Raw genomic sequence first — 57,671 nt, forward strand, 5'->3', positions numbered from 1 at the left:
ACTTCATGATACAAATATCATTTTAGAGAAAGCAAAAACGCAAGCTTTCGGTTACGTGGTTTTAACAGAACTGCGTTGTAACTACTAAGGTAGCTAGCATTAATCATACGTATAGTAGAGCTTAACGGTGCATCAAAAAGCAATTAAAGGGCAGACATTCATGTACGAATGGTTGCTCGTCAAATACAATTCAATAAATGAAATAATGATGGAGAATAAAAATGTCTATTAGAAATGACACTATCGACAACACCACGCGTAAAAGCTTGCTGACAGTTGGTTTGGTTGCCGCGGCATTGACATTGGGCGCTTGCGGTAAGAAAGAAGAAGCCCCTATGGAAACTGCTCCAGCCGTTGATGCACAAACAGCGGTAGAGGATGAAGCCACTGGTGTTGCGACAGCAGGCGAAGATGATGATATTGCAGTTGCTAGCGCCGATGATGGCATGGCAGTGGGTAGTAATGATGATGTGGCGGTGGCAACAGCAGATGACGCCGAAGTGCTAGATGGTACTGAGAGCGAAGAACATGTCTCGACGTATTAAATCGCTATCTTGATTAACTAGTTATCATTAGTTGATGATATAAGCGAATAAAACTAGATAATCAGATAAAACTACGCCCAGTACACGAAAGTGATAAAATAAGGCTCAGCGCTGTAAATACAGTCTGGGCTTTTTTGTGTTATCTATTTAGTGGCTTATTAATATTTATTTACCACTGATTGAGCATCTGGTTCAATACAGGATTTGCCTTTTTGCTGTGTAATAAGAGACAATGTGACATTTTTTCTATTTGTGTCACGAATCATTGCCTTATCACAATAATGCTATGATTGATGCTGATACTATTTATGCTGCCTATGCCGCTATTTTTTATTTATTTTTATTCGTGTTTTCACTCATATTTATTGGAAGTCTGCTGAACCATGCTTGATATTGCAAAAGATCCGACTCGGCCTATCGCCTTAGATTTACAAGACGTCCATAAAAGCTATGGCTCATTGGCAGTGCTAAAAGGAGTGTCCCTTACCGCATATGACGGTGATGTCATCTCTATTTTGGGCTCATCAGGCTCAGGTAAATCTACCTTGTTGCGCTGCATTAATTTGCTCGAAAAGCCCAATCAAGGTCGTATTATTATCGGTAATGATGAGCTGATGCTCAAGCCTGCCAAGTCAGGTGAGCTGCAAGCGGTCGATATCAAGCAATTGGAAAACTTGCGCGCGCGCGTGGGTTTTGTTTTCCAAAACTTTAACTTGTGGCCGCATAAAACGATTTTGCAAAACATCATCGAAGGGCCAACGCAAGTTTTAAAGATTAAAAAAGATCAAGCCATTAGCGATGCTGAAAAACTGCTCGATAAAGTCGGTTTGCTTGATAAAAAAGACGCGTATCCAGCGAATTTATCTGGCGGTCAGCGTCAGCGTGTCGCTATTGCCCGTGCGCTTGCCATGCAGCCACAGGTGCTACTATTCGATGAGCCAACCTCAGCCTTAGATCCTGAGCTGGTCAATGAAGTGCTCGCTGTCATGCGTGAGTTGGCAGAAGAGGGGCGCACTATGCTTATCGTCACCCATGAGATGCGTTTTGCGAGAGAAGTATCAAGCAAAGTGGTGTTCTTGCATCAAGGCGTGATTGAAGAGATTGGCACGCCTGAGCAAGTTTTTGATAATCCTACCTCTGAGCGTGTCAAAGACTTTATGGCATCGCATCGTCAGAACTAGCCTCGTATTTAGTATCCGTTTTATACGCAAAAATGGGGTGGTAATATTCTTACCACCCTATCGTCATTTTATTTTAAGCGTAAAATTACTGCTTAGTAAGCAGCGTTGACCGTTTATTACTCGTTAATAACAGTCGGTATGTAAAACGTTTGTTTTTGATATTTTACTCAGGTATTATCAAAAGGTTTACAGGTGGTCGATAATGACGGCTGCTTGTGTATTCTGCTATCTATATTGCTTGTCTGGCAGGGACGTCAGAGAACAAAATATCAGAACCCTACATTAAAAACCCATCAGAATTTAAGGAATGTATGATGTCGAATTCTCGCCTATTGTGGTCATCGATGACCGTTACCGCCGCATTGATGCTGAGCGCCTGTAGTCAACCGGCTAATGAAACTACTGATAGCAACACTGACGCCGCTGCAGCAGAAACGGCTGGCAAGACCATTCGTATCGCGACCGAAGGTGCTTATCCTCCTTTTAACTACACCAATGCTGATGGCAGCTTGGCAGGCTACGATATTGACGTTGCCAATGCCTTGTGTAAACAGATGCAAGCCAAATGTGAAATCGTCGCTCAAGATTGGGATGGTATTATTCCGGGTCTTTTAGCACAAAAATATGATGCAGTGATTGCGGGTATGTCTATTACACCTGAGCGTCAAGAAAAAGTCGACTTTACCGAGCCTTACTTTGCCAATACGATGGTTTGGCTGACCGATACCAAAGGCAGTTTTGATCCTATGGCGATCAAAAACTTGACACTTGGTGGTCAACGTTCAACCACGCCTGGCGCTTATTTACAAGATAACTATGAAGGCAAAGACGGCAATACTGTGCAGTTGTATGACAATTATGACAATGCTTATCTGGATCTAAAGTCTGGTCGTAGCGATGCAGTATTGGCGGAAAAAGTCTCTGCCAAATCATGGTTGGCAGACAACCCTGAAGGCTTTGGTATCGTTGGTGACGAAATTGACAATGACGACAATATTGCCATTGCTGTTCGTAAAGGTGACGCACTCAGAGACGACTTTAATAAAGCACTCAGCGAAATCCGTAGTAACGGTGAGCTGGCACGTCTTGAGCAAGCGAACTTTGGTCAATAATCTTCTGATTGAAAAATGAAGGAATAGCAAACATGACAATATCAATGACATCATCATTAAAAACTAAGGCGCTTTGGCTTGCGCCATTAAGTGCCGCGATGCTTATGCTGGCTGGTTGTAATAATAGCGCCACGCCAGAAGATGGGGCGGCAGCTGACACCACAGCCGATGCACCTATGAACATAAAAATTGCCACCGAATCAAGCTATAAGCCGTTCAGTTATACCGATGCTGATGGCAAGTTAATTGGTTATGAGATTGAGCTGGTCGACGCTCTGTGTGCACAAATGAAAGCAAAATGTGAAGTCATCTCACAAGATTGGGATGGTCTCATTCCTGGTCTAAATGCCCAAAAATTCGATGCAATTATCGCAGGTATGTCGATCACGCCTGAGCGTAAAGAAGTGGTTGAATTCACTGACCCGTACTTTCACACTGGCATTATCTTGATTGGTAAAAAAGGTGATGACATTCGCGTCGATGCATTAAAAGGTCAGCCCATTGCCTCACAGCGCTCAACCGTCGCTTCACAGTACTTGCAGGATGAACATGCAGATGCTGATATCAAGCTTTATGATACCCAGGACAATGCGTATCTGGATCTGACTTCAGGTCGCGTACGGGCAATGATGTCCGATAAAGTCACTGGCATCGATTGGCTAAAAACGGATGCTGGCAAAGATTATGAAGTAAAAGGACAAGAAATCAGCACCGACGAAGATGCCATGGGTATCGCGCTTCGTAAAGGCGATCCATTGGTCGCTAAGTTCAATAAAGCGTTGGCTGAATTAAAAGAAAACGGTACTTATGACCAAATCACAGGCAGCTATTTTGGCACCAGCTCTACTGCTGCTGCGCAAAAAGCCGTGGCAACCACCGACGTAAAAGAAGTGATGGTGGTTGAAGGTGATGATGCTGTTGAAGTGAAAGAAGAATCAGCTGAAGCGGCGACTAACTAATATCATAGCTCATCTCTGTGCTCGGCTGATATGGCTGTCACGTATGGCGATATTCACTCATAGAGATGAGTGTTACTTTACTCACAAACCCCAAGGATGATCATGAACAACCATTTTGACCAACACCGTGCAATCGCGAACGCATCCGTTATCAATGGCATCAAGGCGCGACGTTTTTCAGCGCCCTTGCTTGCGATGGCGGCGCTTTTAACCTTAGTAGGGTGTAGCAATGGTCAAAATGATGCAAATGATGATGTCAGCCCAGACGCCGCTGAGACCGCAGCGACGGGTGATGTCTTGCGTATTGGTACCGAAGGCGCTTATGCTCCCTTTAACTATACCAATGCGGATGGCACCCTTGGTGGTTTTGATGTTGATATTGCCAATGCTATCTGTGCCGATATGAAGGTAACATGTGAAATCACAGCGCAAGATTGGGACGGTATCATCCCGGGTCTAAAAGCGGGTAAGTACGATGCGATTGTGGCCGCCATGTCGGTGACGCCTGAGCGTGAGCAACAAGTCAGCTTTACAGAGCCGTACTTTAGCAATACCTTGGTGTTTTTGGCCAAAAAAGACAGCAGCTTCGATCCCAATAATAGCGATGATATCAATGCGCATTCTATTGCCGCTCAGCGCTCGACCATTTCTTCGCAGTGGTTAGAAAAGGTTTATCCGAATGCTGACATGAAGCTTTATGACACGCTAAGTAATGCGTTTTTGGATTTGGGTTCGAATCGTGTTGATGCGATGGTGTCTGATAAGCTGCCAGCGCTAGAATGGCTTGGCTCCACCTCAGGCAGTCAGTATGCGCTCAAAGGTCAAGAGATTGACATCAATGATAATTTTGCCATCGCGGTGCGTCCAGGCGATGCATTGCAAGCAAAAATTAATAAGTCATTGGTCAATATTAAAGCCGATGGCACTTACGATAAAATCAATCAAAAATATTTTGCGATTCCAGCGTCAAGCTCAACGGTCACTACTGAGCCGGCAGAAAAACCTGCTGAATAAGTCTTAAAATACATTTAGTACTGTTGCGTCGTAACCGTGAGAATGGTGATTTTTAATAGGTTAATTTGAATTCCATTTCATAGGAAGGGTATTGCTTCAATAGCGATATCCTTTTTTTGTTTTTTATAAAAAATAGTTCGGTCTTGTGATATTGACTGTTCGGTTTGTAAAAATATGACTAATCTAATGTGTTTTTAAGAAGATAAGCGTCTATTTAAGCACTGCTTTTACGTGTGAGTATTAACATAGCTGGCAGCGAATATGATAAAATCAGCGCTCATTTCTACTGTGTCAATTTCCGCCGCAATAATCGTATTGATTTGACGTCGATCTATGACGCAAAGCACCAAGGTCTATTTGGTATAAAATACGCTTATCAGCAGCGCTCAGCGATTGATGCTGATTCTTTTAACTCATATTTTGCAAATTGCTAATATAAAGAGACTGAGTGGATAATTGTGTTTGATTTACAAGGATTTGGCGCGCTACTACTGAGCGGCGCTACCGTCACCATCAAGCTTGCCATGACCAGTTTAGTCATTGGCATGGCTTTAGGGCTGCTCGGTGCCACAGCTAAGCTGTCCAATGTCTGGCTGCTGCGTAAAATTGCGACTGTATATACGGCGACAATGCGCGGTATTCCAGAGTTGCTATTGGTATTGTTTATCTATTACGGTGGCTCTATGCTGCTGATGACGATTCTCAAAAAATTCGGCTATAACGAATATGTTGAGATCAGTGCCTTTTGGGGTGGCGTGATGGCGTTGTCTATCGCGTTTGGCGCTTATGCGACTGAAATTTTTCGCATGTCGATCCAAGAGATTCCAATAGGGCAGAAGGAGGCGGCGCAAGCGATTGGTATGCGTCCTTTCCAGACGTTTTATCGCATTACTTTGCCACAAGTTTGGCAGATTGCGTTGCCAGGATTGGGCAATTTGTTTTTGGTGTTGCTCAAAGATACCGCATTGGTATCGGTCGTGGGTCTCAAAGACATCATGTATCAGGCATCACGTGCCGCCCAATCAACGCAGCAGCCATTTACTTTTTATATGGCAGCGGCGATTATTTATCTGGGTTTAACCATGTTGATTACTGGTTTTATGATGTGGCTCGAATGGCGCGCCAATCCAGCGGCACGCTACGCTAAAAAGCTGAGCCGTCAGTCAACCCACCGTCAATCGACCATAGGATAGAGGAGAGATACTATGGATTGGAATTGGCAGGTCATTTTTGATAGTATTCCTGATTTATTAAACGGGGCAGTATTGACCGTACAGCTGGTAGTTATCTCAGGTATTATCGGTCTATTTTTTGGTTTGGTTTTAGCCCAGTTGCGCTTGTCAAAAAACTGGCTGGTACAGATACTACCATTTTCTTATATCTTCTTCTTCCGTGGCACGCCACTGCTGGTACAGATATTTTTGATTTATTATGGTCTAGGACAGTTTGAGGCTATACGGAATTCGTTCTTATGGGAACCTGTGCTCAGTCAAGCGTATTGGTGTGCCATCATTGCCTTTACCATGAATACCAGTGCTTATTTGGCAGAAATCATTCGCGGTGCGATTCAGACCATTCCTGTTGGTGAGCTCGAAGCAGCTGACGCTATCGGTATGTCGAAATGGCAAAAGCTTACGCGTATTACCTTACCCCGTGCCTTTGGTATTGTCATTCCAGCCTACAGCAATGAAGTGATCTTTATGCTAAAAGGCAGTGCGCTTGCGTCAACCATCGCTTTGATGGATATCACGGGTGTCGCTCGAACCATTAGTGCGCGAACTTATACCTTGATGGAGCTGTTCTTCGCTGCTGGTATTATTTACCTTTTATTATCATGGGTGATTTTGTTTAGCTTTAGGTTGTTTGAAAAAAGAATGAATCGCCACACAAGCTATGTACCGCCTGATGTAATGACCAACACCATACCTTAATGGTTTGGCTCAAAATAATGCTAAAAAATCAATGAAATAGCGGGTTAATATCTTAATATTAACCCGCTATTCTTTTGTTTAACTGCCATTTATCTCATTTTTATGGCTACTTTTAAAATGAAGATAAGCCCTAGAAAAATAGCGACAGATAGTGCAGTATGTATGACCAACCTATCAATAATCTGCTGTGAGTGCCTAGTATGAGCCAATCACCCCATATGTCTTTAATCAATGCGATTGCTGCCAGCGTCAATGATGACGCGAGCATCGCAATGGTTAACGATAGCGTACGTGCATCCATCGGCAAGGTGGTCTGTGTCGGTCGTAACTATGCGGAGCACGCCCGCGAGCTTGGCAATGAGATACCAAAATCACCCATCTTATTTATGAAACCAGCATCGTCATTGGTCAGTGTGCGTCATGATATCGTCCGTCCCAATCCAGCGATATATGGTGAGACCCATTATGAAGCTGAGCTGTGTGTACAATTAGCAGCAGACTTATCGGCAGCCACGCTTGAACAAGCACAGCAAGCGATTGGTGGCGTGACTTTGGGGCTGGATTTGACCTTACGTGACTTGCAAAGTAAGCTCAAAGAGAAAGGTCATCCATGGGAGCGTGCTAAGTGTTTTGATGGTGCCTGTGTACTTGCCGATTGGATTGATCCGCAAGCGTTTGGTGATTTTAGTCATGTCGAATATCAGCTTTATATAAATGATGAGCTGAAGCAAGATGGTGATAGTGCTTTGATGCTATTCCCAGTTTATGAATTGCTGGCAGAGATTAGCCATGCCTTTAGCTTACAAGCAGGTGACGTGATTATGACTGGAACGCCAAGCGGCGTTGGCATATTACAAGCAGGCGATGCGTTAAAATTGAAGCTCGGTGCCCATGAATGGCAGGCGCAGGTTCAATAAATTTTTATAGCAGTACTATTTTATCAGTCGTCAAATGCAGCGACGCTATCAAAAAATCCCAAGTTAACGCTTGGGATTTTTTCGTTTTATGAGGTGCTTACACAGTGCTGTCATGAGACTGTCATCTATGTTTCAACGTTCTGTCATAAACTCTCGGTAGACTTAGGCGTAATTCGTATTTTTGTAGTGATAATTGTAAAGCCGCGACCAACTCTCCGCCAATCCAGCCTAACAGCAAGGTGACTGATAATGACATTATTGAATAATAAACAACCACTTGCCCATGAAGTCGTTGAAGACTCTAATCCGACTGACAATATCGATTTTCAAACCATTATTAGTCGTCGTTTAAATCGTCGTAGTATCCTAAAGGGTGGCACAGGATTGACGGCGGCGGCTTTTTTTGGGGCGCTACCTTTGGTTGGCTGTAGCGATGATGATGACAGCAGTCCTATCAACAATACTGATAATAACGCGGCTATCCCTGCACAGGGCGATCTCAAACGTCCTGAGACTTTGAAATTTACGGCAGTGGCGCATTCAACTGCCGAAACGATGAGCGTGGCAGCAGGCTATAAAGCCGAGATGATATTACCACTTGGTACGCCGCTGATATCTGGTATCGATGATTGGAAAGACAACCGAGAGCAGTCGGCAGAGTCATTCGAATGGCGCATGGGTGATAACCATGATGGCATGTGGTTCTTTGGTAAAAAGGGCGGCGCTTATGATGCCAAAGCGGCAGAGAATGGGCTGCTAGTGATGAATCATGAATATGTAAACAGTAATGAGCTGAGTCCGTTTGGCTATCATGTGATCCAAGATAACAACGCCGCGCCCATCTTTAAAAATCGTCGACTTGCTAGTGATGTGCGCCGTGAGGTTAATTGCCATGGTGTTGCGGTGGTCGAGATGACCAAACGTACTGATGGTAAGGGTTATGAGATGGTGGCTGATTCGAAATATAATCGCCGTCTCACGAGTAGTAGTACGGCGCAGTTAACAGGGCCCGTTGCTGGCTCTGATTTGGTCAAGACTAAGTTTGATCCGACAGGCTTTCAGACGCGCGGCATCAATAATAACTGCGGTGCAGGTTTGTCACCTTGGGGCACCTATCTGACCACCGAAGAGAACTTTTTAGGGGTATTCGCCCGTGGGCAAGATGCTAGCCAATTAAGTGATGGGCAAAACTATGGTCGCGAGCGCTACGGTGCAACAGAGGATTTCCCAGGCTGGGAGTATCTGTGGCACACACCTGAAGCCAAAGATGCCAAGATAGCCGATGAATTTTCGCGCTGGGATATGACCGCCGTCGGTACCAGTGCTGCTGACGATTATCGTAATGGCTTTAATACCTTTGGCTATATCACCGAAATTGACCCGTTTGACCAAAACTCTATGCCGCAAAAACGTACGGCACTGGGACGTTTTGCCCATGAAAACTGTGCTTATGCGCCCGTTGAACAAGGCAAACCGGTGGTTTTTTATATGGGCGATGATGCTCGCGGCGAATATATTTATAAGTTTGTCTCCAAAGCCACATGGTCAAATAGTGATATCGGTGGTGGCTTAAAAGCGGGCGATAAGTATTTGAATGATGGGACGCTCTATGTTGCTATCTTTAATGAAGATGGCAGCGGTGAGTGGAAAGCACTCGTCCATAGTCAAAACGGACTGGATGCTTCCAATACGGTATTGCCTTTTAATGGACAGGATGAGGTGTTGGTTTTTGCTCGTGCCGCAGCAGATGTGGTCGGCGCCACCAAAATGGATCGACCAGAGTGGGTGTCGGTTAGCCCTATGACTGGTGAGGTGTACGTCACATTGACCAATAATAAATACCGCGGCGTACGCGAAGATCAACCTGTGTCAGCCTCTAATCCGCGTAGCTATCAGGCAGGTGAAAAAGCGGCAGGTAATGACAACGGTCATATCATTCGCTGGGCAGAAGCAGGTGGTGATCATGCGGCCATGAGTTTTGAGTGGGATATTTATCTGTTTGCTACGCCTTATGATCTGGCCGCAGAAAATTTGTCACAGTTAAATGATAGCAATGATTTGTCTTCTCCCGATGGTTTGTACTTTGATCCACGTGGCGTATTGTGGATTCAGACCGATGATGGCGCTTATACCGATACCACCAGCTGTATGTTACTGGCGGCGCTGCCGGGTAAAGTCAGTGATGGGACAGCCATAACGACCTCAGCAGGACAACAAACACGAGTTGGGATGCCTGCTAGTAATGACAATATCAAACGTTTTTTTGTCGGTCCTGAAGGCTGTGAAGTCACAGGTATTACCATGGCTCCTGACTTTAAAACCTTATTTATCAATATTCAGCATCCGGGTAATACTTGGGGCGCTATTGCTGGAGGCAGTACGCCGCGCTCAGCGACCGTAATGATTACGCGTGAAGATGGCGACGTCATACTGGCAGAGTCGTTTGTCTAGTTAGACATTTGCATGAGTAATGATGTGTCTTTCTCAACAAAAAAATCCCAAGTCATGGCTTGGGATTTTGTATTTTGGAGGATAGTTATTAATATGCAAGCATTGGTATTAAAGGATAGCGCCTTTCTTTGACAATAAAGATACTTGATAGTTAAATCATTCTCTTCTGTTTATGACAATTACAGGATAGTATGGAAAATCCTTTCAACTGCTTGATATGTTAACACTATGACCAGTCCAAAACCTTTAGAAATCATTCATGATTTATTTGCCACCACTCGGCGTCCAACTGCTATTGAGTCGGATACTGGTGAAGGTTTTCAGGGCGATGTCTATGAAGAGTTGGCGAAACTCGAATATATCTATGTCGATGAGCTGAGCGCCGAGACGGTAGATAACAGCTATAGTAAACCGCATCAGCCCATTACTTTGGTTGATTTTTTTGAAGGATTGGCTCAGTTGGCAACGATGGGCGTGGTGGAAGTCACTGATATTGTAGAGGCTATCCATCGTGAGATTCTGCTGCGTCCTTTAGGGCGGTTTAATAAAGGCAATATTGAGCACTGGCAGCGCGGTATCACGGGGCGGATTTATGGCACGGTGCGTTATACGATGCAATTGGTGGGCAATAATCTTGCCTCAGGGCTGCGTCTTTATAACACTGTTTCTAAACCCAAAAAAATACAACCTTTACCCAAAAACTTACGTCGCTTGGTCAATATTCTAAATGGCGTCATGGGCGATCATCTTATCACTCATCACAATCCATTGGCAGTATCGATGGTGCTATACGATGAATACAATCGTGTACAAAGTGGCGCGCTGTCAGGGCGTGTTATTATCTTATGCCATGGGCTTTGTATGAGTCACTTGAGCTGGCAGGTATCTGGAGAAGGCAATTTGGGTGAAGCGTTGGTCAAGCACTTGCCAAAAGCGACGGTTCTGTATTTAAACTATAATACGGGTCGGCGTATTTCTAGCAACGGACGCAGCTTTGCAAAAGTCTTGCAAGATTTGGTTGAGAATAATCCAGACGTCACTCAGATAGATTTAATCGGTCATAGTATGGGTGGCTTGTTGAGCCGTAGTGCGTTGTTTTACGGTAAAGAGCAAGGCTTTAGCTGGGTCAAACGCGTGGGCAATCTTGTCACCTTAGGCTCACCGCATCATGGCGCAAGCTTGGAGCAGATTGGACATTTTGTTCAAGATAAAATTGCTAAGCTGCCTTTTGCAGGATCATTGGCTAAATTGGGCGACCTGCGTAGCGCTGGTATTATAGATTTACGTTACGGCAGTATTCGCGATGCTGATTGGAAGTCTACCGAAGGGCGCAGCGTGCTGCCAGCAGAGTTTCGTCATCCCACGCGTTTGCCCCTGCATGTGAATACCTATTTAGTGGCGGCAGCTTTGATTGAAACTCATTATGACTCTAAGACCACAAGTTTGCTTGGGGACGGGTTGGTCTCAGTAGAGTCAGCGCTCGGCGAATATACCGAAGAGCATACGCTAGCAGTACCAGAGGGACATAAGGCGATTTTTTATGGGGTCAATCACATGAATTTAATCTACAGCGATAGAGTACATGAGCAAGTTATTGCTTGGCTGTTGGACAATAGGCTAGGCGATGCCCATGATGCAAAGTATGGGCTTGATAGTCGTATCTATTCTTATCCAGAAGTGGATGAAGTGGCCAATTAAGCGTGCTCGAAACTAGGGCGTGTCCTCAATTCACTCGATAGTCATCTAAATGGGTTAAAAATAGCTAAATCTTGCCAAACATCGTCAAATAGCTTGTTAATATCTCGATATTATCTACGCTATTTTTCTTGTTTGACGGCAATTTATCTCATTTTTATCGCCATTTTTGAAATGAAGACACGCCCTAGTTATATCGTTAGTCATAAACTTCAAGCCATGACGTTAAAAACCCCCAAGCGTCACACTTGAGGGTTTTCTATTACTAAGCGAGCTTCACTAAATCCTAATTACTCAGAAAATATCGTGGTCACATCGTCTTTATTAAATTTATACATCTCGCCACAAAATCCGCAATCCATCTCAAAGTTACCGCCTTGCTCATCAATGATGTCTAAGACTTCTGCTTCACCGATTTGCTCAATGGCCATCTCACATTTCTCACGTGAGCAGGTGCAACCAAATGATAATGCAACAGGATCGGGCGCGACGACATTTTCTTCATGATACAAGCGATAAAGGATTTCGTTGGCATCAAGCGTGGTCAACTCTTCAGCTTTCACTGTCCGTGTCAAAACGCTCAGACGCGTCCACAAGTCATCGTCGATACCCGCATCTTGGTTTTGCTCGACTTCATAGGTTTCTTCAGCAGTACGAGGAAGCATCTGTACCAACATTCCACCCGCTTGCAGACCATCAGACGCCAAATTAATCAAGGTTGGAATCTGCGCCGATTGCTTTTGGTAGTGCGCTAAGCAGTCTGCCAAATTGTCATGGCTGCGCTCGACGATGCCTTGATAGGCTTCGCCGCCTTCAGGCTGAATGTTAATAAACAACACGCCTTGACCCATCGCACCCAATTCAGCAAATGCCTCTTTGGCATGAGTCATATTTTCCCAAGCCTGTACTTGCTCATCAGTCTCACCCTTCCAGCTAGCAAGGGCACGGATGATACCGTCTTGATTGCATTCTGCCATTGCCCAGTTTAGCAAGCTATCGCTGTCTGATGATTGCAATTGAATGGACAGATGACCATTGATTTTGACTGTGCCGATAAGCAAACTCGCTGCTGTCAGCATCTCACCCAATAAGCGCTTGATCGCTTCAGGATAAGGCTTTTGGGCTATCGTACTGGCATAGCTGCGTGATAGGCGCACCACATCACCGCGCACCGGCGAATCTTCAATAAAGAAACGTTGACGTACGTCATTGTCACTATGGTTGCCAGTGTTCTGGCTGTCCGTATTAGGGACTTGAGTATCTTGTGTCATAGGTCATTTATAGTATTAAGAAGTTGTTAGCTTTATGGGGATTCATCGTGATTTATCAATTGCCCGTTAGATATTGTTTTAAAGATTAAAGGTGTTTATTGGATAGTTATTGTGATACTAAACCCGATATCCTTAAAAAAAAAGCCTCATTAAAAATTTTTTACCCACACCCGCTATTTTGTTGTACAGTAACATTAAGTTGCATTGTGATAAATAACAGCAACAACAACCGCATGGATGCGTGGCAATAAGGTCAATGAATAAGACCTGTGTCGTCCAAGCACTCATTCAATCTTGTGATAATGTGATAAAAGGATGTATCTCATGAGCTATCTATCTTCTAGGTCTTTCTCTAAACCTTTAACTCTCGCTGCTTTTATGGCACTAGGTCTTGCAGGGTGTAATAACAGTAGCCAAACCAGCACTGATGCGCCAGCAGATGATGCAACAGCGACAGAAACCACTACCAACGGTACTCTACAAAAAATTAAAGACTCGGGTACTATCGTGGTCGGTCACCGTGACTCTTCTATTCCATTTTCTTATATCGCTGACGACCCAAATCAGCCGATTGGTTATGCGCACGATTTGGAGATGAAAGTCGTCGAAGCGGTTAAGCAAAAGCTAAACATGCCAGACCTCAACGTCCGTTATAACCTTATCACCTCACAAACCCGTATTCCCTTGGTACAAAACGGCACGGTCGACTTTGAATGTGGTTCGACCACCAACAACGAAGAGCGTCAAAAACAAGTGGCATTCTCCAACGGTTTCTTTGAAATCGGTACGCGTCTATTGACCAAAAAAGACTCAGGTATTCAAGATTTCGAAGACCTAAAAGGTAAGACCTTAGTCACCACCGCAGGCACAACTTCAGAGCGTTATATTCGTCAGTATAATGATGACAACAAAATGGACATGAATATCATCTCAGCAAAAGACCACGGCGAAGGCTTCCTTATGCTAGAAAATGGTCGCGCGGATGCCTTTATGATGGATGATGTACTACTTGCTGGCGAAAAAGCCAAAGCAAAAAATCCTGATGAATGGGTCATCGTCGGCACGCCGCAATCGTTTGAGATTTATGGTTGCATGATGCGTAAGGATGATCCTGAGTTCAAAGCAGTGGTCGATGAAGCGTTAGCGAATGTCTTTAAATCAGGGGAAATCAACAGCATTTATGACAAGTGGTTCTTAAACCCAATCCCACCAAAGAACGTCAATCTAAACTTTGAGATGTCTGACAACTTAAAAGCCTTGATTGCCAGCCCTCATGACAGCGCTCAGCCGAAAGTTGCGACGGCACAGTAATTATTGTCCTGCAACATAGCTTGCTTACATGTTCAGACTGATGTTGATGTCAATCTGAACACGTAGGATTTTCAGTCGCTGCTCGGAGAGACAACCATGAATTATAGCTGGAACTGGGGTGTGCTCTTTGAGCAGACTGGTATCGGTAATGAGCTTTATATCCATTGGATGATTACTGGTCTTGGCTGGCTACTATTGATTGGTAGTATCGCATGGGCCATTGCTATGGTCGTAGGTACTATCTTTGGCATCATGCGTACTTTGCCTAATAAGACCGCTCGTGCCATTGGCACCGCTTATGTGACATTTTTTCGTAATATTCCACTGCTTGTCCAATTGTTCTTTTGGTTTTATATTGCACCTGGCTGGCTCACGCCCACGATACAAGAGTGGTGGTATAAAGATTTATCGCCTAACACTTCAGCCATGCTCTCAGCAAGTATCGGTCTTGGCTTATTTACCGCCGCTCGTATCGTTGAACAGGTGCGTACAGGTATTGAGTCGTTGCCCGAAGGTCAGATCAATGCTGCTTATGCACTAGGCTTTAGTATTCCACAAGTTTACAAAGAAGTACTGCTACCGCAGGCTTTTCGTATTATTTTGCCACCGCTCAGCTCTGAGCTGACCAACTGCTTCAAAAACGCCTCCGTCGCCTCATTAGTGGGGGTAATGGAGCTGATTAGTCAAACCAAAACCATCAGCGAATACACCCAAAACAGCATCGAGATTTATACCTACGCGACGATTATTTATTTAGTATTTAACTTATCGTTGATTGCTATTATGGGGTTAATTGAGCGCAAACTGCGTGTACCTGGGCTCATTGCAGGAGGTCAGAAATGAACATGATGACCGAATTGGCAACAGCCTATCCTGGTTTGATGGGCGGCATGATTACCACCTTAAAAGTGCTGTTTTTGGCGATTATTGGTGGTATTAGCTTAGGAACGGTATTGGCGTTGATGCGCTTGTCTGGTATCAAAGCGCTTGAGATTCCAGCAAAGCTATACGTCAATTATTTTCGTTCTGTACCGCTACTACTGGTGCTACTGTGGTTTTACTTTGCCGTACCGATGATTTATTTTTGGATAGCGGGTAAGTATTTACAACTTGATGCTGCTTTTGCCTCTTGTGTGGTTGCCTTTATGATGTTTGAAGCCGCTTACTTTTCAGAGGTGGTGCGTGCTGGTATTCAATCGATTGGTAGTGGGCAGGTCAATGCCGCCAAAGCGCTGGGTATGACTTATGGGCAGACCATGCGTCTGGTTATTTTGCCACAAGCCTTTCGCAAAATGCTGCCGCTAATCTTGCAGCAGTGTATTATTTTATTCCAAGATACGACGTTGGTTTTCGCTATTGGTTTGACAGATTTTTTCCGTGCCGCCTATGTACGCGGTGAGCTGATGGGTTTGCTGACGCCTTACATTTTGGGTGCTGGTGCGGTGTATTTTATCATCAGTGTCAGTGCCTCCGTGGGTGTACAACAATTGCAAAAGCGTTTGCGATTTTGATAGATATTTATCTTGGTTTGCGCTTTTTGAGTGTTGAGGCTTTGGTTGAGTAGTTGATTTAACTTTTTTTAAATGACGATTATTAAAAACAATGTGGTTAGGAGCCAGTGATGAGCAAAGCTGATACATACTTAAATGCCTTTGGCGGACTGGTCACCAACAATGGTCATGCTAGTGATGAGATGGTCATTCAAATGTCCGATGTCAGCAAATGGTATGGGGATTTTCAAGTATTGAGTGATTGTACGGCGCATGTACATAAAGGTGATGTCGTCGTCGTGTGCGGGCCATCAGGTAGTGGTAAATCAACCTTGATTAAAACGGTCAATGGACTGGAGCCTTTTCAAGAAGGTGGGATCATGGTGAATGGTATCTCAGTTGGTGCGGCAAAAACCAATCTACCAAAATTACGCAGCCGTGTCGGCATGGTCTTTCAGCATTTTGAGCTGTTTCCACATTTGACCATTATTGATAATTTAACGGTGGCGCAAATTAAAGTATTGGGTCGCAAAGAGAGCGAGGCCAAGCAAAAAGCCATGGCATATTTAGATCGCGTTGGACTAACGGTACAGGCCGCGAAATATCCCGCGGAGCTATCGGGTGGTCAGCAGCAGCGTGTGGCGATTGCACGAGCGCTGGCAATGGATCCTGTAGCGATGCTCTTTGATGAGCCGACTTCTGCGCTTGACCCTGAGATGATTCAAGAAGTACTTGATGTTATGGTCGAGTTGACTCGCGATGGCATGACCATGATGTGTGTGACCCATGAAATGGGCTTTGCCAGTCAGGTAGCCAATCGTATTATCTTTATGGACGAAGGTCATATTGTCGAGAACTGTAGTAAAGATGAGTTTTTTGAAGGGGCAAAAAGTGATCGCGCGCAACTTTTCTTATCGAAGATTTTGAATCACTAACCATTTATGTATTTTTTCTCATGTAGCTCTAGGGTGATATCAAGCGTCTATTTATCAATAGGCGCTTTTTTGTGCGTGATAGCTTGATGTATTTAACAGTGATGTTGATATGATTGGTCTATAAGTGAGTAGATGAGTGCATGGCTGTTTACTGATACAATAGCGGTCAATATGCTAACAACTAAAATAATTGCTTATCTATATGGGAGCTAATATGAGCGCTGAAAACTCAGAAGTATCAAACAACGGTATCGTCATTATTGGTGCAGGTTTGGCAGGCTGGCATGTCATTGATGCCATTCGTGCGAAAGACAAAGACATTCCAATTACCTTAATTACTGCCGACAGTGGCGATCGTTATCACAAGCCAATGCTGACCATGGCTATTAGCCAAAAGAAAAGTGCAGCAGATTTGGTCAGAGCCACTGGCGTTGATGCCGCAGAAGCTGCAAATATTAAGCTACTTGCCAATACGCAAGTGACGGATGTTGACGCTAGTACTCAGCAGTTGCAGCTGATCTCTGCGCTGCGCTCAGATCCCGTCTATACCAATTACGCTACGATCGGCTATGATAAGCTGGTACTAGCGATGGGTGCGCATCCTATCTTCCCAAAAAGCTTGCCAGAGGAACTAGTCTGGCATGTCAATCATATTGAGCGCTTTGGACAGTTGCAAGAAAAGCTAGCAACTGGCAGTCAGCACGTTGCTATCGTCGGTGCTGGTATGGTTGGGACGGAGATTGCAGAGGACTTATTAAAAGCAGGTCATCAAGTGACACTCATTGATTTAAACGATGCGCCACTATCACAAATGCTACCGCCAAAAGCAACGGCTCGTATTGCCCAAGCAGTTAAGTCGCAAGGGATTAACTTTTTAGGAGGGTACCAGGTATCTGCTATTACTCGTATCAGTGATGGAAAACTGCAGGTCAGTTATGAGGCGCTAGCATCAGCGACAGAAAGCAGTACTGCTGAGCCAATCGAACCACTTATGGTCGATCATGTGATTGCCAGTACAGGTCTGACCGTCGATGATAAGCTGCCAACTGCAGCTGGTGTCGAGTTTGACCGTCGCACTGGTATCGTGGTTGATGCGCCGACCTTGCGTACCAGTACAGCCAATATTTATGCGATTGGTGACTGTATGTCTATCGATGGCGTGCCGTGTCGTTACGTCGCACCGTTGCGCGCGCAGGCTGCTACCATTGCTGATGATGTATTGGGTCTAGAGCATAATGGCTATGATCATAAGCCACCCATGATTCGCCTGAAAAACAAAGCAATCTCCGTCATGGTGACAGGCGTGCCAAAAGCGACTGGCAACTGGCAGGTCAAGACAGAAAGTGATGAAGAGTTGGTCATGGACTTGCTAAATGATAGTGATGAAGTCAGCGCAACAGTTACTATTAAAGCGCCTGTAGTGCTTAAAGCCTAAAAGATAAAGAATAAAGCATAACTGTAAAAGCGTTACAAACCAGAGCCAGTGTTGCCGTTCTCAAGCAGCACTGGCTTTTTTATATCTATAACCTTTTATATCAACCATAATCGATACGCACTGTATCTATATGATTGACAGTCTTTTGTTTATAGCGCTATATTGGCTAGGTGTGATTTAACTATTACGTCTAGTGATAAACAATATTCAAGGAAGAATATCGTATTTACGGTAGTAGCATATTTTTACTTTCTACGATTGTAGGTAGATGAATAGATGTCTCGTAAGCAGTGGCACCATATCAACACCAAATAGCACAACGAAAGGACTCGTGATGACTCAGATTACCGATTTTGACAGTACTATTAATGAAAGTACGCCTAATAACAGTATTCTCAACAATATCCCTAAAGTTAATGTAGGCGTGCGTTCAGCAAATGCGCCACTCACCCAAAGCCATGATAAAGGCATCGATGTGCCGCTGATTGAAGCGACCATCGGTGATTTTTTTGATGCCATTGTCAATAAATATCCAGAGCGTGAAGCTTTGGTTTCTCGCCATCAAAATATTCGCTGGACGTATCGCGAACTACAAGAGAAAGTCAATCAGTTAGCGAGTGCCATGATTGAAATGGGACTTGAGATTGGTGATCGCATCGGTATCTGGTCACACAATAATGCTGAATGGCTGCTGATGCAATTGGCAACTGCGAAAGTCGGCGTTATCCTCGTCAATATCAATCCTGCTTATCGTACCTTTGAGCTGCAATATGCACTGAATAAACTGGGCTGTTCGGCATTGGTATTAATGCGTCATTTCAAAAGCAGCGACTATACACAAATGATTCGTGAGCTTTGTCCTGAGATTTATCATAAGAACTATCAGCAATTGGACTTGGTCGAGATTCCAACGATTGAGCGTATCATTTGGATTGATGACTCAGACAGCGATGAGAATTTTAATTTTATGCAAAAATTCTCCGCTTGGATGGCAGAGGGTAAAGCAAACGACCCTCGCGTCGCTGCGCGCCAAGCCCAGCTTAAGAATACCGATGCTATTAGTGTGCAGTTTACTAGTGGGACAACGGGTACACCAAAAGGCGCTACTTTAACGCATCGAAATATCTTGAATAATGGCTATTTCCTTGGCGAAGGTATGAGGCTGACAGAGGAAGATAGGCTATGCATTCCATTACCACTTTATCACTGCTTTGGGATGGTGGGCGGTAATCTCGCGATATTAACACATGGTGGCTGTGCGGTTTATCCTAACGATGGTTTTGATCCGCTCACCGTATTGGAAACGGTGGAAGAGGAAAAATGTACCGCTCTGCTTGGGGTACCGACGATGTTTATCGCAGAGCTGGATCATCCAGACTTCGACAGTTTTGACTTGACCAGCTTACGTACTGGTATTATGGGCGGCTCTAGTTGTCCCATCGAAGTCATGCGCCGCGTCATGGATAAAATGCACATGAGCGAGGTGACGATTGCTTATGGCATGACCGAGACCAGTCCAGCTTCTTGTCAAACCAGCTCGCAAACGCCACTCGAAAAAAGAGTCTCCACCGTAGGGATGGTGCTGCCCGCGCTTGAGGTCAAAATCGTCGACACTGAAACGGGTGATGTCGTCCCGATTGGAGAGACGGGTGAATTACTCACTTATGGCTACGCGGTGATGAAAGGCTATTGGGGCAGCCGCTTTAAAACACGCGCGGCGATTACTGATGGCTGGATGCATACGGGTGATTTGGCAGTGATGGACGAAGATGGCTACATCACTGTGGTTGGACGTAGCAAGGACATGGTCATTCGCGGCGGCGAAAATATCTATCCAGTAGAAGTTGAGAACTATCTCTATCGTCATCCGAAGATTCGCGATGTACAAATTGTTGGTGTTCCTGATAAAAAGTATGGTGAGGTACTAGCGGCGTGGATTATTGCAAAAGAGCCAAATAGCTTAAGCGAAGAAGAGGTAAGGCAGTTTTGTTGTGACCATATTGCTCATTATAAAGTGCCGACCTACTTTCGTTTCGTCGATGAATATCCAATGACCATCACTGGTAAAATTCAGAAATTCAAAATCGTTGAGCAAATGATAAAAGAATTGGGTCTGGAGTGATTTGAGACTATTAATCACTGGAAAAGCCAGATTTTTTCTATATGTGATAAGGCTGGCTTTTTTGATTTAAGTCATTCAAGAAATTCGTCACTTAATCATGACTGATGAATTTATCTTATAATATCATTTTAAATGATACATATTGTATTACTATTATTGACAGCCTTCGATTTAAGGCGGTATAGTAGCTAACGCTCGTCAAGACCTGTTCAAGGAACAATGAATGGGTGACAGGCGACTCATTAGCACCACAATAAGTAAAACGAAAGGACTCGTTATGACTCAAGTTTCTGACTTCGATACCATTCTAAATAATATCCCCAGCATCAATATGGGTGCACGCTCAGCAAATGCGCCACTTACCCAAAGCTATGATAAAGGTCCTGATGTGCCGCTGATTGAGGCAACCATCGGTGATTTCTTTGATGCGATTGTCTCCAAATATCCTGAGCGCGAAGCACTGGTCGTACGCCATCAAAATATCCGCTGGACTTATCGTGAGCTACAACAGCATGTCAATCAGCTGGCTAGTAGTATTATTGAGATGGGACTCGAGATTGGTGATCGCATCGGTATCTGGTCGCACAACAATGCTGAATGGCTTTTGATGCAACTAGCGACGGCGAAAGTCGGCGTTATCCTCGTCAATATCAATCCTGCCTATCGTACCTTTGAGCTGCAATATGCCTTAAATAAACTCGGCTGCTCAGCACTCGTGCTCATGCGCCATTTCAAAAGCAGTGATTATGCCAGTCTAATCCGTGAGCTGTGTCCTGAAATTTATCATAAAGATTATACCCAGCTTGATTTGGTCGAGATTCCAACCATTGAGCGCATCATTTGGATTGATGAGCCAGACTCTGATGAAGAATTTGGTTTTATGCAGAAGTTCTCGGCATGGATGGCAGAAGGCGATACCAATGATCCACGGGTTGCTGAGCGTCAAGCGCAGCTTAAAAACACCGATGCTATTAACGTCCAATTTACCAGTGGCACGACCGGCACACCAAAAGGCGCAACCTTAAGCCATCGCAATATCCTCAATAACGGCTACTTTATCGGTGAGGCCATGAATCTCACTGAGGAAGATAGATTGTGTATTCCAGTACCTTTATATCATTGCTTTGGTATGGTGCTCGGTAACTTAGCGATTCTTACGCATGGCGGCTGTATCGTTTATCCGAACGATGGCTTTGAGCCGTTATCAGTCCTGCAAGCAGTCGAAGAAGAAAAATGTACGGGTCTGCATGGCGTACCGACGATGTTTATAGCCGAGCTTGACCACCCTGAATTTGAAAATTTTGATTTATCGACCTTGCGTACTGGCATTATGGCCGGCTCTAGCTGTCCGATTGAAGTCATGCGCCGTGTCATTGATAAGATGCATATGAGTGAGGTCACCATTGCTTATGGCATGACTGAGACCAGTCCCGTTTCCTGCCAGACCAATGAGCATACGCCGCTTGAGAAGCAAGTATCGACCGTTGGTTTGGTGCAGCCTGCGCTTGAGGTTAAGGTCGTCGATACCGAAACGGGCGAGATTGTACCCTTAGGGGAGACTGGCGAGCTACTGACCCGTGGTTATTCAGTGATGAAAGGCTATTGGGGCAGCCGCTTTAAAACCCGCGAAGCCATTCAAGATGGCTGGATGCATACCGGTGATTTGGCCACCATGGATGAAGATGGTTATGTCAAAATCGTTGGTCGTAGTAAAGACATGGTGATTCGTGGCGGTGAAAATATTTATCCTGTTGAGATTGAAAACTATTTATATCGCCATCCGAAAATTCGTGATGTGCAAATCGTTGGCATCCCAGATGAGCGTTATGGTGAGGTGCTTGCGGCATGGATTATTCCTAAAGAGCCTGACTGCCTGACTGAAGAAGAAGTGCGCCAGTTCTGTAGCGAGCATATCGCTCATTATAAAGTGCCGACCTACTATCGCTTCGTGACCGAATACCCGATGACCATCACTGGCAAAATTCAAAAATATAAAATTATCGAACAAATGAAAGAAGAGCTAGGCTTATAGTAAGCTTGCTTGTCAGGTATGAAATAACCAGACCTGAAAATCACGGATTAATCATGTGAGTAACGCTTAAAATAAATAGCAGCTAGAATAACTCGCATAACATAAAAAGCTACTCGCATTTACGTATAAAAGAAAAGGGATATCATGAGCGCTATCATAACCAGTAAACTGAGTCCAAACGCTGCTGAATTTCAGCAAAACAGTGCCGCTATGCAAGCGGTAGTCGATGACCTATATGTGCACTTGCGTAAAGTCGTCCAAGGCGGATCAGAGCGTGCGAGAGCTAAGCATCTAGCACGTGGTAAGCTACTACCTCGTGAGCGTGTCGAGCGTTTGCTTGATGTCGGCACGCCATTTTTAGAAGTCGCTCCGATGGCAGCGCACGATATGTATGGCGAAGATATTCCTGCTGCTGGCGTGATTGCGGGTATCGGCCGTATTAACGGCACTGAGTGTATGATTGTCTGTAATGATGCCACGGTAAAAGGCGGCACTTACTACCCAATGACGGTCAAAAAACACCTACGTGCACAAGAAATTGCCCAAGAAAACAACCTACCTTGCGTATATTTGGTGGATTCAGGCGGTGCTAACTTACCCAACCAAGATGACGTATTCCCTGACAAAGAGCACTTTGGTCGCATCTTTTTTAACCAGGCCAACATGAGTGCTGCAGGCATTCCACAGATTGCTGTGGTTATGGGTAGCTGTACGGCGGGCGGTGCATACGTACCAGCGATGAGTGATGAATCTATTATTGTTAAAGACCAAGGCACCATCTTTTTAGGTGGCCCGCCACTCGTAAAGGCAGCAACCGGCGAAGAGGTCACCGCTGAAGATTTGGGCGGTGGCGATGTGCATACGCGTCTGTCAGGGGTAGTCGATCATTTGGCGCAAAACGATACTCATGCATTATCGATTGCGCGTAATATCGTCAGTCATCTCAATCGTCCTGCCAAGCAAATTCCGAATCAAATCAAGCCGCTTCCACCACGCTATGATGCCAAAGAGCTATACGGCGTCATTCCAACAGATAAGCGCAAACCGTTTGATATCAAAGAAATTATCGCTCGTATCGTCGATGACAGTGCCTTTGATGAGTTTAAAGCGCGCTTTGGTACGACGTTGGTTTGTGGGTTTGCTCATATCGAAGGTATGCCAGTTGGCATCATCGCTAATAATGGCATCTTGTTTAGTGAGTCGGCGCAAAAAGGCACGCATTTCATTGAGCTGTGCTGTAAACGTAAAATCCCGTTGATATTCCTGCAAAACATAACCGGCTTTATGGTTGGGCGTAAATACGAAAACGAAGGTATTGCTCGTCATGGCGCCAAAATGGTCATGGCAGTAGCCAACGCGAAAGTGCCGAAATTTACCGTCATTGTCGGTGGCTCATTCGGTGCTGGTAATTACGGCATGTGTGGCCGTGCTTATAGTCCACGCTTCTTATGGATGTGGCCAAATGCGCGTATCTCTGTCATGGGCGGTGAGCAAGCAGCCTCGGTATTGGCGACTGTCAAGCGTGACAATTTCGACCGTAAAGGCGAGGAGTGGAGTGCAGAAGACGAAGCCGCATTTAAAGCGCCGATTCTTGATATGTACGAAGAGCAAGGTCACCCATACTACGCGACAGCACGTCTCTGGGATGACGGGGTGATTGACCCTGCCGATACGCGTCATGTATTGGCATTAGGGTTGAGCGCCGCGTATAACGCTCCGATCGAAGAGACGACTTTTGGTGTCTTTAGAATGTAAGAGTTCCAAGGTCTGCTCACAATAAGATGGTGGTGCGACAATTTTTTAATGTGATTATATCGCGGCATCGGGTTTTGACATCTTACTTTCTTATATGGGCGTTATTATGGATGGCCCAAACGTTGGGCTAAATATTTACAAACAGGAACACAGAGAAAGCTATGAAAGAAACGAAATTAAAAAATACTAATAATTATAAAAGTCTGTTGGTCAGTGTTGAGCAGAATGTGGCGACGGTAACCTTAAACCGCCCTGAGATACGTAATGCTTTTAACGATGAAATGATAGCCGAGCTAACCGATGCATTTAATACGCTTGGTGCTGATGATGAGGTACGTGTCATTGTGCTAGCAGCTGCTGGCAAGGCATTCTGCGCAGGTGCCGATTTGAATTGGATGCGTGCCATGGCAGATTATAGCTATGAAGAAAATCTAGCAGACGCGGACAAATTAGCGCAAATGCTTAAAACTATTTACGAGTGTCCGAAGCCAACAGTTGCGGCTATTCAAGGTGATGTTTATGCAGGTGGCATGGGTTTAGTGGCTGTTTGCGATGTGGCCATCGCTGTCAAAATTGCTAACTTCTGCCTAAGTGAAGTGCGTTTGGGCTTAGCCCCTGCGACTATCAGCCCTTATGTCATCAGAGCACTGGGTGCTAGAGCATCACAGCGCTACTTCTTAAGTGCTGAAGTATTTGATGCCAAAAAGGCACGGCAGCTTGGCTTTATCCATGAGCGGGTTAGCGAAGAGTGGCTGGCTGATGAAGTAGCTGCATTCTGTAGCAAAATCGTCAAAAATAGCCCTGATGCAGTCAAAACTTGCAAGCAGCTACTACACGATGTCGCTGGTGCGCCCATCACTGATGAGCTGATTGCTGATACGGTAAAAGGCATCGCTGATATCCGCTCATCAGAGCAAGGTAAAGAGGGCGTGCAAGCCTTTTTGCAAAAACGTAAGCCCAATTGGTTAACGGCAGATTAATAGTGCACGAGAGATAAATGAGTAAGTAGACAAGACCTCAAATAAAAACGATAACACACAGGGATAGTTATGTTTTCTAAAATTCTAATTGCCAACCGTGGTGAAATTGCTTGCCGAGTGGCTGCGACTGCCAAGCATCTTGGCGTCAGTACCGTTGCTGTCTATTCTGATGCGGATCGTGAGGCCAAGCATGTGGCTGTCTGTGATGAAGCCATCTACTTGGGTGGCTCAGCGCCGAAAGACAGCTATCTAAAAGGTAATGCGATTATCGCGATAGCGCTTGAGACTGGCGCACAAGCGATTCATCCAGGTTATGGATTTTTAAGCGAAAATGCTGACTTTGCGCAAGCCTGTCAGGATGCAGGACTGATATTTATCGGCCCTTCAGCCGACGCTATCCGTGCCATGGGTGGTAAGTCTGAATCCAAGCGGCTGATGGAGATAGCGGGCGTGCCACTGATACCGGGCTATCATGGTGACAATCAAGACGCAGAATTTTTGCAGCAGCAAGCAGATAATATTGGCTATCCTGTCTTGATCAAAGCCAGTGCAGGTGGCGGTGGTAAAGGCATGCGTATCGTAGAGCAAAGCCGCGACTTTGTGGATTTATTAGACTCATGTCGCCGTGAAGCCATTACCAGCTTTGGTGATGATAAAGTGTTGGTTGAAAAATACGCCTTAAAACCGCGGCATATCGAAATCCAAGTATTTGGTGATACGCATGGTAACTATGTGCATTTGTTTGAGCGTGATTGCTCCGTACAGCGTCGCCACCAAAAAGTATTAGAAGAAGCGCCTGCACCGGGTGTTGATATTGCGATGCGTGAAGCTATGGGCACCGCTGCCATCGAAGCGGCTCGTGCGGTCGATTATGTTGGCGCAGGCACGGTCGAGTTCATCGTTGAGCAGCGTGAAGACGCTATGAATTTTTATTTCATGGAAATGAACACGCGCTTGCAAGTTGAGCATCCAGTCAGTGAAGCGATTACCGGTGTCGATTTGGTCGAGTGGCAGCTTTTAGTCGCGGCAGGTCAGCCATTGCCAAAAACCCAAGCCGATCTAACTATCAATGGTCATGCAATTGAGGCGCGCATCTGTGCCGAAAACCCTGATAATAGCTTCTTACCAGCGACAGGTACGTTATTTACGTATCAGAAACCTGAACACAGCACCTTTGTAATTGATAAAGACGGTACTGGTGTGCGTATCGATGATGGCGTGCGCGAAGGCGATGTGATTAGTCCGTTCTATGACTCTATGATTGCCAAGCTCATCGTCCATGCACCAACGCGAGAGCAGGCATTAGCCAAGCTTGATCGGGCTCTGGCACAAACCCGTATCGTGGGTTTGCCGAATAACGCGGCATTTTTACGTTATATCTTAAATACAGAATCTTTTAGCAAAGCCAATCTTGATACGGCATTGATTGAGCACGAGCGTGATGCAATTTTTAATCAGCAGCCTTTGGCATTATCGACGCTGGTTGTGACCGCCATTACTCGTCAGCTTGCGAGCGAGATGGCGACGCAAGAGTCAGATATTGATCCATTTAGCAAACCTACTGGCTTCCGTGCTTATAACGATTATACTCGCTCATTTAGCTTGGTTTATGATGAGAATGCTTATACTGCCCGCATGAATAACTGGCACAATTCAAATTGTTCTGATAGTAAAAAAGGCAGCGATAACCTCAGTAGCTTTACGCTCGTTTTTGAAAAAGAAGTCGCTAATACGCAGGATGTTAGCAATATCAATGTCGCTGCTCAGACCGAAACGGTTTATGAAGGTCAAGTGAGCTATGCCAGTAGCGACGAGCACAATCATACGTTATGGTTAGATGGTGCACGTACTAGCGCGCAAAGCTGGGTGCTTAATGAGACGGTTTATGTGTTCACAGACAGTGGCCGTGACGAGATTACGCTTGTTGATATCATGGCGCATGTAGGCGAGGAGTCTGCAGCGGTCGGTAGCTTAAAATCACCGATGCCAGGACAGGTTGTTGCCTTTAAAGTAGCGGTTGGCGATACCGTGAAAAAAGGTGAGCCATTAGCAGTCATCGAAGCGATGAAAATTGAGCACACTATTACTGCGCCGACGGATGGCGTGGTGGCAGAATTGCTATTTGCAGCCGGTGATTTGGTCGCTGATGGTGACGAGTTATTACGCATTGATGCTGGCGAAAATACTGAGAGCGAATAGCTGACATAGCTTAATAATAGGTAAGTAATAAAAAGGACGACAAGCATGAGCCATTCGTATCTAAATCATTCATATCCAAGTCACGTCAGAATCGTTGATGTCAGTCCGCGTGATGGACTACAAAACGAGTCAACGACGGTGCCGACTGAGGTTAAGCAAGCGCTTATCAATGATTTGATTGCAGCCGGTGTCAAAAAGCTAGAAGCAACCAGTTTTGTCTCGCCAAAGTGGGTGCCACAAATGGGCGATAATAGCGCGCTACTTGATGCGCTAGCGCCGACACGGCAGACAGATATTTGCTACTCGGTACTGGTACCTAATATGCGCGGCTTTGAAAACGCCATCATTCATCGTCCTGATGAAATCGTTATTTTTGGTTCAGCAAGTGAAACCTTTAGTCAAAAAAATATCAATTGTAGTATTGATGAGAGTATCGAGCGTTTTGCGCCAGTAGCTGCGGCTGCAAAAGCGCAAGGCATCAAAGTACGAGGCGTTATCTCTTGTACGGTTGGCTGTCCTTATGAAGGCGACATTGACCCAAGCCAAGTAGCGTACGTCACCAAACGATTGGTTGAGATTGGTGCTGAGCAGATTGGCATTGCCGATACCATTGGTGTTGGTACACCGCTCAAGGTACAGCGCGCCTTACAAGCCGCTTTAGAATATGCTGATATCTCTATGCTATCGGGTCATTTTCACGATACTTATGGTCAAGCATTGAGCAATACGCTAGCCGCATTACAAATAGGTGTCAGCGAATTTGATACCTCGGTGGCTGGACTGGGCGGCTGTCCTTATGCCAAAGGCGCAACAGGTAACGTGGCAACCGAAGATGTGGTGTATATGCTACACGGTATGGGTATCAGCACAGGTATCGATTTGGATAAATTGGTCGTGGCAGGCGAACGTATCAGTGCGTTCTTAAAGCGTCCGAATGGTTCAAACGTGGCACGTGCCTTAATCAATAAACGCCATTAATAAACGTCAGTCTTAATTAGTATAGTGAATTGACTATGACCTCAAAAATGGCATTAGAAATATAGCGGCTTTCAAAAACAGATTAAAATCCGAAATTTAAAAAAATCAAAACACAAGGAATAGTTATGAGTTTACCTGGATTGAATTTTCAGCTTGGCGAAGATATTGATGCATTACGCGATATGGTACAGCAGTTTGCAACCAATGAAATCGCCCCACGTGCTGCCGAGATTGATAGCAGCGATGAATTCCCAATGGATCTATGGCAAAAGATGGGTGATATCGGTCTACATGGCATCACCGTTCCTGAAGAGTACGGCGGCTCTAACATGGGCTACGTCGCACATATGGTCGCGATGGAAGAGATTAGCCGTGCGTCTGCTTCTGTAGCACTGAGCTATGGTGCGCACTCAAATCTATGTATCAACCAAATAAAACGTAATGGCTCTGAGGCACAAAAACAAAAGTATTTGCCAAAGCTGGTTAGCGGTGAGTTCATCGGTGCACTGGCAATGAGTGAGACTGGTGCTGGCTCAGACGTCGTTAGCATGAAGCTCAGAGCCGAAGAGAAAGACGGCAGCTATGTGTTAAACGGTAGCAAAATGTGGATCACCAATGGCCCTGATGCTGACGTGATGGTGGTTTATGCTAAGACTAATCCAGAGCTTGGCGCTAAAGGCATGACCGCTTTTATTGTTGAAAAAGGTATGGAAGGTTTTGGCACGGCACAAAAGCTCGATAAGCTTGGCATGCGTGGTAGTCATACGGGTGAGATGACCTTTAACAATGTGACCGTACCAAGCGAAAATATTTTGGGCGGTCTCAATGAAGGCGTTAAGGTATTGATGAGCGGGCTGGATTACGAGCGTGCCGTATTGGCTGCGGGTCCTATTGGTATCATGCAAGCCGTGATGGACAATGTCGTGCCTTATATTCATGATCGTAAGCAGTTTGGTCAAGCCATCGGTGAGTTTCAGCTTATCCAAGGTAAAGTCGCAGACATGTATACGATATTGCAAGCAGGTCGCAGCTTCTTGTACACTGTCGGAAAAAATCTCGATATGTTGGACGCGCGCGGTGCTGGTCATAGTCGAGAAGTGCGTAAAGACTGTGCCAGTGTAATTCTATGGTGTGCCGAAAAAGCCACTTGGATGGCAGGCGAGGGCATTCAAATATTTGGCGGTAACGGCTACACCAACGAGTATCCACTTGGTCGCTACTGGCGCGATGCTAAACTATATGAAATTGGCGCAGGAACCAGTGAAATCCGCCGTATGCTGGTCGGTCGTGAGCTGTTTAACGAGACCAAATAAAGCATAATAATGATTTAAAAGTTAACTTTTATCGAATAGTTTTGTCTTAAGTTTTAAAAATGTGCTACGTTATATGTCTCATAGCGTGGCACTTCTTAATGACTGAAATAAAAGACTTTTATCATGATTCGTAAATTACATACCAAGTTATCTTTTAATACAGCTTCTACCTTTTTCACTAATATAAAACCTGTCGGAATCTATGGTGTGTTAGTCACTTTGTTTGCATTATTTACGATGACAGCGAGTGTCACGCCTGCACAAGCAGAGCTGGTTGATTTATCTAGTCCTGAACCTGTTATTCAGCTCTCTACTCAAGACGCTAGCTGGCTAACACCGCCAAGATTCGATCGTGCTATTCGTCATAACCCCATAGGTAGATATTTAATTCATTGTTCCTATGATGAAAATGGGGCTGCTATCAAGCCTTGTGATAGAACGGATTTAAAAATAGTTTTGTCATTACGCGTTGATAAGCAAGGCAGTATTAAAAATATAAAAGTGATTGAGAGTAGCGGTGTGGAAAGTATAGATAAAATGACTATTAGGGAACTGTACAAAGCTCGACTTAAGCCTTTTTTGATAAAAGGGCAAGCAGTAGTGGGAGATGTTAATGTACCGATTGTATTTACAGCACCATAACCATCGTATTTAAGTCAAAAAAAGCAGGGCGACTAAAACGTACTGCTTTTTTATTAATCATTTTATTTCATAAAATGATTATGACTGTTTGGTATGATCAAAATATCGTGCCAGACCGTTCAACAATAAATCATCACGCAAGCGTACTGGACGGTTAACGTGCTGCGAGATAATCGCTGCATCACCACCCGTCATGATAACTTCAAAGTTGGGATGGCGATGGCTAATCTCATTGATGGCACCGACGATTGATAATAGTATGCCGCGATGTACCGCATCTTGTGTGGTCATGCCTTGACCCACACTATCAAAGGTGCCATTGGATATGGTGATTTGCTTAGTGCCTGAAAATAGTGATTCACGTTGCAGATAAATACTGGGGAAAATATAACCGCCCAAATGCTCAGCATGATCAATCAAGTCAATGGTCACCGCAGTACCGCAGCCAATCACGCATTGACGTTTTTTCTTATCCACGGCGCCCAGCATCTGTAGCCAACGATCACAGCCAAGCTGTTCGTCATTATAAGCACTCTTCATCAAAGCATGCGCGGCATCGACATGGACAAACTCAAACGGAATATTCAGACGACCTAACGTCTCTGACACTTTAACATTCAAATCGTCGCCCAGCACCGATGAGATACCAATGAAATCAGGCGCATAACGCTCGAAGCGATCGGTCAAACCCATCAGTAGTTCGGCAGGCGCTTGCAAATGTTGCTTGGCATCATGCGCGACTATTTGTCCGATATCATCGGTGAGCCAGTATTTTAGGCGGGTGTTGCCAAGATCTAACCAGAGCATAAAAATCCCTTTATATCGTGCCCATTGGGTCTTTGATTTAAGCCTTATCAATAACGTCGATGCGTCCGGTAAAAAGCGCAGAAATCTTACCGCTATCTTGACGCAATTGCAAACATCCATGTGTATCAAGACCACAAGCATAACCTGTGATGCTATCTGTTTTACCGTTATGCTCTTGAGTAACGTGCAAGCGTAATCCTGCCAGTGCATCCATCGATTCAAACTGTTTTAAAAAGCTGTCCAAATTATAGCTTTGGCCAGTGGGCTTCTCTAATCCTAGGTGCTCAAAGCGTGTCATCGCGGCTAGCAGGGCTTTACTCATTTGTTGGTAAAGCATTTTTAGGCTTGGTAGGCTCACAATATCTGTCTCTGGTTTTAGCCTCTCATAAATATCCTGTAGGCTAATCGCCTGATAACTCATGCCTTCGCAGGTCTTTGCAGTGAGTTTGGGCGTTGCCTGTACATTAAGTCCTACGCCCATCACCACGCCGACCAATTTGCCCGTTTGGGTAACAGGTTCTATTAAAATTCCCGCAAGTTTATTAAAGGGTAGGGTCTGTGCTGCCAGTTTAGGCTCATTTGACACTGAGTCAGATGGTGGTTGATAAAAGCCCAAATCGTTTGCCCACTTCACGCCGATGGGCGTCAATCCTTGCGCGCGTAATTGCTCATTTAATATTTGAATAACGGGCATTTTTGCCAGTTCAACGCCGATAATCAGCGACAGTAAACCGCTAATCGGCAGATGAACAGGATGATATAACGACAGATAGACATTGCCGCGCGGTGATTGCCACGAGCGCCCGTGCTGCCCACGTCCAGCGCTTTGGGTTTCAGCGGTCAGTAGATGCATCTGCGCAGCATTTAACGTGCCATGTTGTACATCTGTTATCAGCTCGCTATTGGTAGAGGCACTGCTGACAAGGTGGCGATGGTTCAGCTGTGGTAAATGATGAAGCTCTAATGAGTCGTCAGAAAAATTGGAAAATGGCGGCATAAGTTTCGTCGATGTGGTTAATATAGCGTGGATAATCTTTGTTATACTGGGCGATTGTCATGAGATTGTCATGAGATTGTCACGATTAGACAGTATCAAATAAACAGCATAAAGGTCGGATTATGATTTAGCAAATGCGATAGGTAAGTGATTATAAAACTAAAGAATTTTTATAAAAATAAGTGTGATAAAAGGCTGATTCGATGATGTTATATGTGTGGTTTGTGATTGCAGGCGCGTTTGCGGGTGTCAGTGCCGGTTTATTTGGCGTTGGCGGCGGCATGATTATCGTACCAGCATTGGTATGGATTTTTACCGCTTATGATTTTTCACCAGAAGTGGTGACCCATTTGGCGATTGGTACGTCACTGGCGACCATCGTTGTGACCTCGATCAGCTCAATGACTGCGCACAATAAGCGCGGCGGCGTGCGTTGGGAAGTGTGGCGCAAAATGGCACTCGGCTTGGTCATCGGTAGTTTGGTGGGAGCAGGTATCGCTGATATGATTGATGGAAAAGTATTGCAAGCCATCATCGGTGTCGGCGCGTTATTGGTTGCTTTAAAAATGCTGTTTTTGTCCAATAAAGAGCAGCTGGGTAAACCGCTACCGTCAACTGGCGTACAGTTCGGCGCGGGTACAGGGATTGGCATGGCGTCGTCTATTTTTGGTATTGGCGGTGGCAGCTTAACCGTGCCGTTTTTGAATTGGGCAGGGTTACCGATGAAGCAGTCGGTCGGCACGTCTGCCGCTTGTGGATTGCCGATTGCATTGGCAGGCGCAGCAGGGTTTGCATGGTTCGGGCAAGATGTGGTCAATCTGCCTGAGGGCACGATAGGTTTTGTGCATATCACGGGTTTTTTATGTATTTCTGTCGCTAGCTTTGCGATGGCAAAAGTCGGTGCCAAGCTTGCGCACCAATTGCCTGCGCTAACGCTTAAGCGCGCCTTTGGGGTGTTGTTATTGGTCGCAGGCGGGCAGTTGTTGTTAAGTGGGATTGGGGTGATTTAAGTGTCTATTCTTTTAATAAGAATTAGAGCTGTACTTTGGGAATACTAATAGAATGAAAGCAGCAGAAAAGTATCGCCGTGTTTTTGGTTCAATCAGTCATTTAAAAGACCAGATACCATGGACGACTGGTTTATCCAATATGGTAGAGTTTTTAGTATGGGAGCCGCAGCGTGTTCTCGGTATTAGCAAAAAGCAATATGTAAGACAGATTATTGAATGGGCAACGGTTCCAGAGCTGAAAGATAAGAGCTTACAAGAAATCGAGCAAGCTGTTAGTAAAAACTTGAATCAAAAAATGAGTGAGTCTGAGCAATTAGAAACTTATTCAACTCAAACGATAGGAATCTGCAATGCTAGGGAAGCGGTCCGCCGCGTAAAGTTCTTTTCTGAGGATTATCTAAATAAAGAGTTCGATATTTTTCTGAGTTTATGTAGTGACATTTATCTAAACCTATTTTATGGGCAATTCATTAAATTTGAACAATGTGGTTCGTGGTCAACACACGGCAATAGCGGCATCTTTGAATTTAGTACCGAACTAAAAGCTATGTTCATGGACAATTTATCTTATAACCATGAGGCAAATATATTGATTGCCAATGAATTAAAGCTTAATGGCAAGAAAAACGCTGACCAAATATTAAAGTACTGCTTAATGTACAAGTATTTATTAGAAATAGGCTTCATTGATAAAGGTGCAAAGTTTTTACTACTGTTTATCGGCGGCAGTATTATAGAAGAGGATAAGCAAAGCCTAATTAATCAAGAAATAGCTATGTGTCAGAGCAAGCCAGAAAAATACCAACACTTATTACAGCCTGAGTTATTGGAAGTAGTTGCCCATTTAGAAGTTGCGAGTATCTCTTGGCGGTCACTGATTGAGTTTAATAATCATTATTTGAATGAAAATGAGATTTGCCAAGTCGAGCGAAAACTATTGAAGGGTTTCAATCAAAGCCTTCACTCAAAATCGTTTATGCACTTATGACTCTAATTCTAAAGCTCATTACGACTTTAGATAAAATAGCTGTCTACTTCTTATCAATCGCATCCAGCCCCAAACGCATCCATTTTCTTGCTAGCTCATCATGGTCGCTGAGCATACTCCACAGCGCATCTTCACTAAAGATAGAGTATTCATCACCTGAATGTTCAATTGGCAGATCCGCTTCACGATCTGCCATCCATTGCGGGTTAAGATAGTAATCTTTCAACTCATTTTGCAAGGCTTCAGCTTTTAAGAACTGCTGCTGCGCCTCAAGCTGTTGACGATGCAGTTTGCACCATTCTTCATATTTTTGCTGTAGTTCTTGCGGATCGTATTTATCAAAATTGTCTTTAGTCATTGTCATAGCCTTAATTTTTATTTTTTAGATTAATTATGCAGATTCTCAGCCCTATTATAGCATCTGTCACAAACCCTAAAAATCCGTCACAATTTCAGGTAGAATAGCCGCCTGTTTTCGCCATATTTACTGATCCTTCATGCGCCTAAAATCTCTCAAGCTGGCAGGCTTTAAATCCTTTGCCAATCCAACGACTTTTACCTTTCGTCATGGTATCACTGCCATTGTCGGGCCGAACGGCTGTGGCAAATCTAACGTCATTGATGCCATTCGCTGGGTGCTGGGCGAGACCTCTGCCAAGCAGCTGCGTGGCGGGGCGATGAGTGATGTTATCTTTGCGGGTACGCAAGATAAAGCCGCCAAAAGTGTCGCTAGCGTTGAGCTAACCTTTGAGCATACGCAAGATGAGCAAAACGGTATTCGCCATGAATTTAATCTGTATCAAGAGCTGTCCGTTCGTCGTCAGGTAAATAAAGAAGGGCGCTCGGATTATTTTATCAACGGTACGCGTTGTCGTCGCCGTGATGTGGTCGACGTGTTTTTGGGTACGGGACTTGGCGCACGTAGCTATGCGGTGATTGAACAAGGCATGATTGGGCGTATCGTTGAGTCTAGCCCCATGCAGCTGCGTGAATTTATCGAAGAGGCGGCAGGGGTGTCACGCTATCAAGCTCGACGTGAAGAAACGCAAAAGAAGCTCGAGAAAACTAAAGATAATTTAGCACGCCTGCATGATATGCAAAGCGAGCTGGTCAGCCAACAAAAGCGTCTGTCTAAGCAAGCCGCCAGTGCTGAGCGTTATGAGGAATTAGCGCTAACACTAGCTGATATCAAACAGCAGCTCGCCATTCAGCAGCTCTATCAAGCCAAGCATACTCAGCAGCAGCAAAAAATAGCGCATGAGCGCAGCGCCACTGAAGTATCAACTTTACAAGCCAACTATGACACCCTAAAAGCCAAGCAAGATAAACTTGTTGCGCATATCAATCAAGAGCAGTGGCTCAAAGACGATGCTCAAAGTAGCTATTATCAACAGCAGCTAAGCTATCAACAAGCAGAGCATCAATTAGGTGATGCCAAGTCACAGCTGACCGCTATTGAGCAGCAACTAGCCAGCTTGGATCAACAACGTCAGCAAGCAGTCGATGAGATAAATCGCTTAAAGGCTGAGCAAGCCGAGCAGCAGACTGTGCTAGAAGCATTGCGTCCGAAGCTTATTGAATTAACCAATAAACGTGAAGCGCATAAACGCAACGAGCAACCATTGCAGCGCGCCTACCATGACGCGCAAAATCAGCTATCACGCTTGCAGGATGAAGCTCGCTCGCTAGAACAGCAGCAAGCCATTAATAACCAAGCACAAAAACGTTATCAGCAAAATAATGAAAAATGGCAACGTCGTCAGCAAAACTGGCAGCATTTATGGCAGCAACTCCAACAGTCGCTATCACCAGTTGCAAGTGCTGGTTTGCAAGATAATTCTGATACGAATAATTTGCAGCAGACATTAGCGGCGCAAGTTGCTGAGCTAAACAAACAATTGCAGCAGATTGAACGCCAACAAGACAGCGTCGATGAGCGCTTGTCTGAGCTACAACCGCAAGCGCAGGATTTACAACAGCAATTGCATACGCAGCAGCGCGAGTTGAGCGAGAGTGAGAAGCGCCACGCCGTATTGGCAGGTGAGTACGATACTCTTCATCAAATATTGCATCCTAAGCCGACACCAAAATCGCAACCACTTGTTCATGCAAAAACTGCTGATGTTAAAAGCGATTTAGAAAATGAAATAGCTAGCGATTATAGCCAATTGACCATTACCACCTTGCGTGACCAGATTGAGTTAAGCGCGAAAGGGCAGCAGCATGCAGAGCTACTTGATAGTGTGTTGGCATTGTGGCTAGATAGCCATGTGCTGGTTTCTAACCAAACTTATCGACCAAATGTTAATAACGTGAGCGCTGACTCCGAGCAGACGCATAGCTTATGGCAGGTGCTTGAATATGAGTTAAAAGATTTATTTGTTTATCAAAATGCGCAAACCAATACAGTGGACAAGTCATCAATTAAAATAGAAGCGGGTCATAGCTTGTGGCTATGCGCTAAGAAAAATGAGATAAATGCAAAGCTACTGGTTAGCGAGTTGCCTGAGAGTTTGATTGATAAAGTACTGCCTTTATCACAGCTGATTAGCGCACCGAACTTAGCGCTTTGGCAGCAGTGCTATTTATATATTGCACAGCCTGAGACAGATAATAAGCAAACGTTAGAAGCGCTTGCTGAGATTTTAAAAGTATTGCCATCGTCAGCTATTTTACTAACGACTGACGGCTGGCTTATCAGTCGTCAGGGTACGATGAATCTAAGCAAATTCGCTGGTGCGCAAGATGGACAAAATGGTAGCAATAACAGCAACAGTCAATTTTTAACCCAGCGTTTACAGCAGCGCCGCCGTCTGCAAGCGTTAGAGAATTTGCTCGATAATTTTGAAACAAAGATACAAGGCCAGCAAAAGGCGATTGCTAATAACCAGCGTAACTATGATGCATTGATAGTCAGCTTAGAAGAAACGCGCGCGCAAGCTGAGCAATTAACCCGCGATAAGCATCAGTATCAGCAACAGCTCACTACTCAGCGCGCCAACGCTGAACGTTTGCAAGCGGACAGCCAACGCCTCAATGCTGATAAAGCAGCCCTTGAGCAAGAGCAACAGGAGCTGGTGCAAGAACAACAATCGCTCAATCATGAGCAGCAAGATATCCAAAGCAAAATAGCAGCGCTAACGCCACAAATCGCCGATGCTCGTGCGGCAACTCAGCAATTACAAGCGGAGCGCAGTGAGCTAAGTCGTACCCGTCAAGCAGATGATGACGCTTGGCAAGCCTTGCAACTTCGTATTCAACAAAGTGAGATGCGCCTAGAGCACAGCACTAGCAGTCTTGCTCGGGCAAATGCGCAATTTGATAAGTCGCTACAAAGCGAGCAAAATTTAAAGACGCGTCATGAGCAGCAGCAAAATATGCTGCCAGCACTGCAAGTTGCATTACAAAAAGCACAGAACGCGCGCGATGAGCAGCAGGCTGTATTAACAGGACGCGAGACAGCATTAACGGTGCTCAAGCAAGAATACAATCAGCAGCAGGTTGAGCTAGATACCTTACAAAATACACTGCAAACTCAGCAAAATGCGCTTGCCAATCACTCGACCGAGCTGGCACTAAGCGCTGCAAAATTAGAGGATGCTAGTAGCCATACGCAAGAAGCGCTAGATGCTTATTATAAGGTGAGTCATAAATATAAAGCACAATCAGACATAGCGCAGCGTCCACAACATCAGCAACAAGTGATGAGCGTTTCAAACTTATTAGCAGATTTTATCGCTCATGATCGCCGTGTGCGCCCAGATAAAATCGCTGAGCTTGAGGCTGAGCATAGTAAGCTTGAGCAGCAGCTAAGTAAAATTGGCGCAGTCAACTTGGCAGCCGTGGCAGAGTTGGCAGAGGTTAATGAACGCTTAGAGCCACTCTCGCAGCAGACAACCGATATTGCTGCGAGTATGCAGACGTTAACGGAGGCGATTGCTTCGATTGATGAAACGACCAAGACGCTATTTATGCAGACGCTCGATGCCGTCAATATTGAGCTTGCCAATTTATTTGCCAAAGTGTTTGGTGGCGGGCAAGCCAGTTTAACGCTCAATACGGATGATATGCCCGTTAATGCACCAAAATCAGAACAGTGGCGGGCAGGGCTAACCTTGATGGCACAGCCAAAAGGTAAGCGTAATAGCCGCCTCGCTGTACTTTCAGGCGGCGAGAAGACGCTTACTGCATTGAGTTTGATTTTTGCGATATTTAAGCAGCATCCCGCGCCATTTTGTGTGTTGGATGAAGTCGATGCACCACTTGATGACGCCAACGTCACCCGCTTTACCAGCCTCATTCATGAATTAGCAGACGATTTGCAGTTTATCTTTATCAGCCATAATAAATTGACGATGCAGATTGCCGATGAGTTAAAAGGCGTTACCATGCCAAGCGCAGGGATTTCTACCTTGGTCAGTGTCTCACTTGATGAGGCGGCACGTTACCTTTCCGATTAAGAGCAGCGTTAAATAGCAAAAATAATTGATAACTGGCAGCAGTTGTCAGTGGTATAGTTAGAAATGATGTGCCAATATTACAACGTCACGCAAGTGTGTCAGCCTCACGGTAAACGATGACTATATGGTGACGATATTCATTAGCCATGCTAGACTATTGCCATTTATTCCCTCTTATGTATTCCCTTTTGTCATATATTAGGATGTATCTCTTATGACCGCTATTCAGTTTATATTGATTGCCATTGCCGCATTTATCATGCTTGCAGGGCTATTTATGGTCATTCGTAGCTTTAAGCGCCGCAGCAATGCTGAAGCGGTAGCGGTCAATTATGATAAAAACGGTATTCCTATCATACCGCGCCATGAACGCAATATCGTCGATCAGCCAGACTTGGATGATACAGTCGCTGGCGAAACAAGTATCGCCCCTGATCGCAGTTATCTAAATGCGGTGGTCGAAGACGAGCCTTTGACCCAATCTCATACCGATGTTGATACGCAGCTGACAGCTGGGCATGCGGATGTTAATGACAGCGATACGGATACGGATACAATAGATGATGCTGACTATGTGCGCTGGCAAGCAGAGCAGCAGCGTGCTGACAACAGCGAGTTTGTAGAAGTCGCTGAGCAAATGCATATCGAGCAAGAGCAGGATGCGTTTTCAAGCTTGATGTCGGCAACTGACAGCTTGATGCCCTCTATTGATACCGCAGACGAGCCAAGCTTCGATAATAACAGTCCGATACTCGATCAGCATTTATCAGAGCCAGTGGATGAAGCGCAAAACGGTCCACTCATCAATGCCAAAGACAACATTAATATCACTATTTTGCCGCATCAATATCGCGACCGTCCAGCCGCGATTATCCGTGGTCGTGATTTATTGGCATTAATTGATAAGTATGGTCTGCGCTATGGCGCGATGAACATGTTCCATCGTTATGAGCAAAAAGACGGTACGGGCATGCTATGGTTTAGCATGATGGGTATCACCGATAGTGGTATCGCGCCTTTTGATCCGCATAGCGTGGCGACCAATACTTATAATGGCGTGGTAGTATTCTTATCGCTGCCGCATCCACAAGCGCTGCGTAGCTTCGATAGTATGATGAGCATTGCTTATATGATGGCAAGTGATTTGGATGCCATTATGCTTGATGAAGAGAACGAACCAATCACCCCTGAATACAAGCAGCAATTGCGTAATCAAGTTCGCGATTATGAAGGTTAGTTTTAATGTATTAATACAGGTTGATTAATAAAAGCTGATTCATATTAGCAGTATTAAAAAAGGCAAATAGCGATTGACGTTATTTGCCTTTTTTAATGGGCTTTAGTTTCTGCAAAATGCTAGAGTCGGTTCAAGATAATTTAGATACAAGGAAGGTGAGTGAAAGTACTACACATAGTAGATTGAGCGAGCCTGACACAGTATCTAATTTATATAGGAACGACTATATCCGAGCATCCTACAAACTTGTTATCATATCGGCATCTTGAATCGCAAAGAAAAGACGCCGACTATGACTGACCCTATCTCACCGCTTACCTCTAAAAACATTAATGAAGACATTAATAAAGACATCAATACTGCCAATCCTATAAAAAATAATGATGCTATCGTCACCCAGATGCGCACGTTCATCGATGCGCTTAAGCAGCACAATTATGCCTATTATGTGCTTGATAATCCCATTTTAGAGGACAGCGAATACGATCAGTTACGCCGCTCTTTATTGGCGCTTGAAGAACAATATCCAGATTTGGTACAGCCAGACAGCCCGATTAACCAAGTTGGCGATATGCCGCTATCGGCTTTTACCCAAGTCACTCATGATATTCCTATGCTCTCGCTTGGCAACGTCTTTGATTATGATGAATTACATGGCTTTATGCGCCGCGTGAATGATCGTCTCAATGATGCACAGAAAAACCCTGAATACGAGATGGAGTTAAAGCTCGATGGCTTGGCGGTATCACTCAAGTATGCTCATGGTAAATTTATACAAGCGGTCACACGTGGCGATGGACAAACGGGCGAGGACATCACCCAAAATGCCAAAACCATTCGCAATTTGCCACTTTGGCTCGCGGCCGCAAGCGATATTCCATTATTGGAAGTGCGCGGTGAGGTGCTGATGCCGAAAGCGGGCTTTGAGCGTTTGAATCGCCTTGCTGAAGAAAAGGGCGACAAAACTTTTGCCAATCCACGCAATGCTGCCGCTGGAAGCTTACGTCAGCTAGATCCCGCCATTGCTGCTAGCCGTCCGCTCGCATTTTACTGTTATTCAGTCAATCAAGGGTTGCCTGAGCATATCAAAACCCAATCAGCAGCGCTTGCATGGCTAAAGACCATTGGCTTTACCGTCAGTGCAGTCGAGGTGGTACAAAATCCACGCGAGGCTCAAGCCTATTATGAATCGGTAAAGGAGACACGCGGCGAGCTGCCGTTTGAGATTGATGGCATGGTCATCAAGGTCAATAGCTTGGCATTGCAGCAGCAGCTTGGGTTTTTATCGCGAGAGCCGCGCTGGGCAACCGCTTATAAATTCCCTGCCGAAACTGTCATGACACGCTTGCATGCTATCGAATGGCAAGTCGGACGCACTGGCGCGATTACGCCCGTTGGTAAATTAGAACCTGTGAAAGTCGGTGGCGTCACGGTTAGCAATGTCACCTTGCATAACTTTGGCGAGATTCAGCGCTTGGATGTGCGCGCAGGCGATATGGTCAGCGTTCACCGTGCAGGCGATGTGATTCCTAAAGTGACCCGTGTTTGGACAGATCAGCGTCCAGCAGACTCAGAGCCTGTTACGTTGCCATCGACCTGCCCAGTATGCGACTCGCCTGTGGTGTTGCCCAAAGATGAAGCGTTAGCACGTTGTACTGGTGGGCTATTTTGTCCTGCGCAGCAGGTCGAGGCGCTCATTCACTTTGTCTCGCGTCGGGCAATGGATATCGATGGCTTAGGCGCAAGTTGGCTGATTAGCTTTTTTGAGCATGGCTTGGTGAAGACAGTCGCTGATATCTATCAATTGCACAATCATCAAGACGAGCTGATTACGCTTGAGAAGCTGGGCGAAAAGTCGGTACAGAACATCCTCAGTGCTATCGAAGCCAGTAAGCATACCACACTCGCACGCTTTATCTATGCGCTGGGTATTCGCGGTGTCGGTGAGACGACGGCGCAGAATTTGGCGCAGCAATTTGGTGACCTTGATAGCCTAATGGCTGCTGATATCGATAAGCTACTGCAAACGCCTGACGTGGGCGCGATCACCGCTGAACTTGCTTATAAATTCTTCCGCGCACCACACAATATCGAAGTCATTACTGCACTACGTGAAGCTGGCGTCCATTGGGATAAGGTTGAACAAGTCGCATCAGAAGGTCTACCACTCGATGGGCAAACGTGGGTCATCACCGGTGCGCTCGATAGCATGGCGCGTGATGAAGCCAAAGCCAAGCTGCAAGCACTAGGCGCAAAAGTATCCGGCAGTATTTCTGCTAAAACCACGGCATTATTGGCAGGTGATAAAGCTGGCTCGAAAATGGCAAAAGCGGAGAAGCTGGGCGTTAAAGTAGTGGGCGAGGATGAGTTTTTGGCGATGGTTGGGGAGTAGAGTATGAATACTGATGACATGGAAGGTCTAGACGAAGAAACTCGGAAAGAAGTTGAGAAGTTGCAAAAGGTGACGCGTGAGAGAGATGGGGATGAGAAGTATATAAATGCTCAACTTAAAATAGAAAGCCATATGGCTAGAAATGGAAAGTTTGAATTGGGTGTAAAATATCTGAAAAACATACAAAAAGATGATGGCGATGTTTATTATAAAGCATTGGGTTTTGTATTTATTGATCAGTATTTTGGTCTAGGTAATTTAGATGAATCTTACGATACTATTTTAGAGTTTTTAAAAGATAGTGTTTTTATTTTTGATGACATAAGAAGGGATTCTTTTGAATTCGCAAAAAAATATTTTTACCAAGAAAATTATATAAAAGCTCTAAATTTATTTAGACTAATTGGAGGTTCTTATTCATATCGGGCTAAATGTTATGAGAGTATATGCAAAATAACGATGAAGCATAAAGACCAAGAGTTAGCACAGATGTGTGATGATCTAGTTAAAAAAATAGAAAAAATCATAAGTATTTTAAAAATAGATTTTTCTTCTATTTCAGAAGAGAAAGCGCCTGAGAGAAAGTTGGCGCACTATACGAGTACGTATACAACAAATAAATTAGTTTTTAAGGAAGATAATAAAGATAGACCAAGTGCTTTTCGTCTAAATACGATTAACAACGTTAATGATCCTAGTGAAGGAAAATTACTCACAAACTACCTTCAAGATATCAAAGAGACATCATTTTATAAGCCTGATTTTGATGAGAAGTTGCATGCATTTATCAGCTGTTTTACTTTCAACCATGATAGTTTAAATCAATTTAGATTGTATGGAAAAGAAGATAACAAAGAAGCCTCTGGTGTTAGTTTAGTATTTAACAAAGAGTTCTTTAAAGAGACTGATGCCCAGTCTAGTATGACTAATATATCTATTGATAGAAAAATAGAAGATGAAAATGATCGTTGGGATAAAGAAAAAAATGATAGTTCAGTTAAGAGGATAGAAACGCAATCAGTTATGAGATGTGTTTATATTGATCCTACCTCTGACTATATCCATTTAGCTCAACGCAACCGCCTAACATTTTTCCGTGAGTTTGGTCGTGAAAATTTGGAAGGAGGTAGTATCGCTAAAGCCGAAATTGAGTGCCTTGAATATGAGAATTATATAGAAAAGAAAACCGAAGATTTTAGAGAGGCATTTATAGAGTTAAAAAGTATTTATAACGGTGCTATAGATAAGAAGAGGTCTTCAAACAACCTAAGTAAAGAAGATTTAGATGAAATAGATAGCTTATTGGATATGATAATTTTACCTCTAAAATATCTAGTTAAGCATTCAGCATTTCAAGAAGAGCAGGAATGTCGCATGGTATATATTACGTCACTAGATGATTCTAGAGTGCAGATGGATTTTGGCAAGTTTCTATATGTAGAGTATGAGCCAGAGGTAAAACTACATTTGGATAAAATCTATATCGCACCAGCTGCAACGCAATATCAGCCCTACTTGGCAAAACTATTATGCGGTACAAATAGTTTAGGAGAAAAAATAAAAATTGACCTCTCAAACAACCCTTACCGCTTACCCACCAGCCACTAAAATTAAAAGCGTGCGCCACCCTAGCGCACGCTTTATCAATCTATATCGCCACCAAATAAATACTCATAAGCCTCATCCAGTACCGATAACATTTCTGCTGTTTTCATCTTTATGACTTTTACTGACCAATAGTGTTCATCAAAATATTTGGGTCGTTTAGGTGACTGATCGGCATTAAAAAACCTTTCATACTCTTTTAAATCTTCAGGATAATTGTCTAAATTTTTAGGGTTACGATGTATGTGAATGATGACCAGTTTGGTTTCGTCTTTATGATTTATAATAAACGGATACCACCCTTTGTCCCCATATTCATGTGGCTCTATGTCCCAAAGATAATCTACAAAATTTTCAAAATCAAAACAGCTGTCATCGTATAAGCTTTCTTCGTATTCTTCGATCTTAGCTAGTGTGTATAACGTTGGTTGAAGACCTAACCTTATTCGCTCTTCCACTTTCCACTCAGAAAAGTATTGTTTTGCTAAGGTAGTCATCAACTCTTTATGACTTAAATGAAATAATGCAGGTGACTGGATCTCAAAAATATCTCTATTAGTAAGAGGAGCCGCAAACATGCTTTTCATGTTGTAAGCCAGATGAGGTGGAATCATTTCCATATCAACGCATAAATTAAGACTATAAAATTCTGCTGTTAGATGCTCAATGATGATAGCAAAATTGCTATATGTACCATCTTCATGATAAATGCCAGAATTTCCAAATATCATTTTTTATCTCATTTTAATAAAAGAATTGAGTATATCCCGTTTTATTCCACCACCTCTCCATGCGCCTTAACCTCACCTTTCTTACCATCAGGTTTAATCTCAATCGGTAATACCAACCCTTTAGCAAAGTCATCAGAAAACACATAATCGTAGCTACTGGCAGCGATATCAGGCGTGGTATGAATGATTAACTTCATATCAGTGCCATCGGTTAGCTCATGCGAGACATAGCTTTCACTCAGCTGATCCAAGGCTTTCGATAGTGCCTCATTACTTGCCATGCTTACCGTTAGATTATGCTGAGCCGTCGCATTATCTACCTTGAAATACTCTGCGTAGTCGCGCACATTTTGGCTATCGAGCGCAAACGGATATTGATAATTGGCAGGGTCAGCGGGCTTTTCACCACTCGCCATGACTGACCAGTCGATAGTCTTAGTGGCTGTCGTTGATGAGTCTGCGGTCGCCACCACTGGCTCAGAAGCTTGAGCGGCAGTTTCAGCACTGTTGTCGCAGCCTGCCAGTGCCCACAGGCTGGCAGTAGCGATGATCATCATATTTATTAGGCGCTTAGCCATCGACGTATCCTTAGTATTATTAATCATAAACAATATCCTATCAGCGCTATTTTGACAGGTTTCTTGATGCTTCTCTAGACAAAAGCAGAAAACCGTTCATTCTAATCAACGCTTAACCTGAATCTGTGGTTTTGGTATCAGTTTTTATACAGACATTCAATGCAATATTGTTCAATCAAAGCGCAAAAAAAACAGCCATCCTATGATGACTGTTTTTTATAAGTAGCTAGTTTTTAGAACTGTCAGACTGTTTATAGCTAGCTAATTAGATTTGGCAGTTTACTTGATATTCTTTACCGTTTGCCCATTTGATAGCAAAAATACCTTTGTCGCCTTTCATGTGCCATGCATAGACAGCTTCTGGATTTGATTCATTAACGTAGCTTGCGGTATCACCTTGTACATCACCATTTAAGATGATTGGTTGCTCAGCCCATTTTACTTTAGGCAAGGTCGCATTGAGCATCACTTGTTTTTTATTGATAGATTGTTTAGCCATGATGGTGCTGTCGTCAGTACAGATATAAGGTGCTGGTGCCATACGATCATAAGCGGCATCGGTGACGCTTTCTGATGCAGGCGTGTTTGATGCATTTGGCGTAGTAGGAGCCGTGGTTGCACAAGCACTTAATAGGGCAAGGGTAGGTAGGGCAACAGCAAATTTAGTTAGGGTGTTCATGGCATTCTCCAAAGATATAAAAATCATAATGTATTTATTTTTAATAATGCGTTAAGCATATAGCGCATATGGTAACGAAAACAGCGCTTGAAGAATGTTAGAAATTGTTTGTTACGTGTTCATTAAGTTACTTAATCACTGACTAATGTAACGTATCATTTGGCGCGTTTTGGTCGGTATTTAAGCTTTGATTATGAATTTATTAAAATAAGCTGCTTCAAATGAAAAAGCGTCTATCGATCTTTTGACCGATAGACGCTTTTTTGATGAGCTTAAATAAGTGTTCGTCACTCATTTAAGCATCTGCATTTAGCAATGATATACAGAGCTTTAGCTACTTGGTTTTACGCGGTGGCAGACCCGTATGCTGGGTTTGGAAATTGCCTTTGCTCACGCGCTTTTTGGTGTTTTTGCTGACCGTGTTTTGACTCGCAGCGCCTTTAGCGGATGCGCCATTGGTTGACGAATTATTATTACGCTTCACCGAGTCATTACCGAGGCGGCTGTTCTTTTTACGCGCTGATTGGTAGCTGTCTTGTGCCGCATCGCGCCCTTCTAAACTGGCGTTGAACGGCGGGATTAAGCAGCCACGATTTTTACCAATCAAATCACCACGACCCATATCTTGTAGCGCTTTACGCAATAATACCCAGTTTTTTGGATCATGATAGCGCAAGAACGCTTTATGCAGTTTGCGCTGCTTACCAGATTTGACGATATCCATGTCACCTTCATCACGGCTGATCTTATGCAGTGGATCTTTATGCGTGTGATACATGGTGGTCGCTGTCGCCATCGGGCTAGGATAAAACGCTTGTACTTGGTCAGCGCGGTAGCCATGGCTTTTTAGCCACAGCGCAAGGTTCATCATATCCTCATCTTTCGTGCCCGGATGCGCGGCGATAAAGTAAGGAATCAGATATTGCTCTTTACCTGCTTCTTGGCTGTACTGCTCAAACATGGCTTTGAATTTATCATAGCTGCCCATGCCCGGCTTCATCATTTTCGATAAGACGTTTTCTTCTGAATGTTCAGGCGCAATTTTTAGATAACCACCGACATGATGACTGACCAATTCTTTGACGTATTCTGGATCTTTTACCGCCAAGTCATAACGTAAGCCAGAAGCGATAAGAATCTTTTTCACGCCTTTGATATCACGCGCTTTGCGATATAGTTTGGTCAAATTACTGTGATCGGTGATCAAATTTTCGCAGACGTCAGGATAGACACAAGAAGGCTTACGGCAGTTCTTTTCAATGGTCTCATCTTTACAGCTCAGACGATACATATTGGCCGTGGGTCCGCCAAGGTCAGAGATAACGCCAGTGTAGTTAGGTGCGGTATCACGAATGGCTTCGACTTCTCGTAGGATAGATTCTTCCGAGCGGTTTTGGATAATGCGTCCTTCGTGCTCAGTGATCGAGCAAAACGTACAACCACCAAAACAGCCGCGCATGATATTGACTGAGAATTTAATCATGTCATAAGCAGGGATGCGTGCATCGCCATAGCTTGGATGCGGCAAACGTGCGTACGGCAAGTCAAACACATAATCCATCTCTTCGGTCGAGAGTGGAATCGGTGGTGGATTGAGCCAGACATCGATGGAGGTGTGTGAGTTACCAGCGCCGCTACTATGACGTTGCACGAGGGCACGGGCATTACCCGGATTGGTCTCAAGATGTAAGATACGGCTGGCATGAGCGTATAAAACAGGGTCAGATTTGACGTGCTCATAATCAGGCAGACGAATGACCGTCTTTTCACGTGGTGGCATTTTTATTTTATGCTTACGCGCCGTCATTGGCTTGTCAAAACCACGCATTTGCACCACTTGCGTTTCTTCGTCAACTTGCTCAGCATTTAGAATTTTATTGGCAACTGGCTCAGACACAAAGCCCGGATACTGTGAAGCCATTCCCGACATGGCTTGCCCAACTGGTGAATCGCTGGGTTTGTCTTGCTCGATTGAGCATTGATCCACGTCTTCGGTCATCACATACGGATTGATAATCGGGTCAACACGGCCAACGGTATCGACATCATTACTAGCAACTTCAGTCATATCGTCTTGCCAATGGCGGCGCGTTGGCGTCAATAGATATGAGGTACCGCGCAATTTACTCATTTGCTCAAAGCTGTAGCCTTTAGACAGACCATGTACCACATCGACGATGGCGCGCTCAGCATTACCGTACAATAAAACATCGGCACGGGCATCCATCAAAATACTGCGGCGGACTTTATCCGACCAGTAATCATAATGAGCGATACGGCGTAAGCTACCTTCGATACCGCCTAAGATAATTGGCACATCAGGATAAGCTTCACGGCAGCGCTGGCTATAGACGATAGCGGCGCGGTCAGGGCGTTTATTTGCCACGTTGCCCGGCGAGTACGCATCATCGCTACGAATCTTGCGATCGGCGGTATAGCGGTTGATCATGCTGTCCATGTTGCCTGCGGTCACGCCGTAAGCATAGACAGGTTTGCCCAATTCCATAAAGGCGTCTTTGCTCTTCCAATCGGGCTGAGCAATGATACCCACACGAAACCCTTGTGACTCTAGTAGACGACCGATAATCGCCATACCAAAGCTTGGATGATCGACATAAGCATCGCCTGAAATGATGATGACATCACAGGCATCCCAGCCCAAATCGTCCATTTCTTTGCGGCTCATTGGCAAATAAGGCGCAGGTTCGTAACAGCTTGCCCAATGTTTGTCGTAGTCGTAAAGTGGTTTGGTGCCTTGTTTAAAGGCGGTGCGGGCGATGGTATCGGCAGACATGAGCGGACCTGTTAATTAGAAAAATGGCACTAAAAAAAGCCGTTATTCATTAAAAATATTAACGGCTCATTTAAAAGCGCTCATTTTAACATGAATTGTCTTCATGATGTCATAAACGATTAGCGATAAGTTATTGATAGTTTAAGTAATCTATGAATAAAAAGGCTTCTAGGAACTAAGCGCATCTTTATTTCAAATCATCGTTTATAGTAAGGATTTGCTACTCTAATAACTGAAATGGGAAAGTGACAACGTCAAAAGCTAAGGCAAAAGGCAATAAAACCAGCTTCTGAGCTGTATTTGCGCCACTACGAGACACTTGATTTTGCTGACTTTGGGTATAAAAGCTCACCGTATAAGGCTTAGTTAAAGGGCGATAATTGGATTGGATTAAGCTGAGGTTACTTACTTGCGGATAGATAGCACCTTTGACAGGAACGCTAAAGCAAAAGCGCTGAGCATTGATACGCTGGTCACTGGCTGAGGTACATTCTTTGCCGTTGTTTTGCAAAAAGAACTGATAGTCAGAACGTTTAAATTCATCTTTTAGTTTGGCATAAGACAGCTTCATCTCTCCCTGAAAGTAACCATCGTTATTGGGCACATAAAAGTTCATCTCATTATCAACTTGGATATTTTTTGGTGTCAAATTGGTCAGTAAATTCACCATCTCTGTCCCACCTTGGGTCAGCACATAGCTGTTCTTTTCACCGACGATCACCATGGTCGCGTTGGGCATTTTTGGCAATGCTTGTGCAGGGCGACCAAAAGCCACAATTTGATCTTCAGACAAAACGTGTTTAGTCGTTGTGGTGTTGACTCGATTGTCACTGTCTAATAATGAGCTAGTGGCACAGCCAGAGCTGGCGAGTAATGCTGCAAGTGATGTACCGACTATCACTGTCTTAAAGCTTAATGCTTTTAGTACTGGATTATTACTTTCTTCTTTTCGAATGGTACGGGTGTTTTTAGTCATGGTAAGGCTTCCTTGTCTACTAGGCGATGGACTGCTGGTGCGGCATCTATTATTTACTGCCAAACTTTCGTTGATATCGTACCTTGTTTGACCGCGACTTATCTACTTTTAATTAAACAGCCAAGCAGTTTTCATACTCAAATTAATCGAGCAAAATCTTTGTACCACTTTTAGTAAAGTTCATCACAAATTGGCTTTTAAAGTTGCGCACATTATTCTCATAGGTGAGCAAACCAGTCGTGAATCGATGGTAATCACTCATATTTTTGGCATTGACCATCAACATAAAATCCGCATCACCTGATACCTCATAACAGCTCATCACCTGTGGCTGTGTATTCATCAAGCGCTCAAACCGATGTTGCATCGAGGTATTTGAGCGCGCCATCTCTATCATCACCACGGCGGTCAGTCCGTAGCCCACCTTGTTTGGGTCAACGATAGCAACTTGCTTGGTAATGACGCCGTTGCTGATTAATGCTTGGATACGGCGCTGGGCAGTAGCGATAGACACATGCACTTGCTCTGCCACGGTTTTTAATGGCAAGGTCGCATCGTCTTGTAATAAATTTAAAATCGCTTTATCGATATCATCTAAAACTTGGCTCATGGTGTTCTCTCTTTTAGAAAGCGTTTCATTCACTGTATTTTTTTTATAATTATTATCACTATAAGTCAAAATTTAAGAAAATATTTATTTTTAAAGGTTCTAAAAGCTAAATTTATTCATAAATAAAGTTTTATAGCAATAATATCTCACTGCTACTGAGTAAAATAGACGCTAACAATTAAAACCTAGCAACCAAAGCTTAACCCTAACAAGTAAAAGCTCACAGCTGGTTTTCTAATATCTATGTAAACTTACGGTGCTTTTATGTCTACTTCAATGCTTTCTACTGTCTTTGTAAATACGCTAGCAACGACTGTCTCGCGCTTGCCATTGCCAGCGATTTGGACGGCGGGTAGCGCACAGCAACGCACATTAATATTGGGCGTGGCGTTAGCCGTGTTATCGAATTTATTATTTGGCGTACTTTATGCTTACAGCAGCTTTTTGGCGCCATTGTCAGGTACGCAAGTCTTTATCTGGCGGATGCTGGCAATGTGGGCGGCATTGATAGGATATTTGCTGATCAGTGGGCGCTTAGGTTTTCACATCGATAAACTCAGAGCATTAGGCTCTGTTAAACAATGGGCATGGTTGCTATTGCCAACGCCTATATTCTTAAGCCAGTTTTGGTTATTTATGTGGGCGCCCGTCAATGGGCAGGGCGTACAAACCGCAATGGGCTATTTTTTATTTCCACTGATGATGGTTATATTTGGCTGCGTCTTTTTTGGCGAAAAGTTAAGCCGTCTGCAATGGTTGGCGGTTGGCTTTGCCGTATTAGGAGTCGGCAGTGAAATTATCCGTACGCAAAGTGTCTCTTGGGCAACGCTTTGGGTCTGCGGCACGTATCCGCTGTATTATATTTTGCGTCGTCTGCAAGGGATTGGCGCGGTGACTGGGTTATTGGTTGATTTAACGATATTCGCACCATTTGCTTTGGCGTATTTATTTTTTATTGCGCCGAGCAGTTTAAGCTTAGTGAGCGGTTCTGGCTTTTTTATCCTGATGCTGGCGGGACTTGGTGTTATGAGCGTGCTTGCGATGAAAACCAACGTTGATGCCAGTCAGATGCTACCAGTCAACGTCTATGGCATGATGAGCTATTTGGAGCCTGCTTTATTATTCGTATTGGCAATCACGGTACTGGGCAATCCATTTGAATCAGCGATGATCTATAGCTATGGCTTGATTTGGGTAGGCATCGCATTTTTAGTGGCTCATGGGGTGCGCAAATTACGTAGCGCTCATAAACAATCGCAAACAACAAAGATTGCGCCAGTTGTTTGAGGGTTGATAAGTAAAATAGATTGAACAAATAAAAACGGACGATTCAGCATAAAGTTGAATCGTCCGTTTTTTTAAGATTAACACCAATCTGTTGAAAGATGGCTTTAATCTAAATCCTTCTTAAAACCACGCTGCTTATCACGTTCCCAATCACGGTCTTTAAGCGTTTTACGTTTGTCATGCTGTTTTTTACCCAATGCCAAGCCAATTTGACATTTCACCAACGAGTTTTTCCAATAGCAGGATAATGGCACGCAGGCATAGCCTTTTTGGTTGACTGCACCCATTAACTTTTCTATTTCGCGGCGATTGAGCAGCAGTTTACGGGTACGGATACTATCAGGACTGACATGCGTCGAGCTGGATAGTAGCGGCTGGATATGCGCGCCAAATAAGAATGCCTCATTATTACGAAAGATAATATAAGCTTCGGTAATGGTCATTTTGCCCGCGCGAATGGCTTTTACTTCCCAACCTTGTAACGACAGACCTGCCTCAAACGTTTCTTCAATAAAATACTCGTGTCGAGCTTTTTTATTGGCACAAATTTGATTCTCTGGTTTTTTTGATTTTTTTGACATAATTTCTCCATAAGGACTGCTTAAATATATCTTGTCCCTATATTTCTAGTCTTACTAATTCCTCATCCTAACCCTTAAATGTGGGTTATTTTTTATAAATGCTAAAACGGATGAGTCGAACCGCCTATTGTAGCAAAGCCTCTAACAAAAATGTAAGTCGGCTATTAGGACAAATGTAGCCAATATAGTCGAAGTCATTTAAGGTGGTCACACAGCAATCGGGCGCAAACAGAAGACTGAGTACATTAAGTAAGGTTAAGGCGGTAACTATATTACAAATGCATCGACGATAAGTATTAAGTTTGAGCAAAATTTGCTAGCATATAGCCTACTATTACTGACCCTATTAGCCACGCTATGAGCCACTCTACTTCTGCTAACTCCTCAAAGCTGCACACCAGAATTTTATATCCTGGTACCTTTGATCCTATTACCAATGGTCATGTGGACTTGGTCACACGCGCCACCAAACTGTTTGACGAGGTCGTTATTGCGGTTGCCTCAGGACATCACAAAAAGCCTTTATTTAACTTTGAGGAGCGCGTTGCCTTAGTCGAGACGGTATTTGCTGACTTACCACAAGTATCGGTGGTGGGTTTTGAAGGTCTACTCGTTGACTTTATGCGTGAAAAAAACGCCACTGCTGTCTTACGAGGTCTGCGTGCGATGTCAGATTTTGAATATGAATTTCAGCTGGCCAATATGAACCGTGAGCTTGATGAAAACTTTGAAGCGGTGTTTTTGACGCCATCGCAGAATTACTCATTCATCTCTTCGACGATGATTCGAGAAATCGCCAAACTCGGTGGTGATGTGACTAAATTTGTCCCGCCATGTGTGTCACAAGCTTTTGCTGAAAAACTCAATCTTAGATAGCAAAATACCTGCTGACAATGAAGATGTGTCGAACATTTAAACGCATCGAAATCGTCAAAGCCAACGATACAAGTGCTATAAGCAAAATATAAGGAGCAGTCTATGGCGTTATTAATTACTGATGAATGCATCAACTGTGATGTGTGCGAGCCTGCCTGCCCAAACGAAGCCATCTCAGAAGGCGATGATATTTATGTGATTGACCCTGATTTATGCACCGAATGTGTCGGGCACTTCGACGAGCCGCAATGCGTGGTCATTTGCCCAGTCGATTGTATTCCTCATGATCCCAAGCATGTCGAGACCGAAAGCGATTTGTTGTCAAAATATAAACGCATTACTGGTCAATAAAATATGACAACATCACTCTTATCTACGAAATCAACAAACGACTTTGACCAGCAACATCTCTGGCATCCGTATGCTAGTCTACCGCCGACTTATCCCAATATTGTGATTGATCACGCTGATGGTATTTATATCGTTACTGAAGACGGCACGCGCTTGATTGATGGTATGTCATCGTGGTGGGCTAGTGTCCATGGCTATAATCATCCCAAACTGAATGCAGCGATGATTGAGCAGTTGGGTAAAATGGCGCATGTCATGTTTGGTGGTTTGACCCATCAACCCGCAATAGACTTGGGCAAAAAGCTGCTTGCAATCGTTCCTGCTGGACTGGATGCCATATTTTATGCCGATAGCGGTAGCATTGCGGTGGAAGTGGCATTAAAGATGGCATTGCAATATCAAATTGCTGCCAAGCGTCCAACCAAGCAGCAGTTTGCCTCGACCCATTCAGGTTATTATGGCGATACATGGCATGCGATGAGTGTCTGCGACCCTATCAATGGCATGCACAGCTTGTATGGTAAACAGTTACCGATGCAGCATTTTGTGCCAGCTCCGCCAACGGGCTTTGAACGTGATATTACCCAACAGGAATATGATGAATTAACGGATTTCTTTGATAAAAATAGCGATAAGTTGGCTGGATTTATTATCGAGCCGATTATTCAAGGCGCAGGTGGGATGCGCTTTTATAGTCCTCAATATTTACAACTGCTGCGTCAGCTGTGTGATGAGCACGATGTGCTATTGATTGCGGATGAAATCGCCACGGGTTTTGGTCGTAGTGGTAAGTTATTTGCGTGTGAGCATGCTGATATCAGTCCTGATATTATGACCCTTGGCAAAGCATTGACTGGCGGTTATATGACTTTTGCGGCGACTTTATGCACTCGCAAAATTGCTGATACCATCCATAACAGTGACTATCCCGCACTGATGCACGGTCCTACTTTTATGGGTAATCCATTGGCGTGCGCTGTCGCGTGTGCATCGATTGATTTGATTTTGTCTTACGATATTGAAACACGCACGGCAAATATGCAAGCCATAATGGAACAGCAGCTTGCCCCAGCGGCAATGTTAGATGGCGTTGCTGAAGTACGCTGTCTGGGCGCAGTTGCCATCATTGAGCTAAATGAAGCGGTTGATATGCCGACCTTTCAGTCTTTATTGATTGAAAACGGTATTTGGGTCAGACCCTTTGGGAAACTGGTTTATATCATGCCGCCTTATGTGATTAGCGAAGACGAACTTGCTACCCTTTGCCAAGCATTGTTAAAAGTAGTCAGTAGTTATTTAACGCAAAAAGGTCAAGAATGAGCGTTCTCTTTATCTCCGGTATCGATACCGACATCGGCAAAACTTATGCGACGGGTATGATTGCCAAAGCGCTCATGCAGCAAGGTATTAATGTTATTACCCAAAAGCTGGTGCAAACTGGTGTCGCAATAAATCCAGATAGTGGCGAGATAGGCATTGCCGATGATATTATTATCCATCGTCAGCTGATGAACCTTCCGTTGCAACCTTGCGACCTTAATTTCACCACTTGTCCATATCGTTATGAGAAGCCTGCATCACCGCACTTAGCGACTCGGTTATCAGGAGAAGTGCTAGATCCTGAACTGATCACTAGTGCCACCAAACGATTGCAAGCTGAGTATGACTTGGTATTACTAGAAGGTGCTGGTGGGTTGCTCGTGCCAATAACGGAGCAGTTATTAATTTTAGATTATATTACTGCTCAAGGTTATCCGATTATTTTGGTTACTTCTGGTCGGCTTGGTAGCATCAACCATACCTTGCTTAGTTTGGAGGCGATAAAATTTCGCGGTTTAGAAGTTCATAGTGTTATTTATAATCATATTCATGATAATGCTGCTCAGACGGATGCTGAGATTGCTAACAGTACGGTTGCATTTTTGCAAAATTATTTAGCGGAGAATTATCCAAATACGAATTGGTTATCTTTACCTGTGCATGGGAATGATAGCTGTAATAATGCAGATTTTATACTCCCTGAAAACTTTATATAAATCACCGTTAAAAATAAGCTAAAAAACTTTCCGAAAGCAAGATTAATTTTGCTATACTAGCGCGCTTGGTAGACTAGGCAATCGCCGCTGCACACTGGCAACAGACTGAGCAGGGGAGGAAAGTCCGGGCTACATAGGGCAGCGTGCCAGCTAACGGCTGGGCAGGGTAACTTGACGACCAGTGCAGCAGAGAGTAGACCGCCTTTGGCTTATATGAGTATCGCAAGATGTTCATGTCATCGGTAAGGGTGAAAGGGTGCGGTAAGAGCGCACCGCGTGTCTGGCAACAGTTCACGGCATGGTAAACTCCACGCGTAGCAAGACCAAATAGGCATCGGCATGGCGCGGCCCGCGTTCGATGCGGGTAGGTTGCTTGAGCGTACGAGCGATTGTACGCCTAGAGGAATGATTGTCCACGACAGAACCCGGCTTATCGGTTTACCAAACCTTTTTTATTGTTCGTGATAAAAATGCAGCTAATTTGAATAAATTTCATATTTTCTGCAAAAAATGCCCTTATAGGGGTTGACGACAGTCAACAGCTTGGGTAAAATGTGCATCCTAAAATGGCGATGTAGCTCAGCTGGTTAGAGCGCATGACTCATAATCGTGAGGTCAAGAGTTCAAGTCTCTTCATCGCCACCATTTTTAGTAAGAACTGTAATATAAAAAATACCAATCACTATTTGATTGGTTTTTTTTTGCCTGAAATAAATTATTTAAGAATATGGTGAATGGCTCAAGCCGCACCATAAAACATTATAATTACCTACTGATTTCTTGCTAAATCATAGCTTTATCTGTTTAGGTACAGATTAATTGTTGTAACTTATGTCCCGCTTACTTATCATAGGGGCTGTTTTCGGTAAAGTCCTGTAACGCCATGTCTGTACAACTACCTCCTTATCGTCCTATTAAGCACCGCAGTGGTCTAAAAGTCATGGGTGCCGCATTTCATGCTTTGCTGATGCGTGAGCTGCAAACGCGCTTTGGTGGTTATCGCTTGGGCTATCTGTGGGCGCCATTAGAGATAATGTTTCAAGTTGCTATTTATTTGATAATATTTGGCGCTATTATGACCCGTGTGCTGCCAGGAATGGACTACATGTTATTTCTGGTGGCAGGCCTAGTGCCTTTTCGTATGATGAGTACCATAGCAACACGAGCGTTAGGAGCAGTTGAGGCCAATCAAGGGCTTTTAATGTATCGATCAGTACGTCACATTGACGTCATTATTGCCCGTTCATTTCTAGAGCTAGTGATTTATTTTTTTACCTTTGTACTGTTGTTAGTCATACTTGCATTCATTGGTATTCCCATCAGCCTTGCACATTTTAATGTAGTATTGTTTTGTTGGTTGACCTTATTTTTGTTTGGGTTTGGTCTAGCGATGATTATGATGGTTGTCGGTTATTATGGTGGTGAAATCAGCAAAATTATAGGTTTGATTTTTACTATTTTATATTTCATATCTGGGATTATGTACTCTATTCATATTATTCCTGAGCCATATCTAAGTTATTTATTGTATATCCCATTTGTCCATAATATCGAGCTAATGAGAAATGCACTATCTCCTACTTACCCCGCTTATCATATTGATATAGCGTATTTTTTAAAGTGGACAGTTGCAGTAAATTTCTTAGGTTTATTAATGTATAAAGCAGTAGAAAGAGACTTAATACGTTCTAAATAATGACAGGTAAGTGAATGATTGAAATTAGAAATGTTTCTAAGTCCTTTATGACCAAGCAGGGTCGGCATTATCTCTTTAAAGATTTGAATCTGACCATTGGTGATAAAAAAAGTGTGGGTTTACTCGGTCGTAATGGGGCGGGTAAATCGACTTTGCTGCGTATTATTTGCGGACTAGATAAGCCTGATCACGGAGAGATTATTACCGACTCGACGATTTCTTGGCCAGTAGGGGTAGCCGGAGGTTTCCAAGGTAGTTTGACGGGTCGTCAAAACGTCCGCTTTGTTTGCCGTCTTTATTCAAGCGGTCCCTATATTGACGAAAAAATTCGTTTTGTGGAAGAGTTCGCAGATATCGGAAACTATTTTGATATGCCGGTAAAAAGCTATTCTTCAGGGATGAAAGCACGTTTAACGTTTGGCTTAAGCTTGGCCTTCGATTTTGATTATTATATGCTTGATGAAGCAGGCGCTGTGGGTGATGCGGCTTTTCGTAAGCGTAGTGAAGAGATTTTAGCAGCGCGCCGCGAGCAAGCAGGATTTTTAATAGTGTCGCATAACATCGGTGATATTAAGCGTAATTGTGATATTGGTATTGTGCTAATGGATCAAACAGCACACGTCTTTGACGATACAACAGAAGCGATTGAGGTATATGAAGAGCATGTCCACAAAGCGAAAAAATAAGATAATTGACTTCTCGCTGTTTATTG

General features: G+C 44.1%; 48 protein-coding genes, 1 tRNA gene and 1 other RNA gene (1 of these 50 cut by a window edge). 39 read left to right on the forward strand and 11 right to left on the reverse strand.

The features are described 5' to 3' along the window. The first annotated feature begins 221 nt into the window (after positions 1 to 221). The 10 genes from JFC08_RS02700 (at position 222) to JFC08_RS02745 (ending at position 11,808) form a co-directional block, all read left to right on the forward strand. Positions 222 to 545, forward strand: coding sequence for a hypothetical protein (locus JFC08_RS02700; RefSeq protein ID WP_198329617.1), 324 nt, complete (start codon positions 222 to 224; stop codon positions 543 to 545). Between the two features lie 383 nt (positions 546 to 928). Continuing rightward, complete coding sequence (locus JFC08_RS02705) at positions 929 to 1,726, forward strand: ABC transporter ATP-binding protein (protein ID WP_045443533.1); 798 nt, start codon at positions 929 to 931, stop codon at positions 1,724 to 1,726. A gap of 311 nt (positions 1,727 to 2,037) precedes the next feature. After that, positions 2,038 to 2,838, forward strand: a complete 801-nt coding sequence (locus tag JFC08_RS02710) for a transporter substrate-binding domain-containing protein (protein ID WP_198329618.1) — start codon at positions 2,038 to 2,040, stop codon at positions 2,836 to 2,838. 32 nt (positions 2,839 to 2,870) lie between these two features. Next, a complete protein-coding gene (locus tag JFC08_RS02715) occupies positions 2,871 to 3,797 on the forward strand; it encodes a transporter substrate-binding domain-containing protein (RefSeq protein WP_109590919.1) in 927 nt (308 codons plus the stop codon). Between the two features lie 102 nt (positions 3,798 to 3,899). Next, positions 3,900 to 4,811 carry an ABC transporter substrate-binding protein gene (locus tag JFC08_RS02720; RefSeq protein ID WP_227697608.1) on the forward strand — a complete coding sequence of 304 codons (912 nt, stop codon included), beginning with the start codon at positions 3,900 to 3,902 and terminating at the stop codon, positions 4,809 to 4,811. 458 nt (positions 4,812 to 5,269) lie between these two features. Beyond that, on the forward strand, positions 5,270 to 6,004 hold the full coding sequence (locus tag JFC08_RS02725; RefSeq protein WP_045453595.1) for an ABC transporter permease: 735 nt from the start codon (positions 5,270 to 5,272) through the stop codon (positions 6,002 to 6,004). Positions 6,005 to 6,016: 12 nt separating this feature from the next. Beyond that, on the forward strand, positions 6,017 to 6,742 hold the full coding sequence (locus JFC08_RS02730; protein WP_045443544.1) for an ABC transporter permease: 726 nt from the start codon (positions 6,017 to 6,019) through the stop codon (positions 6,740 to 6,742). A 272-nt stretch (positions 6,743 to 7,014) separates the two neighbouring features. Continuing rightward, on the forward strand, positions 7,015 to 7,659 hold the full coding sequence (locus JFC08_RS02735) for a fumarylacetoacetate hydrolase family protein (protein WP_227697625.1): 645 nt from the start codon (positions 7,015 to 7,017) through the stop codon (positions 7,657 to 7,659). Positions 7,660 to 7,908: 249 nt separating this feature from the next. Further along, positions 7,909 to 10,110: a PhoX family protein gene (locus JFC08_RS02740; protein WP_198329620.1), complete on the forward strand. Its 2,202-nt coding sequence runs from the start codon at positions 7,909 to 7,911 to the stop codon at positions 10,108 to 10,110. A gap of 228 nt (positions 10,111 to 10,338) precedes the next feature. Next, entirely contained in the window at positions 10,339 to 11,808 is a 1,470-nt protein-coding gene (locus JFC08_RS02745; RefSeq protein WP_198329621.1) for an esterase/lipase family protein, read from the forward strand. Positions 11,809 to 12,095: 287 nt separating this feature from the next. Here the strand turns inward: JFC08_RS02745 and hslO are convergent, their stop codons facing one another. Then, positions 12,096 to 13,076, reverse strand: coding sequence for an Hsp33 family molecular chaperone HslO (gene hslO / locus JFC08_RS02750; RefSeq protein ID WP_198329622.1), 981 nt, complete (start codon positions 13,074 to 13,076; stop codon positions 12,096 to 12,098). A 324-nt stretch (positions 13,077 to 13,400) separates the two neighbouring features. Here hslO and JFC08_RS02755 point away from each other — a divergent pair, with 324 nt between their 5' ends. From JFC08_RS02755 to JFC08_RS02815, 13 genes are all read left to right on the forward strand, one after another. After that, on the forward strand, positions 13,401 to 14,387 hold the full coding sequence (locus JFC08_RS02755; RefSeq protein WP_045453598.1) for a glutamate/aspartate ABC transporter substrate-binding protein: 987 nt from the start codon (positions 13,401 to 13,403) through the stop codon (positions 14,385 to 14,387). Positions 14,388 to 14,483: 96 nt separating this feature from the next. Next, positions 14,484 to 15,230: an amino acid ABC transporter permease gene (locus JFC08_RS02760; RefSeq protein ID WP_055123453.1), complete on the forward strand. Its 747-nt coding sequence runs from the start codon at positions 14,484 to 14,486 to the stop codon at positions 15,228 to 15,230. Then, positions 15,227 to 15,898 (forward strand): ABC transporter permease subunit, encoded by a 672-nt coding sequence (locus tag JFC08_RS02765; protein ID WP_060490392.1) that lies wholly within the window; start codon positions 15,227 to 15,229, stop codon positions 15,896 to 15,898. The genes JFC08_RS02760 and JFC08_RS02765 overlap by 4 nt, the downstream gene beginning before the upstream one ends. Before the next feature lie 182 nt (positions 15,899 to 16,080). After that, complete coding sequence (locus JFC08_RS02770) at positions 16,081 to 16,812, forward strand: amino acid ABC transporter ATP-binding protein (RefSeq protein ID WP_045443837.1); 732 nt, start codon at positions 16,081 to 16,083, stop codon at positions 16,810 to 16,812. Positions 16,813 to 17,026: 214 nt separating this feature from the next. After that, entirely contained in the window at positions 17,027 to 18,247 is a 1,221-nt protein-coding gene (locus JFC08_RS02775; RefSeq protein ID WP_227697610.1) for an FAD-dependent oxidoreductase, read from the forward strand. A gap of 334 nt (positions 18,248 to 18,581) precedes the next feature. Beyond that, positions 18,582 to 20,369, forward strand: a complete 1,788-nt coding sequence (locus JFC08_RS02780) for an AMP-binding protein (RefSeq protein ID WP_198329624.1) — start codon at positions 18,582 to 18,584, stop codon at positions 20,367 to 20,369. 277 nt (positions 20,370 to 20,646) lie between these two features. Further along, on the forward strand, positions 20,647 to 22,401 hold the full coding sequence (locus JFC08_RS02785; protein WP_198329625.1) for an AMP-binding protein: 1,755 nt from the start codon (positions 20,647 to 20,649) through the stop codon (positions 22,399 to 22,401). A 144-nt stretch (positions 22,402 to 22,545) separates the two neighbouring features. Then, complete coding sequence (locus JFC08_RS02790) at positions 22,546 to 24,156, forward strand: carboxyl transferase domain-containing protein (RefSeq protein WP_198329626.1); 1,611 nt, start codon at positions 22,546 to 22,548, stop codon at positions 24,154 to 24,156. Between the two features lie 161 nt (positions 24,157 to 24,317). Then, positions 24,318 to 25,136: an enoyl-CoA hydratase/isomerase family protein gene (locus tag JFC08_RS02795; protein WP_198329627.1), complete on the forward strand. Its 819-nt coding sequence runs from the start codon at positions 24,318 to 24,320 to the stop codon at positions 25,134 to 25,136. A gap of 69 nt (positions 25,137 to 25,205) precedes the next feature. Next, on the forward strand, positions 25,206 to 27,335 hold the full coding sequence (locus JFC08_RS02800) for an acetyl/propionyl/methylcrotonyl-CoA carboxylase subunit alpha (protein ID WP_198329628.1): 2,130 nt from the start codon (positions 25,206 to 25,208) through the stop codon (positions 27,333 to 27,335). A 45-nt stretch (positions 27,336 to 27,380) separates the two neighbouring features. Beyond that, positions 27,381 to 28,313, forward strand: coding sequence for a hydroxymethylglutaryl-CoA lyase (locus tag JFC08_RS02805; RefSeq protein WP_198329629.1), 933 nt, complete (start codon positions 27,381 to 27,383; stop codon positions 28,311 to 28,313). A 125-nt stretch (positions 28,314 to 28,438) separates the two neighbouring features. Next, entirely contained in the window at positions 28,439 to 29,626 is a 1,188-nt protein-coding gene (locus JFC08_RS02810; protein ID WP_055123444.1) for an isovaleryl-CoA dehydrogenase, read from the forward strand. 123 nt (positions 29,627 to 29,749) lie between these two features. After that, a complete protein-coding gene (locus JFC08_RS02815) occupies positions 29,750 to 30,268 on the forward strand; it encodes an energy transducer TonB (RefSeq protein WP_198329630.1) in 519 nt (172 codons plus the stop codon). Positions 30,269 to 30,346: 78 nt separating this feature from the next. Here the strand turns inward: JFC08_RS02815 and JFC08_RS02820 are convergent, their stop codons facing one another. Together JFC08_RS02820 and JFC08_RS02825 are read right to left on the reverse strand one after the other, a co-directional pair. Beyond that, entirely contained in the window at positions 30,347 to 31,075 is a 729-nt protein-coding gene (locus JFC08_RS02820) for a pantothenate kinase (RefSeq protein ID WP_045453617.1), read from the reverse strand. 37 nt (positions 31,076 to 31,112) lie between these two features. Continuing rightward, positions 31,113 to 32,072: a biotin--[acetyl-CoA-carboxylase] ligase gene (locus tag JFC08_RS02825; protein WP_198329631.1), complete on the reverse strand. Its 960-nt coding sequence runs from the start codon at positions 32,070 to 32,072 to the stop codon at positions 31,113 to 31,115. Positions 32,073 to 32,278: 206 nt separating this feature from the next. Here JFC08_RS02825 and JFC08_RS02830 point away from each other — a divergent pair, with 206 nt between their 5' ends. Further along, positions 32,279 to 33,082, forward strand: a complete 804-nt coding sequence (locus tag JFC08_RS02830; protein WP_176393006.1) for a sulfite exporter TauE/SafE family protein — start codon at positions 32,279 to 32,281, stop codon at positions 33,080 to 33,082. 52 nt (positions 33,083 to 33,134) lie between these two features. Then, on the forward strand, positions 33,135 to 34,070 hold the full coding sequence (locus tag JFC08_RS02835; protein WP_198329632.1) for a hypothetical protein: 936 nt from the start codon (positions 33,135 to 33,137) through the stop codon (positions 34,068 to 34,070). A gap of 43 nt (positions 34,071 to 34,113) precedes the next feature. Here JFC08_RS02835 and JFC08_RS02840 read toward each other — a convergent pair whose 3' ends face one another. Continuing rightward, the gene (locus tag JFC08_RS02840; RefSeq protein ID WP_198329633.1) at positions 34,114 to 34,428 is read right to left on the reverse strand and encodes a DUF4298 domain-containing protein; all 315 of its coding nucleotides are present in this window, start codon (positions 34,426 to 34,428) and stop codon (positions 34,114 to 34,116) included. 139 nt (positions 34,429 to 34,567) lie between these two features. Here JFC08_RS02840 and JFC08_RS02845 point away from each other — a divergent pair, with 139 nt between their 5' ends. From JFC08_RS02845 to JFC08_RS02860, 4 genes are all read left to right on the forward strand, one after another. Continuing rightward, entirely contained in the window at positions 34,568 to 38,530 is a 3,963-nt protein-coding gene (locus tag JFC08_RS02845) for an AAA family ATPase (RefSeq protein ID WP_198329634.1), read from the forward strand. Positions 38,531 to 38,744: 214 nt separating this feature from the next. Then, complete coding sequence (locus JFC08_RS02850) at positions 38,745 to 39,767, forward strand: cell division protein ZipA (protein ID WP_198329635.1); 1,023 nt, start codon at positions 38,745 to 38,747, stop codon at positions 39,765 to 39,767. 292 nt (positions 39,768 to 40,059) lie between these two features. Then, positions 40,060 to 42,159 carry an NAD-dependent DNA ligase LigA gene (ligA, locus tag JFC08_RS02855; protein ID WP_198329636.1) on the forward strand — a complete coding sequence of 700 codons (2,100 nt, stop codon included), beginning with the start codon at positions 40,060 to 40,062 and terminating at the stop codon, positions 42,157 to 42,159. A gap of 3 nt (positions 42,160 to 42,162) precedes the next feature. Next, positions 42,163 to 43,767 carry a DUF2971 domain-containing protein gene (locus tag JFC08_RS02860; protein WP_198329637.1) on the forward strand — a complete coding sequence of 535 codons (1,605 nt, stop codon included), beginning with the start codon at positions 42,163 to 42,165 and terminating at the stop codon, positions 43,765 to 43,767. A gap of 35 nt (positions 43,768 to 43,802) precedes the next feature. Here the strand turns inward: JFC08_RS02860 and JFC08_RS02865 are convergent, their stop codons facing one another. From JFC08_RS02865 to JFC08_RS02890, 6 genes are all read right to left on the reverse strand, one after another. Next, complete coding sequence (locus JFC08_RS02865) at positions 43,803 to 44,495, reverse strand: hypothetical protein (protein WP_198329638.1); 693 nt, start codon at positions 44,493 to 44,495, stop codon at positions 43,803 to 43,805. A gap of 41 nt (positions 44,496 to 44,536) precedes the next feature. Beyond that, positions 44,537 to 45,100, reverse strand: a complete 564-nt coding sequence (locus JFC08_RS02870) for a hypothetical protein (protein WP_227697611.1) — start codon at positions 45,098 to 45,100, stop codon at positions 44,537 to 44,539. A gap of 238 nt (positions 45,101 to 45,338) precedes the next feature. After that, the gene (locus JFC08_RS02875; RefSeq protein ID WP_198329639.1) at positions 45,339 to 45,752 is read right to left on the reverse strand and encodes a hypothetical protein; all 414 of its coding nucleotides are present in this window, start codon (positions 45,750 to 45,752) and stop codon (positions 45,339 to 45,341) included. Positions 45,753 to 46,086: 334 nt separating this feature from the next. Continuing rightward, on the reverse strand, positions 46,087 to 48,546 hold the full coding sequence (locus JFC08_RS02880) for a YgiQ family radical SAM protein (RefSeq protein WP_198329640.1): 2,460 nt from the start codon (positions 48,544 to 48,546) through the stop codon (positions 46,087 to 46,089). 220 nt (positions 48,547 to 48,766) lie between these two features. After that, positions 48,767 to 49,522, reverse strand: a complete 756-nt coding sequence (locus JFC08_RS02885; RefSeq protein WP_227697612.1) for a YidX family protein — start codon at positions 49,520 to 49,522, stop codon at positions 48,767 to 48,769. Positions 49,523 to 49,664: 142 nt separating this feature from the next. Beyond that, positions 49,665 to 50,132, reverse strand: coding sequence for an Lrp/AsnC family transcriptional regulator (locus JFC08_RS02890; protein WP_045453648.1), 468 nt, complete (start codon positions 50,130 to 50,132; stop codon positions 49,665 to 49,667). A gap of 264 nt (positions 50,133 to 50,396) precedes the next feature. Here JFC08_RS02890 and rarD point away from each other — a divergent pair, with 264 nt between their 5' ends. Then, positions 50,397 to 51,419 (forward strand): EamA family transporter RarD, encoded by a 1,023-nt coding sequence (gene rarD, locus JFC08_RS02895; RefSeq protein WP_198329641.1) that lies wholly within the window; start codon positions 50,397 to 50,399, stop codon positions 51,417 to 51,419. Positions 51,420 to 51,523: 104 nt separating this feature from the next. Here the strand turns inward: rarD and smpB are convergent, their stop codons facing one another. Beyond that, entirely contained in the window at positions 51,524 to 52,000 is a 477-nt protein-coding gene (smpB, locus tag JFC08_RS02900; protein ID WP_011512728.1) for an SsrA-binding protein SmpB, read from the reverse strand. 357 nt (positions 52,001 to 52,357) lie between these two features. On the opposite strand from smpB, the gene coaD reads away from it, so the two are divergent. The 9 genes from coaD to JFC08_RS02945 form a co-directional block, all read left to right on the forward strand. Next, the gene (coaD, locus tag JFC08_RS02905; RefSeq protein ID WP_045453657.1) at positions 52,358 to 52,876 is read left to right on the forward strand and encodes a pantetheine-phosphate adenylyltransferase; all 519 of its coding nucleotides are present in this window, start codon (positions 52,358 to 52,360) and stop codon (positions 52,874 to 52,876) included. A 102-nt stretch (positions 52,877 to 52,978) separates the two neighbouring features. Beyond that, entirely contained in the window at positions 52,979 to 53,227 is a 249-nt protein-coding gene (locus JFC08_RS02910; protein ID WP_060490412.1) for a YfhL family 4Fe-4S dicluster ferredoxin, read from the forward strand. Between the two features lie 3 nt (positions 53,228 to 53,230). Continuing rightward, a complete protein-coding gene (bioA, locus tag JFC08_RS02915) occupies positions 53,231 to 54,547 on the forward strand; it encodes an adenosylmethionine--8-amino-7-oxononanoate transaminase (RefSeq protein ID WP_198329642.1) in 1,317 nt (438 codons plus the stop codon). Beyond that, positions 54,544 to 55,263 carry a dethiobiotin synthase gene (gene bioD / locus JFC08_RS02920; protein ID WP_198329643.1) on the forward strand — a complete coding sequence of 240 codons (720 nt, stop codon included), beginning with the start codon at positions 54,544 to 54,546 and terminating at the stop codon, positions 55,261 to 55,263. The genes bioA and bioD overlap by 4 nt, the downstream gene beginning before the upstream one ends. Before the next feature lie 65 nt (positions 55,264 to 55,328). Continuing rightward, positions 55,329 to 55,712: RNase P RNA component class A (gene rnpB, locus JFC08_RS02925), an RNA gene on the forward strand. Between the two features lie 119 nt (positions 55,713 to 55,831). After that, positions 55,832 to 55,908 (forward strand) — tRNA-Met (locus JFC08_RS02930). A gap of 295 nt (positions 55,909 to 56,203) precedes the next feature. Beyond that, a complete protein-coding gene (locus tag JFC08_RS02935; RefSeq protein WP_227697614.1) occupies positions 56,204 to 56,959 on the forward strand; it encodes an ABC transporter permease in 756 nt (251 codons plus the stop codon). 14 nt (positions 56,960 to 56,973) lie between these two features. Further along, positions 56,974 to 57,645 (forward strand): ABC transporter ATP-binding protein, encoded by a 672-nt coding sequence (locus JFC08_RS02940; RefSeq protein WP_198329645.1) that lies wholly within the window; start codon positions 56,974 to 56,976, stop codon positions 57,643 to 57,645. Beyond that, positions 57,623 to 57,671 carry the start of a KpsE/RkpR family capsule polysaccharide export protein gene (locus JFC08_RS02945; RefSeq protein WP_227697616.1) on the forward strand. Its footprint extends 1,058 nt past the window's final position, so only the first 49 of its 1,107 coding nucleotides appear in the window; its start codon is at positions 57,623 to 57,625; its stop codon lies beyond the right edge, outside the window. The genes JFC08_RS02940 and JFC08_RS02945 overlap by 23 nt, the downstream gene beginning before the upstream one ends.

The sequence above is a fragment of the Psychrobacter cibarius genome (assembly GCF_016107535.1).
Classification (GTDB): Bacteria; Pseudomonadota; Gammaproteobacteria; order Pseudomonadales; family Moraxellaceae; genus Psychrobacter; species Psychrobacter cibarius.

Coding starts and splice junctions, on each gene's coding strand:
- JFC08_RS02735 (WP_227697625.1), top strand. CDS start 7,015: ATGGTTAACGATAGCGTACGTGCATCCATCGGCAAGGTGGTCTGTGTC.
- JFC08_RS02910 (WP_060490412.1), top strand. CDS start 52,979: ATGGCGTTATTAATTACTGATGAATGCATCAACTGTGATGTGTGCGAG.
- JFC08_RS02715 (WP_109590919.1), top strand. CDS start 2,871: ATGACAATATCAATGACATCATCATTAAAAACTAAGGCGCTTTGGCTT.
- JFC08_RS02705 (WP_045443533.1), top strand. CDS start 929: ATGCTTGATATTGCAAAAGATCCGACTCGGCCTATCGCCTTAGATTTA.
- JFC08_RS02800 (WP_198329628.1), top strand. CDS start 25,206: ATGTTTTCTAAAATTCTAATTGCCAACCGTGGTGAAATTGCTTGCCGA.
- JFC08_RS02875 (WP_198329639.1), bottom strand. CDS start 45,752: ATGAACACCCTAACTAAATTTGCTGTTGCCCTACCTACCCTTGCCCTA.
- ligA (WP_198329636.1), top strand. CDS start 40,060: ATGACTGACCCTATCTCACCGCTTACCTCTAAAAACATTAATGAAGAC.
- coaD (WP_045453657.1), top strand. CDS start 52,358: ATGAGCCACTCTACTTCTGCTAACTCCTCAAAGCTGCACACCAGAATT.
- JFC08_RS02730 (WP_045443544.1), top strand. CDS start 6,017: ATGGATTGGAATTGGCAGGTCATTTTTGATAGTATTCCTGATTTATTA.
- JFC08_RS02780 (WP_198329624.1), top strand. CDS start 18,582: ATGACTCAGATTACCGATTTTGACAGTACTATTAATGAAAGTACGCCT.
- JFC08_RS02885 (WP_227697612.1), bottom strand. CDS start 49,522: ATGACTAAAAACACCCGTACCATTCGAAAAGAAGAAAGTAATAATCCA.
- JFC08_RS02710 (WP_198329618.1), top strand. CDS start 2,038: ATGATGTCGAATTCTCGCCTATTGTGGTCATCGATGACCGTTACCGCC.
- JFC08_RS02820 (WP_045453617.1), bottom strand. CDS start 31,075: ATGCTCTGGTTAGATCTTGGCAACACCCGCCTAAAATACTGGCTCACC.
- JFC08_RS02720 (WP_227697608.1), top strand. CDS start 3,900: ATGAACAACCATTTTGACCAACACCGTGCAATCGCGAACGCATCCGTT.
- JFC08_RS02890 (WP_045453648.1), bottom strand. CDS start 50,132: ATGAGCCAAGTTTTAGATGATATCGATAAAGCGATTTTAAATTTATTA.
- JFC08_RS02865 (WP_198329638.1), bottom strand. CDS start 44,495: ATGATATTTGGAAATTCTGGCATTTATCATGAAGATGGTACATATAGC.
- JFC08_RS02860 (WP_198329637.1), top strand. CDS start 42,163: ATGAATACTGATGACATGGAAGGTCTAGACGAAGAAACTCGGAAAGAA.
- JFC08_RS02805 (WP_198329629.1), top strand. CDS start 27,381: ATGAGCCATTCGTATCTAAATCATTCATATCCAAGTCACGTCAGAATC.
- JFC08_RS02850 (WP_198329635.1), top strand. CDS start 38,745: ATGACCGCTATTCAGTTTATATTGATTGCCATTGCCGCATTTATCATG.
- JFC08_RS02830 (WP_176393006.1), top strand. CDS start 32,279: ATGTTATATGTGTGGTTTGTGATTGCAGGCGCGTTTGCGGGTGTCAGT.
- JFC08_RS02870 (WP_227697611.1), bottom strand. CDS start 45,100: ATGATTAATAATACTAAGGATACGTCGATGGCTAAGCGCCTAATAAAT.
- JFC08_RS02770 (WP_045443837.1), top strand. CDS start 16,081: ATGGTCATTCAAATGTCCGATGTCAGCAAATGGTATGGGGATTTTCAA.
- JFC08_RS02775 (WP_227697610.1), top strand. CDS start 17,027: ATGAGCGCTGAAAACTCAGAAGTATCAAACAACGGTATCGTCATTATT.
- JFC08_RS02740 (WP_198329620.1), top strand. CDS start 7,909: ATGACATTATTGAATAATAAACAACCACTTGCCCATGAAGTCGTTGAA.
- smpB (WP_011512728.1), bottom strand. CDS start 52,000: ATGTCAAAAAAATCAAAAAAACCAGAGAATCAAATTTGTGCCAATAAA.
- JFC08_RS02700 (WP_198329617.1), top strand. CDS start 222: ATGTCTATTAGAAATGACACTATCGACAACACCACGCGTAAAAGCTTG.
- JFC08_RS02790 (WP_198329626.1), top strand. CDS start 22,546: ATGAGCGCTATCATAACCAGTAAACTGAGTCCAAACGCTGCTGAATTT.
- JFC08_RS02840 (WP_198329633.1), bottom strand. CDS start 34,428: ATGACTAAAGACAATTTTGATAAATACGATCCGCAAGAACTACAGCAA.
- bioD (WP_198329643.1), top strand. CDS start 54,544: ATGAGCGTTCTCTTTATCTCCGGTATCGATACCGACATCGGCAAAACT.
- JFC08_RS02825 (WP_198329631.1), bottom strand. CDS start 32,072: ATGCCGCCATTTTCCAATTTTTCTGACGACTCATTAGAGCTTCATCAT.
- hslO (WP_198329622.1), bottom strand. CDS start 13,076: ATGACACAAGATACTCAAGTCCCTAATACGGACAGCCAGAACACTGGC.
- JFC08_RS02835 (WP_198329632.1), top strand. CDS start 33,135: ATGAAAGCAGCAGAAAAGTATCGCCGTGTTTTTGGTTCAATCAGTCAT.
- rarD (WP_198329641.1), top strand. CDS start 50,397: ATGTCTACTTCAATGCTTTCTACTGTCTTTGTAAATACGCTAGCAACG.
- JFC08_RS02795 (WP_198329627.1), top strand. CDS start 24,318: ATGAAAGAAACGAAATTAAAAAATACTAATAATTATAAAAGTCTGTTG.
- JFC08_RS02760 (WP_055123453.1), top strand. CDS start 14,484: ATGAATTATAGCTGGAACTGGGGTGTGCTCTTTGAGCAGACTGGTATC.
- JFC08_RS02935 (WP_227697614.1), top strand. CDS start 56,204: ATGGGTGCCGCATTTCATGCTTTGCTGATGCGTGAGCTGCAAACGCGC.
- JFC08_RS02940 (WP_198329645.1), top strand. CDS start 56,974: ATGATTGAAATTAGAAATGTTTCTAAGTCCTTTATGACCAAGCAGGGT.
- JFC08_RS02755 (WP_045453598.1), top strand. CDS start 13,401: ATGAGCTATCTATCTTCTAGGTCTTTCTCTAAACCTTTAACTCTCGCT.
- JFC08_RS02845 (WP_198329634.1), top strand. CDS start 34,568: ATGCGCCTAAAATCTCTCAAGCTGGCAGGCTTTAAATCCTTTGCCAAT.
- bioA (WP_198329642.1), top strand. CDS start 53,231: ATGACAACATCACTCTTATCTACGAAATCAACAAACGACTTTGACCAG.
- JFC08_RS02765 (WP_060490392.1), top strand. CDS start 15,227: ATGAACATGATGACCGAATTGGCAACAGCCTATCCTGGTTTGATGGGC.
- JFC08_RS02785 (WP_198329625.1), top strand. CDS start 20,647: ATGACTCAAGTTTCTGACTTCGATACCATTCTAAATAATATCCCCAGC.
- JFC08_RS02880 (WP_198329640.1), bottom strand. CDS start 48,546: ATGTCTGCCGATACCATCGCCCGCACCGCCTTTAAACAAGGCACCAAA.
- JFC08_RS02815 (WP_198329630.1), top strand. CDS start 29,750: ATGATTCGTAAATTACATACCAAGTTATCTTTTAATACAGCTTCTACC.
- JFC08_RS02810 (WP_055123444.1), top strand. CDS start 28,439: ATGAGTTTACCTGGATTGAATTTTCAGCTTGGCGAAGATATTGATGCA.
- JFC08_RS02745 (WP_198329621.1), top strand. CDS start 10,339: ATGACCAGTCCAAAACCTTTAGAAATCATTCATGATTTATTTGCCACC.